Origin of the sequence: Cupriavidus basilensis (genome assembly GCF_029335485.1) — a bacterium.
Taxonomy (GTDB): Bacteria; Pseudomonadota; Gammaproteobacteria; order Burkholderiales; family Burkholderiaceae; genus Cupriavidus; species Cupriavidus basilensis_E.
Genome location: NZ_JARJLM010000130.1, coordinates 1 through 55554, shown reverse-complemented (window position 1 = coordinate 55554; position 55554 = coordinate 1). Strand labels below are relative to the sequence as shown.

Genomic DNA, 55554 nt, shown 5'->3' with positions numbered 1-55554 from the left:
GTCTTCTTCGGGGATACGGACGGAGACGGTTTGCATCGGGATATGCCTGGGAATGACTCACTCGCATCCAGCATAGGTCACTCGTCATCGTTTGTATACGTTTGCAAGCAAAAAATGACAATTGGAATCCAGGCCGCGAGGGGATGCGGCTTCGGTACGCGGACTCTCCCGATGTCTGCGCGGATACCTGGCTGGCGCGGCCACGCTATCCCGGCTTGCGGAGCTGATGCGCGCGCGACACAAAGTTGAAACCCCGATGGTTGAAAATGGCGTAGCCGACACACCCGGCCTACCCTTCCGAGGGGCTCTGGTGCTACAATCTAAGTCTTTGATTTACATGAGCTATTGATCTCGCGGCGGAATCGCCCACCACAGGCACGGACAGGCGACGGTTCGCGGCGGCACAGCGCCACCCGCGGCCGGGCCTAAATCCATACGCAGATCTTTCCCCGCTCGGTTCAAGACGCGTGTCCGTTGGCGCCGGGTTCGCCTCCTGCAAGACACGGAAACCATGACGACTACGACCACCGACCAGACCACCCCCGAGATCACCTTCGATAGCTTCGGGCTAGACGCCCGCATCCAGCGCGCGCTGGCCGAGCAGGGCTATACCAAGCCCACGCCGATCCAGGCGCAGGCGATTCCCGTGGTGCTGCTGGGCAAGGACGTGATGGGCGCGGCCCAGACCGGCACCGGCAAGACCGCCGGCTTCGCGCTGCCGATCATCCAGCGGCTGCTGCCGATGTCCAATGCCAGTGCTTCGCCGGCGCGCCATCCGGTGCGTGCCCTGATGCTGACGCCCACGCGCGAACTGGCCGACCAGGTCTACGACAACGTGGCCCGCTATGCCCGCTTCACGGACCTGCGCAGCACCGTGGTGTTCGGCGGCGTCGACATGAATCCGCAAACCGAGGCCCTGCGGCGCGGCGTCGAAATCCTGGTGGCGACACCGGGCCGCCTGCTCGACCACGTGCAGCAGAAATCGGTGAACCTGTCGCAGGTGCAGATGCTGGTGCTGGACGAAGCCGACCGCATGCTCGACATGGGCTTCCTGCCTGACCTGCAGCGCATCATCAACCTGCTGCCGGCACAGCGCCAGACCCTGCTGTTCTCCGCCACTTTCTCGGCCGAGATCAAGCGCCTGGCTTCGAGCTACCTGCGCCAGCCGGTCACCATCGAGGTGGCGCGCAGCAACTCGGCCAACGAGAACGTGCGCCAGACGGTGTTCCAGGTCGAAGACGGCCACAAGCAGGCCGCGGTCGTGCACTTGCTGAAGAAGCGCGCCGCCGACGGGCTGTCGCGCCAGTGCATCGTCTTCGTCAACAGCAAGATCGGCTGCTCGCGCCTGGCCCGCCATCTGGAGCGCGAAGGGATCAACGCCGCCGCCATCCACGGCGACAAGACCCAGACCGAGCGCATGCAGACGCTCGATGGCTTCAAGCAGGGCAATATCGATGCACTGGTGGCCACCGACGTTGCGGCCCGCGGCCTCGATATTCCCGACATGCCTTGCGTGATCAACTTCGACCTGCCGTATAGCGCCGAAGACTATGTTCACCGCATCGGCCGTACCGGCCGCGCCGGCGCCAGCGGCGACGCGCTGTCGATCTTTGTGCCGGCCGACGAGCGCCTGCTGGTCGATATCGAGAAACTGCTCAAGCGCAATATCCCGCGCACGCCGCTGGAAGGTTTCGACCCCACCGGCGCCAACGCCCGCGCGGAAGAGAGCGAACGCCGCCGTGCCCGTAGCGACGTGCGCCGCGCCCGCCCCAACGGCGAAGGCGATGAGCCGCGTCCGCGCCGGAACGATCCGGCCAGCTCGCGCAACGCCTTCCGTCCGTCCGACGATCCCTTCTTCTCGCGTCCCTACGAGCCCAGCGGCGGTGCCGCTGCCGCGCAGCCCGATGTCACGGAGAGCCATGCCGCCGCCTTTGGCCGTGGCCGCCCCGCGCCCAAGCGCCCGCTGGCGGCGCTGCTTGGCGGTGTGCCGCGCAAGTCCTGAGGTCTTCGGTGCGCCAAAGCCGTCTGGCATGACGACGGAGTTGACTCCCTCGCCCCGCGGGGGAAGAGGGGGGCAACCTACCCGGCCGCAGGGTTGCCTGCAGCCGGCCAGATGGGCCTCAGGCCTGCACCGGTATGAACAGTTCGACGACGGTGTCCGCGTGCTGCGGGCCCAGGAAGCGTTCGTCCATGTATTCAAACTCTATGCCTTCCAGGACCTTGAATCCGGCGGCAGGCAGCCGGTCTGCGTGGGCAGGTAGTAGCGATAGCCGTTTTCCGTTCCGGTCAGCGCCGGGCTGAAGAGGCCGATGCTGTCGTAGTGGCGAAGGGGCTTGGTAGTGAGCCCGTAGCATCGGGCCATCTGTCCTATCGTGAGCATGCGGTTTCCTTGCGGGAGAAGGTGCGTACTGTCGGCCTTTACGCAAGGGCAAGGTCAAGCGCCGGTATGGTCCCGCCGCGCCCGGCGTCGCGGCGCTTCGGCTTTTCAGGCCATCGTTGCGCCACGCTGTGCGCCCGCGGGCAGGCGCTCCAGCAATGCGGCCCAGCCGGCGGTGGCATCTCCCAGCCAGCTCTCCACGGATTGCGCCGCGCTCGCCAGGCCCAGGTGCCCGCCGGCGCTGCGCAAGGCCGCCAGCGGATCCAGTTCGTCGATGGCTTGCGCGCCGCTTTGCTTGCTGAGCTTTTCACCGAGGGCGTTGGTCACCACCGGCACGTGCAGGTACGACGGCGTAGGGAGTCCCAGCAGGTGCTGCAGGTAGATCTGGCGCGGTGTGGAGTCGAGCAGGTCGGCACCCCGCACGATATGCGTGATGCCTTGCTGGCCGTCGTCAACCACCACGGCCAGCTGGTAGGCCCACAGGCCGTCGGCCCGGCGCAGCACGAAGTCGCCCAGTTCGGTCGCCAGATCCTGGCATTGCCGGCCCTGCCAGCGGTCGTCGAAGCAGACCAGGGCATCGTCGCTGTCCGGTACCCGCACGCGCCAGGCACGCGGCAGCCTGCCATGCAGCCCGTCGCGGCAGGTGCCAGGATAGGCCAGGGTCTGGTGGCGCTCGCGCGCGTGCAGGAGCGAGTCCGCGATTTCCTTGCGCGAACAGCCGCAGGGATAGATCCGATGAGCGGTTTCCAGCTTGCGCAGCGCCTCGGTATAGAGCGCCTCGCGCCGGCTCTGCCACTGCGGGGGTTCGTCGGGATGCAGGCCGAGGCGGGCCAGCGCATGCAGGATCTGCTGGTCGGCGCCGCGCACGCAGCGCGGATAGTCGATGTCTTCGACGCGCACCAGCCAGCTCCCGCCGTGGGCGCGCGCGTCGAGCCAGCTGGCCAGCGCGGTGACCAGGGAGCCCATATGCAGCGGGCCGGTGGGTGAGGGCGCAAAGCGGCCACGGTAGCCGGGCGCCGGGCTCGGGCAGGCGGACATCGTGTTGGCCTGCCTTAGTCGGACTGGCCCGGCTGCTGCTGAAGCAGGGCTTGCGCCAGGCGCGGGTCTTCCAGTTTGTTGGCCCACCATTGCAGCGCCTTGCCGCGCGTGCTGGTACGCCACGCCACCTTGAAATTGCCCGGTGCGCGCACCTCGAGCGTTTCGCGGGCCTGCAGCACGCCGCTCTCGATAAACGGTTGCGCCATCGGTGCGGGCAGCCACCCGCAGCCCAGTCCGCGGATCTGGGCCTCGAGCTTGTCGCGCATGGTGGGCACCACCAGCACGTCCTGCCCGGCCAGCACGCCGTGGGTGCGCGCCGGCAGGTTGCGCGAGGTGTCGCCCACGGCCACGATGCGATGCTTGGCGATCTGCAGGGTGGTCAGCGGGCCGGGTTCGGTCGCGAGAGGATGATGCGCTGCCACCGCGAACACGAATGGCATGGCGCCGAGCGGGCGCACCTGGAAGCCCTGGGTGCTCGGCGCGTCATAGGCGCCGCCGATCACCAGGTCGGCGCGGCTGCTGACCAGCGCATCCCAGGCGCCGCCCAGCACTTCCTTGGCGAAGCGCAGCCGGGTGGCGCTGTTTTCGGCGTAGAAGTCCTGGATCACCGGCAGCAGCGCACGGAAGTTGATCAGGTCGTCCACCACGATGGTCAGGGTCGCCTCCCAGCCGGTGGCCAGGCGCTTGACGCGGCGGGCCAGATCGTCGGCGGCATGCAGCAGGTGGCGGCCTTCGTCTAGCAGGGCACGCCCGGCGGGCGTCAGTTCAGCGCGGTGGCGGCGGCGGTCGAACAGCAGGACATCGAGGTCTTCTTCAAGCTTGCGCACCACGTAGGTCAGCGCCGAAGGCACTTTGCCCATCTCGTGCGCGGCAGCGGCAAAGCTGCCCTTGCGCTCGATGGCATCGAGAACTTCCAGGGATTCGAGAGAAAGTGCCATGTTCAGAAATTCTGAATGAATGCTACTGAGATCGTTCCGCCAAATATACTCCTGCCATCCTAAACTGCCTAGCATCGAAACGTAGTGCAAGGCCAGGACTAGGTTCCTGTGCCGACGTGGCCTGAAGGAGGGCCGTCAAAATGATTGAAATCAGAAAGGCGGGCGAGCGCGGTTATGCAGATCATGGCTGGCTGAAGTCCTACCATACCTTTTCCTTCGCGGACTACTACGATCCCAAGCACGTCCAGTTCGGGCCGCTGCGCGTGATCAACGAGGACCGGGTCGCCCCGGGCATGGGTTTTGGCACCCACGGCCACCGCGACATGGAAATCATCAGCTACGTGCTCGAAGGCGAGCTGGCCCACAAGGACAGCATGGGCAATGGCAGCGTGATCCGCCCCGGCGACGTGCAGCGCATGAGCGCGGGCACCGGCGTGCGCCATTCGGAGTACAACCACGCGGCGCATGACACCACGCATTTCCTGCAGATCTGGATCCTGCCGGAAAAGGCCGATCTCGAGCCCGGCTATGAGGAAAAGCGCTTCGAGGCGGCCGACAAGCGTGGCCGCCTGCGCCTGGTCGGCAGCCGCGACGGTGCCGAAGGCTCGGTGGTGATCCACCAGGACATGCGCCTGTATGCCGGCCTGTTCGATGGCGATGAGTCCGCCACGCTGGCGCTGGCGCCGCAGCGGCGTGCCTATGTGCAAGTGGCTCGCGGGCGTGTCAGCGTCAATGGGCGAGCGCTGGAGGCGGGCGATGCTGCGCAGCTGGAAGACATCGATACGGTGACCCTGAGCCATGGCGACGGAGCCGAAGTGCTTGTCTTCGACCTGCCCTGAGCGGCCTGTCGAGCGGCATTCCCGCCCCGCCCGTTTTCGCGGCGGGCGGGAATGCTCTGTCTGGGCGGCTTTGCCGTGTGCTATCGTCTCGTCATAGCTAAGCGGTCAGGCCGGCACATGCGTTAACGGGTGCGCCCTGGCCATCGATACCCAGACCAGAATGACCTTTGTATCCGTTCTCCTCGCGCTGATCGCCGAGCAGTTCCGTGCCCTGGGCCGCAACAACCCGATCTACGATATCGTGCGCGTGCTGGCCGAACGGGCCGAACACGCCTTCGACACCGGCCGCCCCCGCGATACCGCGCTGGCCTGGTGTACGGTGGTGCTGCCGCTGACGCTGGCGGCCATGGTGGTGCACTACCTGCTGGCCTCCATCAGCGTCGCGCTCACGCTCGCCTGGAATGTCCTGCTGCTTTACCTGACCCTGGGTTTCCGGCAGTTCAGCCACTTCTTCACCGATATCCACGAAGCGCTGAATCGCGACGACCTGCCGCGCGCCCGCGCGCTGCTGCACCAGTGGACCGGTCTCGATACCCTGGAAATGCCCGTCACCGAGATCGTGCGGCATACGCTGGAGGCCGCTATCGTCGCGGTGCACCGCCATGTGTTCGGGGTGTTCTTCTGGTTCCTGGTGCCGATCGGTCCGGGCGGGGTGGTGCTGTACCGCATCGCCGAGTATCTGGCACGCCACTGGAACCTGCCTTCCACCGAACGCAGCCCGGCGCTGGGGCGGTTTGCCGCGCGCGCCTTCTACCTGCTGGACTGGGTGCCTTCGCGGCTGACCTCGGTCGGCTTTGCCATCGTCGGCAACTTCGAGGATGCCGTCTATGCGTGGCGCAACCACGCGCGCAAGTGGAACGACGCGGTCAACGGCATCCTGCTCGCCAGCGGCGGCGGAGCCCTGGGCGTGCGCCTGGGCGTGCCGCTGGCCGAGGAAGATTCCGCCGTGGTGCTGCGTACCAGCCTGGCCGGCCCGGCGGTCGACTACGCACCCGGCATGGAAGACGATAGCGAGCCCGAGCCGGTTGCGCCCGAGTTCGGCGCGGAGCCGGGCGTGCGTACGCTGCAGTCGGCCATCGGCCTGGTGTGGCGTGCCGTGGTGCTGTGGATGTTGCTGCTGGCGATGCTTTCGCTGGCGCTCTGGGTGGGCTGAGCCGGCCCCCTTGGCGGGTGCGCGGGATCACGGTCCCGCCAACGCCTTTTCCGTTCCCCTGCCGCTGCCTTGCACTAAGGCTGCCGCGGCGCCCCGCATTGCCAGCACGAGTTGAACTGCGACTCGTGCCACTCCCCGCAAGACTTGCATTCCCACCTTGGGCCCGGCACCGGATTGGCGGCGGCGCGCAGCACGGCCCACGCCTGGGTTTCCATCTCGTCGTCGAGCAGCCAGACCTGGGGGGCACTTTCGCGGAAGGGAATATCACCCATTGCACCGGCCAGCCAGGTGTTGCGCAGGTCGGCGCGGATGCCGGCGGCTTCCAGCAGGTTCTGGCAGTGCGCCGCGTGGACGAGGGAAGGGGTCGATAGCAGTAGTTTCATGGTAATCGGGCACGCCGGGCAGGCGTGCCCGACTACCTTACCACGGCTTTTGCTGGCGGGATTCGTGCAGCAGCTGCGTGTAGAGCTGATGGCGCCGCTCCGAGATCGCGCCGTCCTTCATCGCGGCCAGCACGCCGCAGCCGGGTTCGTTGATGTGATGGCAGTTGTAGAAGCGGCACTCGGTCAGGCGCGGACGGAATTCGGGGAAGGCGCGTTCCAGCATGCCTTCGCTGAGGTGATGCAGACCGAATTCCTGGAAGCCCGGCGAATCGATCAGGCAGCCGCGCTGCCGGGCGTGCGGGTCGGCACCGCCCTCGACGCCGGCTGTAGCGCCATCCACGCTGGCTGGCAGGTGGTAGAGGCGGGTGAAGGTGGTGGTGTGCTTGCCCGAATCCAGCTTGGCCGAGATCTCCCGGGTCTGCGCTTCCACGCCCGGGATCAACAGGTTCAGCAAGGACGATTTGCCCATGCCGGACTGGCCGATCAGGATGCTGGAGCGATGCGCCAGCTGCGGCCGCAACTGCGCCAGCGTATCGTCCGGCGACCCATGTACCGACAGGAACAGGGTTTCGTAGCCCAGCGCGCGGTATAGCTCGAGCCGGCCCCGGGCTTCTTCCAGGCGCTCGGTCAGGTCGATCTTGTTGAGGATGATCAGCGGCCGGATGCCCAGCGCTTCGGCCGATACCAGGGCCCGGCCCAGCAGGTCTTCCGAAAAGCCCGGTTCGGTCGCAAGCACGATCACCACCTGGTCGATATTGGCGGCCAGCAGCTTGGACTTGAACTGGTCCGAACGGTGCAGCAGGTTCTTGCGCGGCTTGAAACCCGTGATGACGCACTGGTCAGCGGCGGCGCGCTCGATGGTGACGCGGTCGCCCACCGCGCACTCGCTGCGCTTGCCGCGCGGGAAGCCATGCAGGCGGCTGCCGTCGTCCAGCTCGATCACATAGTGGCGTCCGTGCGCGGCGACGATCAGCGCCTCCTCGGCTGCGGCACCATTGCCCTTGGCAGCGCTTGCGGCGCGCTGCGGGCCGCTCCGGCCGGCGCGGCTCATGCGTGCGCCAGCAGGCGGTCGATCCGCTGTGCCGCCGGCGGATGCGAGTAGTAGAAGGCGCTGTAGAGCGGGTCGGGGGTCAGCGTCGAGGCGTTGTCCTTGTACAGCTTGACCAGTGCCGAGACCAGGTGGCCGGCATCCGTCTGGCCGGCGGCGAAGGCATCGGCTTCGAACTCGTGGCGGCGCGAGGTCTGGCTGGCCAGCGGCCCGAGCAGGAAGGTGAACACAGGCAGCGTCAGGAAGAACAGCACCAGGGCGAGCGCATGGTTGGTGGTGCCGAGGTTGGGCAGCACGCCCAGGCCCGTGTAGAACCAGGAGCGGCTGGCCAGCCAGCCCAGCGCGGCCAGGAAGGCCAGGCTCAGCGCGAAGCTCACCAGCATGCCCTTGAGGATATGGCGCCGCTTGAAGTGGCCCAGCTCGTGCGCAAGTACCGCTTCGATCTCGTCGTCGGCCAGGCGCTCCATCAGGGTATCGAAGAAGACGATGCGCTTGGCGGCGCCGAAACCGGTGAAGTAGGCGTTGCCGTGCGCGCTGCGCTTGCTGCCGTCCATCACGAACAGGCCGCGGCTGCGGAAGCCGCACTTCTGCAGCAGGCGCGTGATGCGGGCTTCCAGGGAGGCGTTGGCAAGCGGTTCGAAGCGATTGAACATGGGCATGATCACCGACGGCGCGATCATCTGCACAAAGATCGTGAAGGCGATCCACGTCAGCCACGTCCAGGCCCACCAGTACTGGCCCATATGCTCCATCAGCCACAGGACCGCGAGCAGCAGGGGCAGGCCCAGCGCGCAACCGATGGCCGTCATCTTGACGAGGTCGGCCAGCCAGAGCTTCCAGCCCATGCGGTTGAAGCCGAAGCGCTGCTCGATGCCGAATTGCCCATAGAGCGAGAAGGGCAGGTCGACCAGGCCGCCGAGCACGGCCACGCTGGCGATCAGCGCGACGCTGTAGGCGTAGCCCGGGCCGAAAGTGCCGAGCCAGAACTGGTTGATCCACTGCAGTCCGCCCAGCATGGTCAGGACGATCAGCAGCGCGGCGCCGGCCAGCACCTCCAGCATCGACAGCCGGGTGCGGGCGATGGTGTAGTCGGCCGCCTTCTGGTGCGAGGACAGCGTAATGGTGTCGGCAAAGCGGCTGGGCACCGCGTGGCGGTGTCGCGCCACATGGCGCACCTGGCGGGCCGCCAGCCAGAGCTTGGTCAGCACCATCAGCATCAGGGCGGCTAGGAACAGAAACGTGAACATCGGGCGGAGCCTTGTCATGTGAAGCCGTCGCACGCACGGCCGCGATCCGGAACAGGGGGGTTCCCGACCGCTTTGAGCCGGCGGCGGCAGCGGATATGCGAGAATTATAAGTTGTTCGTGCCTGCTGCCCCGCGTTCCTTGTCCGAGAGCGCCGGGACCGCGGCGCGCTCCCTTCTTGCTTCTTCTTCAACTGCAGTCCAGATGACCAGCCAAAACACCCACGCCCCCAGCGGCGTCAAATCCGTCAAGAGCGAAAACAACCTTATCTGGCTGGACATGGAGATGACCGGCCTGATGCCTGACCAGGACCGCATCATCGAGGTCGCCATCGTGGTGACCGACTCGGAGCTCAATATCCTGGCCGAAGGCCCGGTGCTGGTGATCCACCAGGAAGACGCCGTGCTCGACGGCATGGACAACTGGAACAAGGGCACCCATGGCCGCTCGGGCCTGATCGACAAGGTCAAGGCCTCGACCCTGAGCGAGGACCAGGCCGAGGCCGAGTTGCTGGCCTTCGTCAAGCGCTGGGTGCCGGCGGGCAAGTCGCCCATGTGCGGCAACTCGATCTGCCAGGACCGCCGTTTCATGGCGCGCTACATGCCCAAGCTGGAGGCGTTCTTCCACTACCGCAACCTTGACGTGTCCACGCTGAAGGAACTGTGCAAGCGCTGGGAACCGGCCATCCACAAGGGCTTCGTCAAGCGCCAGATGCACACCGCGCTGGCCGATATCCTGGAGTCGGTGGAGGAGCTGCGCTACTACCGCACCCACTTCATCCGCCATGCCGCGCCGGCGGCAGCCGCGACAGGCGAGGCGCCGGCCGCGCCTGCCGCACCGGCGGGCTGATTCTTCCTTTCCCATGTGATTGCCAAGGCGCCCTTTAGGGCGCCTTGGCTTACCGGCCGCCCTGTCCATGCTAGCGCGCATCGTCTCGATCATCACGCCGGTCATCCTGATCATCCTGGTGGGCTGGCTCTACGGGCGCCGCGCGCATCCCGACATGGCCGGCATCAATCGCGCCACGCTCGACGTGATCGCGCCGCTGCTGGTGGTGTCCGCCTTCGTCAGCAAGGATTTCGTGCTGGCCGACCAGCTTGTGCTGCTGGGTTGCGCGGTGGCCGTGGTGCTGGGTTCCGGGCTGTTGGCCTGGCTGGGCGCGCGCCTGCTGCGGGCGGATCCCCGCACCTTCGTGCCGCCGATGATGTTCAACAACTGCGGCAATATGGGGCTGCCGCTGTCGGTATTCGCCTTTGGGCCGGTCGGGCTGGCGCCCGCGGTCGCATTGTTCGCCGCATCCAACCTGATGCACTTCACCATCGGCATGAAGATCGTCAACCGGCATGCGTCGATCACGCAGATCGCGCGCAATCCGATGGTGCTGGCTACCGTGGCGGGGGTGGGCTTGTCGCTGGCGCGGCCGTGGTTCGCGCTGCCCGATCCGGTGCTGCAGTCGATCAAGCTGCTGGGCGATGCGACCGTGCCGCTGATGCTGTTCGCGCTGGGCGTGCGCATGAAGGATGTGAGCCTGCGCAACTGGGGCATGGGCGCGATCGGGGCGGCGGTCTGTCCGCTGACCGGTATTGCCTGCGCCTTGCTGCTGGCCCAGGTGGTGCCGCTGAGCCAGCTCCAGCGCGGGCTTTTGTTCGTGTTCGCGTCGTTGCCGCCGGCCGTGCTCAATTTCCTCGTCGCCGATCATTTCCGGCAGGAGCCGGACCAGGTCGCTTCGATCGTGCTGCTGGGCAATATCGGCGCGGTGGTGTTCGTGCCGCTGGGGCTGTATCTGGGGCTGCGCTGAGCCGGTTGCGGCGCAGCCCGTCTTCGGCTCAGGCCGCCGGCTTGGCGCGAACCGCGTTCTTGGGGCGCCAGCCCTTGACCACAGCCTCGTCGGTCTCGATGTAAGGGCCGCCGATCAGGTCGATACAGTAAGGTACGGCGGCAAAGATCCCTGGCACGATGGACTTGCCGTCTTCGCCGCGCAGGCCTTCGAGCGTCTCGCGGATGGCGCGCGGCTGGCCCGGCAGGTTGATGATCAGGGCGGCGCGGCTGGCGGTTTCGCGAATCACCGCCACCTGGCGCGACAGGATCGCCGTGGGCACGAAGTGCAGGCTGATCTGGCGCATCTGCTCGCCGAAGCCCGGCATTACCTTGGTGCCCGCCGCCAGCGTGGCTTCCGGCGTGACGTCGCGGCGCGCGGGGCCGGTGCCGCCCGTGGTCAGCACCAGATCGCAGCCGGCTACGTCGACCAGTTCGATCAGGGTGCGCGAGATGACGGCCTGCTCGTCCGGGATCAGGCGCTCCACGTCCTGCCAGGGCGAGGTCAGCGTGCGCCCGAACCACTCGCGCAGCGCCGGGATGCCTTCGTCCTGGTAGGTGCCGGCCGAGGCGCGGTCGGAGATCGAGACAAAGCCGACCAGCAGTTCGTCCGGATGCCTGCGGGCAACGGGATGGACCATCGGCGTCGTGGTTTGCGTCATCTTGTCCCTGCTCCTTGAAGGATTACTCGTCAGCTTCAGCGTCGGGTGCCGCTTGCGGCTCGTCCGCGGCGGCGGCCGCCTGCTTGCCTTCCAGGGCGGTCTTGATCGCCTGGAACAGCTCGCGGAAGTAGCGCGGCGGCTTGTTCATCTCGTGTTCCTTGCGCGCATTGCGGATGATGTTGCGCAGCGCCTGCACATCGCTGGCCGGATGCTCGGCCAGGAATTTCGTCAGCGCGGCATCGTCGGCCAGCAGCAGTTCGCGCCAGCGCTCGACCAGGTGCAGCTTGGCGGTCTCGGCCTTGCTGGCGCCCTTGAAGCCTTCCAGCATGCGCTGGATCGCTTCCACTTCGGCTTCATCCAGCTTGCGCATGACCTTGCCCACGAACTGCATCTGGCGGCGCTTGCCTTCGTGGTTGGTGATGCGGCGCGCGTCGCGGATGGCGTCGGCCAGCGCTTCGGGCATGGGCACGCGTGCCAGGCGGTCCTTGGGCAGGGCTTCGAGTTCCACGCCCAGGTCCTGCAGGGCGAGCATATCGCGTTTTTTCTGGGACTTGCTCTTGGGCAGGTCGTCGTCTTCGGCGGGTTCGGGGGCGAACTGGCCGGGGAAGCCGGAGGCGTTCCGGGGGGAGGTGCGGGAGTTTCGCGTCATGGGTAGCATTTTATCTTGCTATGATTCCTGTTTGGACTTTTGATGACCGCGCCGACAATGGATCAATCCGCAGATCAGACCACCCATTTCACTTATACCCAGGCCCAGCTTAGCGAGATGGCCGCAGATGTGCTGCGGGTGGCACGCGGGCTGGGGGCCACCGACGCGGCAACCGAGATCTCCGAGGGCAGCGGGCTGTCGGTCTCGGTGCGCAAGGGCCAGGTGGAGACCATCGAGCAGAACCGCGACAAGGTGGTGGGCGTCACGGTCATGATCGGCAAGCGGCGCGGCAATGCCAGCACCTCGGATTTCTCGGCGGCGGCGCTGCGCGCTACCGCCGAGGCGGCCTACAACATCGCCCGCTTCACCGCGGAAGACGATTGCGCGGGGCTGGCCGAGGAAGAATTGCTCGAGCGCGCCCCGCGCGACCTCGACCTGTTCCATCCCTGGGATATCGACGCCGAGCAGGCCATCGAGATCGCGTGCCGCGCGGAAGCGGCCGCCTTCGCGGTTTCGCCGCGCATCCGCAACAGCGACGGTGCCAGCGTGTCGGCCCAGCATTCGCAGTTCGTGCTGGCTACCTCGCGCGGCTTCATGGGCGGCTATCCATATTCCCGCCACTTTATTTCGTGCGCGCCGATCGCCGGCACCGGCAGCGGCATGCAGCGCGACGACTGGTACTCGTCCAAACGCGCCCCCGGCGCCCTGGCCGCGCCCGAGGACATCGGCCGCTATGCCGCCGAGCGCTCGCTGGCGCGCCTGAACGCCCGCAAGCTGTCCACGCGCCGTTGCCCGGTGCTGTTCGAGGCACCTCTGGCTGCCGGCTTGCTCGGTGCTTTCGTGCAGGCGGTGTCCGGTGGTGCGCTGTACCGCAAATCGACCTTCCTCTACGACACGCTGGGAAAAGCGGTGTTCGCGCCGCATATCCATATCCACGAGCAGCCGCACCTGCCGGGTGCCATGGGCAGCGCGCCGTTCGACGAAGAAGGCGTGAAGACGCATGCGCGCGATGTGGTGCGCGAGGGCGTTGTCAAGGGTTACTTCCTCTCCACCTACTCGGCGCGCAAGCTGGGCATGAAGACCACCGGCAATGCGGGCGGCTCGCACAACCTGACGCTGTCCAGCGCGCTGACCACGCCTGACGACGATTTCGCCGGCATGCTGCGCAAGCTGGGGACGGGCCTGCTGGTCACCGAACTGATGGGGCAGGGCGTGAACTACGTGACGGGCGATTACTCGCGCGGCGCGTCAGGCTACTGGGTCGAGAACGGCGTGATCCAGTACCCGGTGGAAGAGATCACCATTGCCGGCAATATGGTGGAGATGTTCCGCCAGATCGTGGCCATCGGCGCCGACAGCCTGGTGCGCGGCACCAAGGAAACCGGCTCGGTCCTGATCGAGCAGATGACGATCGCCGGCAACTAAGAAAAAACGCGGCGGCCTGGCTGCAAGCCGCCGCGTTCATGGGCGCAAGTTCATGGGCGCAAAACCAGGACGCTTCCCGCGCCTACTCCTCGCCGGACGGCGGACGCTCGTAAGTGACGAACGCGTAGTCGAAGCCATTGGCTTCGGAGTGATGCCGTTCGCGCTCGGTCGCGACCCACTGGCGCGGGTCGATCGCGGGGAACACCGCGTCGCCTTCCACATCCGCGTCGATCTCCGTCACCACCAGCCTGTCGGCGCTGGGCAACGCCTCCGCATACAACTGCGCGCCGCCGATCAGGAAGATCTGCTCGACGCCAACGCACAGGCGTTGCGCATCCTCTAGCGAGTTCGCCACCTCGCACCCTTCGATACGCAGGTCGCGGTTGCGGCTCACCACGATATTGCGCCTGCCCGGCAGCGGCCGGCCGATCGATTCCCAGGTCTTGCGGCCCATCAGGATGGGCGCGCCCATGGTGGTGCGCTTGAAGTGCGCCAGGTCTTCCGGCAGGCGCCAGGGCAGGGCGTTGTCGCGGCCGATCACGCCGTTGCGGGCTTTCGCCACGATCAGGGTCAACAGCGTCATACGGCCACCGGTGCCTTGATGGCGGGATGCGATTCGTAACCCACCAGTTCGAAGTCTTCGAACCGGTAGTCGAAGATGCTGTCCGGCTTGCGCAGGATCTTGAGCTGCGGCAGCGCCATCGGCTCGCGCGCGAGCTGGGTCTGCACCTGCTCGGCGTGGTTGCTGTAGATATGGCAATCGCCGCCGGTCCAGATGAAGTCGCCCACATCCAGCCCGGTCTGCTGCGCGATCATGTGCGTCAGCAGCGCGTAGCTGGCGATATTGAAGGGCACGCCCAGGAAGATATCGGCACTGCGCTGGTACAACTGGCAGGACAGGCGGCCCTCGGCCACGTAGAACTGGAAGAAGGCGTGGCAGGGCGGCAGCTTCATCTGCGCAATCTCGCCCACGTTCCAGGCCGACACGATCAGGCGGCGCGAGTCCGGGTTGGCGCGGATCTGCGCCATCAGTTCGCTGATCTGGTCGATATGGCGGCCATCCGGCGTCGGCCACGCGCGCCACTGCGAACCATAGACTGGCCCCAGTTCGCCGTTTGCGTCGGCCCATTCGTCCCAGATGCTGACGCCATTGTCCTTGAGGTACTGGATGTTGGTCGAGCCCTTCAGGAACCACAGCAATTCGTGGATGATCGACTTCATGTGCAGCTTCTTGGTGGTCACGACCGGGAAGCCTTCGCGCAGGTCGAAGCGCATCTGGTAGCCGAACACCGAGCGCGTGCCGGTGCCGGTGCGGTCGGCCTTTTCGGTGCCATGCTCTTGCACATGGCGCATGAAGTCGAGGTACTGTTTCATCGGCGCGGGTGTTGGGGGGAAAGTGACGCGACAGCGGTGCGCGCGGTTGGGGCAACCTGCGCATGGATATGCAGGTTGCTGAAGAGTCAGCATTTTATCGCAAAGCAAAACGGGCCGCCTCGCGGCAGCCCGTTTCATGCTCCAGTCATCTGTCGCTTCAGATGCCGGCGCCGTCCGGCGTTACTGCGCGGCCGTCTCCGGAGCGCGGCGCTTCTGCGCCAGGTAGCCGCCGCCCAGCACGCCACCGATGATCAGCACGAACAGGCCGTAGTAAGCCAGGGCGTTGGCGTCGAAGAACGGCTTCACCAGAGGCTCGCTGACGATCATCTTGACCGCGGTGAAGGCCAGCACGCCGGCGCCCGCGAAGATGATCGAGGGAAAGCGCGACATCAGCTTGAGCACCAGGCTCGAGCCCCACACCACGATGGGGATGCTGATCAGCAGGCCCAGCACCACCAGCAGGAAGCTGCCATGCGCCGCGCCGGCCACCGCCAGCACGTTGTCCACGCCCATCACCGCGTCGGCGATGATGATGGTCTTCATTGCGCCAACCAGCGTGGTCGCGCCCGCGCCGTGTTCGTCGCCATCGCCGTCGTCGGAGAGCAGCTTGTAGGCGATCCACACCAGCGCCGCGCCGCCGATCAGCAGCAGGCCGGGGATCTTGAGCAGCCACACCACGCCGACCGTCATGGCCGAGCGCACCACGACCGCACCGACGGTACCCCAGACGATGGCCTTTTTCTGCAGATGGGGAGGCAGGTTGCGCGCCGCCAGCGCGATCACGATGGCGTTGTCGCCGGCCAGCACCAGGTCAATGACGACGATGGACAGCAGCGCCGTCAGGAACTGCATCGTGAACAGATCGGTAAACCATTCCATAAAATCTCCTCGAAACAACGATAGCCAAAAGCCGTGCGCAAGCACCGGGTTGCCTGGAGACATGTTGTTCGGGAGCGATGGGGGCGCCTTTGCAAACCATGAAACCAGGTTGCAAAGGTCTTGCTCGACCGCCGATGCTGCATTGGCGCGGTCAGCACAACCGGAGACTGTCAGTCTCGGAATGACGATTGTGCTAAGGGCTGGGCCCCGGAGCTACTCCCCTTTGAGGGGCGATCCGTCCGGGACAAGCCCGAAGTGGATACGCTGAGGCGGATTATAAGCGAAGCCATAGCTTTTGTGCTGCCACCAGGTATCGGGCAGGCATCAGACAAAGGTGAGCTATGGTGCTCTTGGAGACTTGCCTGCGTGCGGGGTCGCCCGCCTGATGTGCGGTCTGTGGCGCTTATGCCAAGCGAGGGGGGATGCCTCACCGGCGGGTCTGGTGCATTGCGGCAAGCACACTCCGCGCTCGCCATCTATCCTGAGAAGACCGGCTTCAGGCTGATGCGCCCCAGACGTCACCGGAGGCATATCCCGCGCCGGCCCCGCGCATGCATGAGGTGCGGGCACCTGGGGGTTTTATGCATCGCCCATCGACCATCAAGGAAACGTCATGCCGGCCGTCCCGACCCCGCTGCACCCGCGTCACGATCCTTCCCACGCCAAGCACAATGGCACCCCAACCCTGAAATCCAATGGCAGCCAGGCCGGTGCCGTCCTCGCCGCGAACGGACATGCGTTGCCCAAACCGGTGCCCAGGCTCGATTTCATCCAGCAGTACCACGAGGACAGCGGCGCCTTGCGCGGGGAGATCACCCGCGGCCTGCTGGCCAGCGCCGCCAGCATCAGTCCCAAATTCTTCTACGACGTGCTCGGTTCCCGCCTGTTCGAGGCCATTACCGACCTGCCCGAGTATTACCCCACGCGTACGGAGGCCGCGGTGTTTGCCGCTTTCGCGCCGGCCATGGCTGCGCGGGCCGGCAGTGGCTGCGTGCTGATCGATCTCGGCGCGGGCAATTGCCAGAAGGCCGCGCGGCTGTTTGGCAGCTTGCAGCCGGCGCAATACGTGGCGCTCGACATCTCGGTGGAGTTCCTGCGCGGTACGCTGTTCTGCCTGCAGCAGCAGCACCCGCAGATTCCCATGCTCGGCCTTGGCGCCGATCTGTGCGCGCCGCTCGATCTCCCGCCGGAAGTACGGCACGGGCGCCGCCTGTTCTTCTATCCGGGCTCAAGCATCGGGAACTTCGCGCCGGCCCAGGCGCAGGCCCTGCTGCAGCGCCTGCGCGCGGCGGCGGTCCGGGGCGATGGCGTGCTGGTCGGCGTGGACCTGGTCAAGGACGAACGTGCACTGGTGGCGGCCTATGACGATGCGCTGGGCGTGACCGCCGCCTTCAACCGCAATGTCCTGCGCAACCTGAACCGCATCGTCGGCAGTGATTTCCGGCTTGAGGACTGGCGCCATGCGGCCCGTTTCGATACGGCGGGTTCGCGCATCCAGATGCACCTGCGGGCCGAGCGGGATGTCACCGTGCGCTGGCCGGAGGGCCAGCGCGAATTCTGCGCGGGCGAGCAGATCCATACCGAGGACTCCTATAAATATCGCCCGGAGGCATTTGCTGCCCTGCTGGAGGCTGCAGGCTTCGACGATCCGGTCTGGTGGACGGATCCGCGCGGCTGGTTTGCGGTGTTCCACGCCCGGGCCTGACGGCCGGCGGGGCCAAGGCGGGGCTGGTGTCATAATGCCCGCATCCCTCCGGTGCGGGTGCGGCGCCTCGCGCACACTGCCCGCCGGAGGCCGTGTCACCGCGGGCGACCCCCATTCACCGGCAGGGATTTCGATGAGCGGCTTTTCCATGCTTCCGGACCTTCACTTCAATGGCGGCAAGACCGTCTGGGCCGATGCCCGGCGGCTGCCGCGCGAGGGCCTTGCGCAGGCGCTGGTGGAGGCGCGCAACCGCACCCTGGCGTGGCTGGCCGCCTTTGGCCAGACCCGGCGCGGGTGGGAAGTGCCAGGCCAGGACTTTGCCGATCCGCCCTTATGGACGCTGGGCCATGTGGCCTGGCATGCCGAGTGGTGGTGCCTGCGCGAGGTGCGCGCGCTGGAGCGGGATGGCTTGCTGCTGCAGGTACCCGGGGTGCCTTCGCTGCTGGCCGGCGCGGACGAATGGTTCGACCCCGGACGCATCGGCCGCGACGCCCGCTGGGAGGCAGCGCTGCCGGACGTGGCGGTGGTCAAGCGCTACGCCGCCGACGTGCTCGACGCCACCTTGCGCCGCCTGGCTGTGCAGCCGGACGATGGCGATGCCACGCTCTATGCCTGGCGCCGTGCGCTGTTTCACGAGGACCGCCAGGGCGAAGCCGTCGCCGCGCTGCTGCAGGCGCTCGGCATCGCACCCGTGGAACCGGCCGAGGCGCTGCCTTCGGTGTCGGTGCCGCATGGCGGCACTCTGCAGTTTCCCGGCGGGCGCTTCGTGCAGGGCTGGAGCGCGCCGGACGGCTTTGCGCTGCCCGATGAACTGCCGCCGCAGCCCACCTATGTGCCCGCTTTCGAGATGGATGCCGCGCCGGTCACCAATGCGCAGTTCCTGGAGTTCGTCGAGGATGGCGGCTATGAGCGTGCCGCATGGTGGACGGCGGCAGGCCGCCAGTGGCTGATGATGCAGGACCGCTCGGCGCCGCGATACTGGGCGCGCCACCCGGATTCGCGGGCCTGGATGGCGCTGCGTTTTGGCAGTCTTCGCACGCTCAATCCGGACGAGGCGGTACGCCACGTCAGCCTGTTCGAGGCCCAGGCGTGGTGCGCCTGGGCGGGCCGGCGCCTGCCCATGGAAAGCGAGTGGGAGCTGGCGGCGGTGCAGGATCGCGGCGGTTTGCGCTGGGGCATGGTGCGGGAATGGACGGCCACGCCTTACGAGCCGTATGCAGGTTTTGCCGCGAGTCCTGCCGATGCGGAGTTCGTGGACTGCTTCGCCACGCACCAGGCCGTGCGCGGCGCGTCGTTCGCCAGCGCGGCGCGGCAGCGCCATGCGCGCGCCCGGCTGGCGTTGCTGCCCGAAGACGATTTCGCGTTCGTCGGCTTTCGCAGTTGTCCCATGTAGCAGCGCGCCGGCAGGCACCAAAGAAAAAAGCACCCGAGGGTGCTTTTTTCTTTGGGCTGACGATGGATCGCCGCGAGCGCGGCGAGTCCATTCAGGCGCGGCGATTAACGCTCGAAACGCGAGCGGCCACCGCCGTTGCCATTGCGTGCGCCGCCGAAGCCGCCGCGGTTGCCGTCGCCGAAGCTGCGGGGAGCGCCGTCACGGTTGCCGTCGCGGTTGCCGAAGCTGCGGCCTTCGCCGCCACGGTAGCCACCATTGCCGCCGTTGCCGGCCGCACCGCCGCCGAAGCCGGCGCCGCGATTGCCGTCGCCGTAGCTGCGCGGAGCCGCGCCGTCACGGTTGCCGAAGCCGCGGTTGTCGCCGCCGCGGTAGCCGCCGCCTTCGTTGCCGAAGCTGCGTTGGCCGCCGGTTGCGCCCTGGCCGCGATAGCCGGTGCTGTTGCCGTTGGCATTGCCGAAGCCGCCGCGGTCACCGAAACCACGGTTGCCGTCGCGATCGCCGAACGGGCGGTCGCCCGAGGGGCGCGCAGCGCCGTCACGGTTGCCGAAGCCGCGGCTTTCGCCGCCGCCGAACTTGCGGTCGCCGAAGCTGCGGTTGTCACCGCCGCGATAGCCGCCGCCATTGCTGTTGCCACGGTAGCCGCCGCGGTCGCCGCCCGGCTTGCCGCCGAAGCCGGAACGCGGCTTGGGCGAACGGCGCGGTTCCAGTCCTTCGATCACCGAAGCGTCGACGCGGTTGTTGGTGAAGCGCTCGATGCGCTTCCACTGGAACATGTCGCCGTGGTTCACCAGGTTGATGGCGACACCCGAGCGGCCGGCACGGCCGGTACGGCCGATACGGTGGACGTAGTCTTCGGCTTGCTTGGGCAGGTCGAAGTTGACCACGTGGGTGATGTCCGGCACGTCGATGCCGCGCGCGGCCACGTCGGTTGCCACCAGGATGCGCAGGTTGCCGCGGCGCAGCGAGGTCAGGGTGCGGTTACGCGCGCCCTGGGTCATGTCGCCGTGCAGCGCGCCGGCCGCGAAGCCGGTGTCGGACAGGCGCTCGGCCAGCGAGTCGGCATCGCGCTTGGTGGCGGTGAAGACGATGGCTTGCTTGAGCGTGGTGTCGCGCAGCAGGTGGTCGAGCAGCTTTTCCTTGTGCGACATGTCGTCGGTGAAGTGCAGGCGCTGTTCGATATTGCTCTGGTCGGCGCGGGTCGCGGCGATCTCGATGCGTTGCGGGTCGCGCAGCTGGCGCGAAGCCAGCTGGGCGATGCGGCCGTCCAGCGTGGCCGAGAACATCAGCGTCTGGCGGGTGGCCGGGGTGGCGGCAACGATGGCGTCGATGTCGTCGGCGAAGCCCATGTCGAGCATACGGTCGGCTTCGTCGAACACCAGCATGTCCAGCGCGGACAGGTCGATACGGCCGGCTTCGACGTGGTCGAGCAGGCGGCCGGGCGTTGCCACCAGGATGTCAGGCATCTTGGACAGCGCGGCCAGCTGCTTCGGGTAAGGCATGCCGCCCAGGATGCTGGCGCAGACGATGCGGCGCAGGTGGCGGCCATACTTGGCGGTGGCTTCGGTCACCTGCAGGGCCAGTTCGCGCGTCGGGGTCAGCACCAGCAGCGCGGGCTGCGCCGGCGACGGGCGGGGGCGCTTGCCCTTCATGCGCTTGACCGGTTCGTCCGAGCGCGGGCGATTCGGGGCAGCTTTCTCGCTGATGCGCTGGATGGCCGGCAGGATGAAGGCGCCGGTCTTGCCCGAGCCGGTCTGGCTCGAGACCAGCAGGTCGCGGCCAGCCAGGAAGGCGGGGATCGCCTGGGCCTGCACCGGGGTCGGCGTGGTGTAGTTCAGTTCGACGAGGGCGCGCAGGATGGCTTCCTCGAGGCCAAGCTTGGCAAAGCCGTTTTCAGCGTCGACGGCGGCGGCTGCGGGCGCTACTGCGGCTTCCGGGCTGAGCATGGCGTCGAGCTTGTCGAGCGGGCTGGGTTCCTGGATAGCGGGCGTGGCGATGGCGGCGGCTTCGGTCGATGCGTCGGCGGCGGAGGCAAAATCTTGCTCCGCACGAATGTCGTGCTGGGTCATGTCGTGATTTTCTTTAAATGCATGGCACCCCATGCCGAACTAGCGAACAGGGGCGGGCGCAGTGCAAAGTCTTAAAAAGGCTTCGGCGCCAATCGGTGAGGCCGTTACGACAGACACAGCTGACAGTACGGCGGCAGGCAGGGCGACACCGGGCACAAGGCCGGGCGCGCGGTCCCTGGCAGGCAAACAGCTCTATAGAGCCATTCAACAGGATCGGAGACGAGGCAACGTCGGTGAGATATGCGTTCTGTCGGGTATCACCACTTGGCCTTGATTCAACAACTTGAGGCAGGCCAGCCGGCGGGACCGGGGAGCAGAGCTTGAGAGCGGGGGCGGTATCGCCTGCCGGACGGAACCGGTAGACGTGTTGCACAACTCACAGTGCGAACTCACGGCGCGAATTATAGCAGAAACAAAAGTAAGTTTGTTGCACTGCGATAGGAATTCCTAAATTGGCTGGCAATGCCTCGTCATGCGATTCAGCGGGCACTTTCGACGTGTCCTGGCTGGTCCGCGTCGTCTCGCATTGCACGTTGCATCCCCGGGATGCCTGCCTATACTGAAGCCGTCGGGCACACCGTAGCCCGGCAAGGTGGTGGACCCTGGAACACCCGCTGACCTTCCACGGCGCTTTGCTTTAAGCGCCGCTAGCCGCCGGTGTCGCGGCAGTCGGTGCCATTGCCAGTGATCCTTCGACCCTTTGGTTAGTCCGAAACGGTCGTCCGCGTCATGGGCGGAATCATGGGAATCCTGCTTGCACGACAGTTTGCCGGGATAGCGCGGCCTTGACCTGGAAGGTCCGGACCCGTCCGCAGCCAGCCCGCCAGTTCACTGGCGGGCTTTTCCTATGTGGCTTCGCCGCTCCTTGCTGCCGCGCGCTTTTCGGCGTGCAAGTAATCTATTGATACCTTTGCTAACAGCTTGCCGCGCCAGGTCGCGCTATTCTCGCCCGGAATGAATCCGGTTGAGGAGCAGACGATATGAGGAAAGTCCTTTTGTGCGCGGTGGCCGCGGCGGGTTTGGCGGGCGGGCTTGGTGCCGCGCCCTGTGCGCTCGCCCAGGTATCTGTCAATGTGTCCATCGGTGTCCCGCCACCGGCCCCGGTTTATGAGGTCGTGCCCGTCGCCCGCCCGGGCTATGTCTGGGCGCCCGGCTATTGGGATTGGGACGATCGCGGCCACAAGCACAAGTGGAAGAAAGGCCGGTGGGAGCGCGCGCGTGCGGGTTACATATACGAGGCACCGCGCTGGATACACGCACGCGATGGCTGGATGCTGCAGCCCGAGCGCTGGGAAGGGCGTGGCGATGGCCGCCCGGGGCGGGGCTACAAGGGCTATCACTGCCCGCCGGGGCACGCCAAGAAGGGGGAGTGCTGATCGGCAGGGCGCCGGCCTGGCATGATGGAACGGAAGGAAGGAGCGGGGGCTGAACCATGCGGCGCTCTCGCGTTCCTTTGACGGTGAGGATTTTGATATACTCCGGGCCTGCTCCCGGATCCGCGCCGCCAAGGCGCGTTGATGCACGCTCTGATGCAATCTTCGGGGGTCTATCCGCTCGCCGTAGTTCAATGGATAGAACACGCGCCTCCTAAGCGTGAAATGCAGGTTCGATTCCTGCCGGCGGGACCAGTTCTCCCTTGTTCATTCTCCGCAGTTCCTCAAAGCCACCCGTCCACCAGAGGCCGGCTGTGCGCGACGGACTGAGCAGCCGAATGGTCAGGACGACCGGATTGCCGGCAATCGCACCGATGTCATTGCCGCGCTCGTCGAAGGAGACCACCGGATACGGCGATCAGGCTCTCGGGATCTTCCGCATGTTCGATGTTTCATTGCAAAGTGCGCCATCGAAGGCGGCATCGGCATGCTCAATGCGCGCCGGTCTTCGAAAACAGCTGGATCACCGCCACGCCCGCAACGATCAGTCCGATTCCCAGCCAGGCGGCCAGGTCGGGTATCTGGCGATAGAGCACGCTGGCGATCAAGGTGACCAGCACGATGCCCGCGCCGGACCAGATGGCGTAGGTGATGCCCACCGGCACGGTTTTCATCACTTGTATCAGCAGGAAAAAAGCGCCCGCATAGCCGGTCACCACCAATACGCTGGGGATCAGCCGGGTAAAGCTCTCGGATGCCTTGAGGCTGCTGGTGGCAATGACTTCGGCCACGATGGCGAGGGCCAGGAGCATGTAGCTGTTCATCGATGAATCCATCCTTCTCGTTGGCTGTCGCCGGGGCCGCATTTTCCCACATGCGCCGGGATAGGCCTGGCCGCAAGCGGGGACGGGCGGGTTACGGATGCCGGCCCCTGGGTCCGTCGGTGTACAGTACAAGGCACGAGAGTCTGGTCGCGTCCATAAGCTATCCCCTCTTTCGGGTGGTTTCGTTCATTGGGCATGCCGTCTTCAATCGAAGAGGTTGCAGTTTGCGGTGCCGGCGATCAGCCTGATCGCATGCAGTGGTCGCGTAGTCCCGACCAGTTGGCGGTTGTGATAAAGCCAGCAGCGGGGGAGTCAGGTTCTGAAGGGGAGCGCCATGAAAGGCGAGGATGAGGTTCGCACCGTCTGGCCGCGGATGGATGGCCAGGCGGCGGGGCAGCAGGGGGTCTGGCAGAACACGATTGCAGCGGCGGACGTGGCACTGGAAGAAGCTTCGCGCATTCAGCGCGGCGTGCAGCACAACCTGAAACTGCAGCAGGAGGTGAGGGCCCTGCGCGAGGAGTTGCGCAAGGCACATGCCGAACTGGATCGGTATCGCGGCATGCATGCCCGGGTCGTGGTGGGCATGCGGCAGCTGGAGGACGATAACGCCGGCGAGATGAGCCGCTTGCGCGCCGAGAGCGAAATGCTGATGGTGCGCCACCGGGTCTACAAGCTGCTCTCGGAGCATTACGCCCTGGCGGCGCTGCGTTTCGACGCCGCCACCTTTGCCGAGCACCGCGACCGGGTGCTGCAGCACATCCTGTTCCAGCGGCGCAAGGGCACGCCGCTTTCCGGCATCGGCGCACAGGACATTGCCTTCCTGTTGCTGTAGCCCTGCTTTTCACCCCGCTTTCGGGGCGGTGCGCGGGCGCAATACCAGCAGCGCCAGCATGCCGCCCACCACGCCCCAGAAGGCCGAGCCGACACCGGCCAGCGTCATGCCGGAAGCCGTGATCATGAACGTCAGCAGGGCCGACTCGCGCTCGGCCGGCGTTTGCATGGCCGTGGTCAGGCCGCCGGCGATCGAGCCGAGCAGGGCGAAGGCCGCCACCGCCACCACCAGCGCCTTGGGGAAGGCCGCGAACAGCGCGGCGATGCTTGCCGCCAGCACGCCTGCCACAAGGTAGCCCAGTCCGCACACCACGGCGGCGGTATAGCGCCGGTTGCGGTCCGGATCGCTTTGCGCACCAGTGCAGATGGCCGCCGTGATCGCTGCCAGGTTGATGCCGTGCGAGCCGAACGGCGCGAGCAGGACCGAGGCGATGCCGGTCACGGTGATCAGCGGCGAGGCCGCCACGTGGTAGCCGTCGGCGCGCAGCACGGCCAGCCCGGGAATGTTCTGCGACGCCAGCGCAACGATGAACAGCGGCACCGCGATGCTGACCAAGGCCTGCAAGGAAAAGGCCGGCGTGGTCCAGACCGGCGCCGCCAGCGCGAAGTGAAACGACTCGAAGTGCAATTGCCCGAGCGCACCCGCCAGCACCACGCCCACCAGCAGCACGCCCGGCACCGCGTAGCGCGGCCACCAGCGCTTGCCCACCAGGTAGAGCGCAAACATCGGCAGCAGTAGCAGGGTTTGCTGCTGGGCCTGCACGAAAACGTCGATGCTGATGCGGAACAGGATGCCGGCCAGCAGGGCCGAGGCAATGCTGGCCGGCAGCGCGCGCATCAGCTTGTCGAACCAGCCGGTCAGGCCCGCCGCCGTCATCAGCGCCGCCGCCATCACGAAGGCCCCGATCGCTTCCGGGTAGGGCACGCCGGGCAGGCTGGCGATCAGCAGGGCGGCGCCCGGGGTGGACCACGCAATGACGATGGGCGCGCGCGTCAGCAGGGACAGCCCGATGGTGGTCACGCCCATGCCGATGGACAGCGCCCAGATCCACGAGGCGACCTGCGCGTCCGACAGGTGCGCCGCCTGGCCCGCCTGGATCATCAGCACCAGCGAACTGGTGTAGCCGGTCAGCATGGCGATCAGGCCGGCGACCAGGGCGGAGACGGAGAGGTCGGTCAGTTTCAGGGGGGCGTTGGACATGGGAGGGACTTGGCGTCACGCGGGGAAAGCGGCTGGGACGCCATCTTCGCATGACTTGCCCCGCCGCTCCACGGCGGCGCGAGGGACGACAATATCCATTGCGGGGCCAGGACGGGATTGCAGGGGAGACGCCTCCCGGGGCATGCGCGATGGCAAGCAGTTGTCCGGTGCCGCGTTGACGGGGCTTTCCCTTACGGACTTGTCCGACTACAGCCGCGCAAGGCGCATTGCTATGCTTCGGCTGTGCCTTGCGAGCAGGGCACCGAGGAGAGACTCTTGGGCCCGCGCGAGCGCGGGCCCTTATTTTTTTCGGCCGCCGCAGCCGGCGGCTGCCGGCGCCTGCGGGCGAGGGCCGGCGGCGGTGGTCTACAATGCCGGCTACCTGGCGTCCCGCCGCCTGGCCGTATCCACCGCCGGCGGCCAGCCCGCGGATGCAAGCCGCGGGAATCGCCACCTTCGCTCCCACCCTTTCGCTGCCTCCTTTCGTACTGCTCCCATGGCCCTGTTTTCGATTTCCGACGCCCAGCTCGCCTTCGGGCATGTGGCCCTGCTCGACCATGCCGACTTCTCCCTGGAAGGCGGCGAGCGCGTCGGCCTGATTGGCCGCAATGGCTCCGGCAAGTCGTCGCTGCTCAAGATCGTGGCCGGCCTTGCCGCGCCGGACGACGGCCTGATCGCGCGCCAGAACGGCGTCACCTCGGCCTATGTGCCGCAGGAGCCGCAGTTCGAGCCCGGCCAGACCGTGTTCGATGCGGTCTCCCAGGGCCTGGGCAAGGTCCACGATCTGCTGGTGGCCTACGAAGCGGCGCTGGCGGCGCTGGACGACAGCCACGACGAGGCCGCGCTGGCCGAGTTGCACCGCCTGCAGTCCGAAGTCGACGCCGCCGGCGCATGGGGCTTGCGCACGCGGGTCGAGACCACGCTGGCGCAGTTGAGCCTGAGCGCCGATGTGCGCGTGGACTCGCTGTCCGGCGGCATGCAAAAGCGCGTGGCGCTGGCGCAGGCCCTGGTGGCCGAGCCCGACATCCTGCTGCTGGACGAGCCCACCAACCACCTGGACGTCGAAGCCATCCGCTGGCTCGAAGACCTGCTGCTGGCGTTCCGGGGCAGCGTGCTGCTGATCACCCACGATCGCGCCTTCCTTGACCGCGTGGCGACCCGCATCGTCGAGCTGGACCGCGGCCGGCTGGTTTCCTTCCCCGGCAACTTTGCCGCCTACCAGACGCGCAAGGCCGAGCAACTGGCCGCCGAGCAGGTCGAGCAGGCCAAGTTCGACAAGCTGCTGGCCCAGGAAGAAGTCTGGATCCGCAAGGGCGTGGAAGCGCGCCGCACGCGCAGCGTGGCCCGCATCCAGCGCCTGGTGACGATGCGCAATGAACGCGCGTCGCGCCGCGACGTGCAGGGCAACGTCAAGCTGGAAGTGTCGCAAGGCGAGCGCTCCGGCAAGATCGTCGCCGAGCTCACCGATGTCAGCAAGGCCTTCGCCGGCAAGGTGGTGGTGGGCGATTTCACCGGCACCATCATGCGCGGCGACAAGGTCGGCCTGATCGGCTCCAACGGCGCGGGCAAGACCACGCTGCTGCGCCTGATCCTGGGCGAGCTGGAGCCGGACGCCGGCACGGTCAAGAACGGCAGCAATATGCAGGTGGCGTACTTCGACCAGATGCGCACCCAGCTGGATCTCGAGCGCTCGCTGGCCGACACCATCAGCCCGGGCAGCGACTGGGTCGAGATCAATGGCCAGCGCAAGCACGTCATGAGCTACCTGGGCGACTTCCTGTTCGCGCCCGAACGCGCGCGTTCGCCGGTCAAGTCCTTGTCCGGCGGCGAGCGCAACCGGCTGCTGCTGGCGCGCCTGTTCGCCCGGCCGGCCAATGTGCTGGTGCTGGACGAGCCCACCAACGACCTCGACATCGATACGCTGGAACTGCTGGAGGAACTGCTGCAGGACTACAGCGGTACCGTGTTCCTGGTCTCCCACGACCGGGCCTTCCTGGACAACGTGGTGACCTCGACCATCGCCGCCGAAGGCGATGGCCGCTGGCGCGAATACGTGGGCGGCTACTCCGACTGGCAAGTCCAGTCGGCACGCAGCGCGGCCATGCAGGACGCGCGCGGCGGCGAGCGCAAGGGCGCGGAAACGCCGAAACCGCGCGAAACGCGCGGGCCCAGCCGCGTGGTCAAGCTGTCTTACAAGGAACAGCGCGAACTCGACGGGCTGCCCGAGCGCATTGCCTCGCTGGAAAACGAGCAGAAGACCGTGAGCACGCAGCTTGCGGACGGCTCGCTGTACGCCAGCGACCCGGGCAAGGCCGCGGAACTGGCAACCCGCCACGACGAGATCGAACTGGAACTGCTGGGGGCGCTGGAGCGCTGGGAAGTGCTGGAAGCGAAGACGAAGGGCGAGGCGCAATAGGAGTCCGCTAGCGCCGTGCGCGGAACGCGTCAACTTTGTGTGGGGCGTCCGGGGGAGACCGCGAAGCGCTGGACGAAGCTGCCAGGATGCGCCCGTGCCGCACGAAGTGCCCGGCGGTTGTCACTCCCTCTTCCCTCATGGGAGGAGGGGTGGCGAGCGGGGTGGATCAGCCAGGAGCCACAGAATCCGAAGCCAGCGGTTTTATCCAGTTCGGTGGGGTATGACGCACTAGCCACTTCCGCCAGCCCCCCGCTTGCGGGAGAGGGGCGCACACCTCAGCGAGTGCTACGCCCTGCCCGAGATCCTCACCCGCACCAGGCCAGCACCATATTCGTCAGGTCCACCACGAAGGCCGGCCGCAAGTAAGCCATGAAGGCCAGCGCCAGCACGCCGCCCAGCGCGGCAAAGCCGGCGGCCCGCACGACAATACTGCTCCCTGTGCTCATGCCGCGGCCACCTGCGGGCGCGCAATCGCGTGCTCGCGTATCGGCAGATTGACCAGCGTGGCCACCACGCCCAGCCCGATCGCAATCATCCAGACAGTGTTGTAGGTACCGGTGCGGTCATACAGGAATCCACCCAGCCACGCCCCCAGGAAGCTGCCGATCTGGTGCGAGAAGAACACCACGCCCGACAGCATCGACAGGTACCGCACGCCGAACACCTGCGCGATGATGCCGTTGGTGAGCGGCACCGTGGACAGCCACAGGAAGCCCATCATGGCGGCGAAGATCCAGGTGCTGGCTGCCGTGAGCGGCAGCAGCAGGTAGGCGGCGATCACCACGGAGCGGGTGATATAGATCATCGACAGCAGATAGCGCTTGGGCATGCGCTGGCCAAGCGCGCCCGCGGTGTAGGTGCCGAACACATTGAACAGGCCGATCAGCGCCAGCGCCACCGTCGCCACCTTGGGATCGGTCAGGCCGCGGTCCTTGAGATAGGGCGCCAGGTGCACGCCGATAAACACCACCTGGAAGCCGCACACGAAGTAGCCCAGCGTCAGCAGCTGGAAGTTGCGGTTGCCGAAGGCCTCGCGCACGGCTTGGCCGATGGTCTGCTGGAAGCCGGCCACGTGCGCGTCGGCCTGCGGCTCGCGCAGCCTGAAGGCCAGAGGCAGCATCAGGCAGGCCATCACCGCCAGCACGAACAGCGCGTTCTGCCAGCCGGCGGTGGAGATCAGCGTCTGCTCGACCGGGATCATCAGGAACTGCCCGAAGGAGCCCGCGGCCGCGGCGATGCCCATGGCCCAGACGCGCTTCTCGGCGCTGGCCACCCGCCCGATCACGCCGTACACCACGCTGTAGGTGGTGCCGGATTGCGCGATGCCGATCAGGATGCCGGCGCCGGAGGCGAAGGCGGTGCCCGAGCTGGCCATGGCCATCACCAGCAGCCCGCCCACATAGAGCGCGATCCCGACCAGCATGATGCGGAACGCGCCGAACTTGTCGGCCAGGGCGCCGGTGAACGGCTGGGTCACGCCCCACATCAGGTTCTGCAGCGCCAGCGCGAAAGCGAAGGTCTCGCGGGTCCAGCCGTGCGCCTGCGTGATCGGCAGGTTGAACAGGCCAAAGCCGTGGCGGATGCCCATCGATAGTGTGACCAACAGGCCACCGCAGACGAGGACGGCGGTGAGGGAGAGTTGTTTTTTCCGTATGGCGCCTTGCGCGCCGTTCTGTATGTCGTTGTGCATTGTCTTCTGCATTCCTGGCTCGGTGTGCGTACCGCTATTTCTAGTTTTCTCCGTGGTCTGGCCCCTCAGGGCCCGCCCCGGTGCGAGCGAGTGTACTCCGCATCCGCCAGGTGCGTGGTGAGGCCCTCCCGCCTGACCGGTTCGCATTAAAGTGATTCATGATGTACTTTTAAGCGAATGACGAATGGCAGCAAGACGGCTACGCGCTTCCATTACAATGCAGGCTGCCCGGCCAGCCTGGGCTAGCGTGCGGCAACCGCCCCCGCCAGGCTGGCCGAGAATCCCACTAAGCAAGCGACTCCATGGCGAGCAAAACCAGTCAGTACAGCGAATCTTCCATCCGGGTCCTCAAGGGCCTGGAGCCGGTCAAGCAACGACCCGGCATGTACACCCGTACCGACAACCCCCTGCACATCGTGCAGGAGGTGATCGACAACGCTTCCGACGAAGCCCTCGGCGGCCATGGCTCCGAGATCATGGTCACCCTCCATCGCGACGGCAGCGTCAGCGTGGAGGACGATGGCCGCGGCATCCCGGTCGGCATCCATCCCGAGGAGCAGGTCCCGGTGGTGGAGATCGTCTTCACCCGCCTGCACGCGGGCGGCAAGTTCGACAAGGGCAAGGGCGGCGCCTATGCCTTCTCCGGCGGCCTGCACGGCGTGGGTGTTTCCGTCACCAATGCACTGTCGACCCAGCTCGACGTGACCGTATGGCGCGACGGCAGCTGCTCCACCCTGACCTTCTCGGGCGGCGACGTCACCGTGCCGCTGGCCACGCGCAAGCTTGAGCGCAGCGAGAAGAAAAGCGGCACCCGGGTGCAGGTGTGGCCGGATGCGAAATACTTCGATTCCGCCACCATTCCGATGGCCGAGCTGCAGCGGCTGCTGCGCAGCAAGGCCGTGCTGCTGCCCGGTGTCAAGGTCACGCTGCTGCATGAGAAGAATGGCGAGCGCCAGACCTGGCAGTACGACCAGGGGCTCAAGGGCTACCTGGTGGAAGCCCTGGCGCAGGGCAGCGGCGCCGAACTCGTGGTGCCGATGTTCGAGGGCGAGCACTTTGCCGACCCCGACGCCAACCTGGCGGAAGAGGGCTTCGCCGAGGGCGAGGGCGCTTCCTGGGTGGTGGCCTGGACCGAGGACGGCGCGCCGGTGCGCGAATCCTACGTCAACCTGATCCCCACGCCGGCCGGCGGCACGCATGAGTCCGGCCTGCGCGAAGGGCTGTTCCAGGCGGTCAAGAGCTTTATCGAGATGCACGCGCTGCAGCCCAAGGGCGTCAAGCTGATGAGCGAAGACGTCTTCGCGCGCGCTTCCTTCGTGCTCTCGGCCAAGGTACTGGACCCGCAATTCCAGGGGCAGATCAAGGAGCGCCTGAACAGCCGCGACGCGGTGAAGCTGGTGTCCACCTTCAGCCGTCCCGCGCTGGAGCTGTGGCTGAACCATCATGTCGAGTACGGCAAGAAGCTGGCTGAGCTGGTGATCCGCCAGGCGCAGGCGCGCACGCGCGCCGCGCAGAAGGTGGAAAAGAAGAAGGGCTCGGGCGTGGCCGTGCTGCCGGGCAAGCTGACCGACTGCGAATCCACCGACGTCACCCGCAACGAACTGTTCCTGGTCGAGGGCGACTCCGCCGGCGGCTCGGCCAAGATGGGCCGCGACAAGGAGTTCCAGGCCATCCTGCCGCTGCGCGGCAAGGTGCTCAATACCTGGGAGACCGAGCGCGACCGGCTGTTCGCCAACAACGAGGTACACGATATCGCGGTGGCGATCGGTGTGGATCCGCACGGTCCCGGCGACGAGCCCGACCTGTCCAACCTGCGCTATGGAAAGATCTGTATCTTGTCCGACGCTGACGTGGACGGCGCGCACATCCAGGTGCTATTACTGACTCTGTTCTTCCGCCATTTCCCCAAGCTGATCGACAACGGCAACGTGTGCGTGGCGCGCCCGCCGCTTTACCGGGTGGATGCGCCGGCGCGCGGCAAGAAGCCGGCCCAGAAGCTCTACGCGCTGGACGACGGCGAGCTGGTGGCGATCCAGGACAAGCTGATGAAGGACGGCATCAAGGAAGGCGGCTGGCAGATTTCCCGCTTCAAGGGCCTGGGCGAGATGAATGCCGAGCAGTTGTGGGAAACCACCATGAACCCGGATACGCGCCGCCTGTTGCCTGTGGCGCTGGGCAGCTTCGACCTGCCCCAGACCGTGGGCGTGATGAATATGCTGATGGGCAAGGGCGAGGCCGCGCAGCGGCGCACCTGGCTCGAAGAGCGTGGCAACGAGGTGGTGGCCGACATCTGATCGGCAACCCTTTGACCGGCACAACGCGAACGCGAGGAGAGCCCCGATGACAAAGACCCGATACACCAGCATCCGGCCGCGACAGTGGCTTGCCGCGGGCCTGGTGCTGGCCGGCTTGTCGTGCGTCCCGGCGGCTCACGCGGCGCTGTACGGCTACATCGACGACGACGGCGTGGCGCATTTCTCCGACGAGAAGCTGGACGACCGCTACACGCTGTTCATGAAGAACGGCGGGGAATTCAAGAGCCCGTCGCTGGGGCGCCAAAGCCAGAGCATCGGCCAGCAGATCGACCTGGAGACGCACAAGCTCTACCGCTATGTCGTCAACCATCCGAATATCGCCACGGTCGAACCCATGATCCGCCAGATCGCGCACGCGCAGAACGTCGACCCGGCGCTGGTCAAGGCGGTGATGGCGGTGGAGTCGGGCTTCAATGCCGGCGCGGTTTCGCCCAAGGGGGCGATCGGGCTGATGCAGGTGATTCCCGATACCGGCGCGCGCTTCGGCGTGAGCGCCGACGCCAAGCGCACGGTCGGGCAGAAGCTGGCCGACCCGCGCACCAATATCTCGGCCGGCGTGCGTTACCTGCGCTGGCTGATGGAGCTGTTTCCCAACAACCTCGAACTGGTGCTGGCAGCGTACAACGCCGGCGAGGGTGCGGTGCAGCGCTACAACAACAAGATTCCGCCATTCCCGGAGACCCAGCAGTATGTCAGCACGGTGCTGCAGTTCTACCGCTTCTATCGTCCGGGCGGCGCCCCCATGGGCGTCGGGGAGGGCGGAGTCAGTCGCGTCAAGATGGTGATCGGCGGCCGCCGCAACATGCCCTGATCCCGACAACGAAATCGAACAACATGCAACCGGCGCACCGGCCAATGATGCGGTGCGCCGTCTTCTTGCCAATCCATGGAACAACAAGATATTCCGTTTGACCCAGGTTCGCCCGATGGCGGCGCGGACTCGCTGACCCTCGCTCACTACGCCGAGCGCGCCTATCTCGACTACGCCATCAGCGTGGTCAAGGGCCGCGCGCTGCCGGAGGTGGCCGACGGCCAGAAGCCGGTGCAGCGCCGCATCCTGTACGCCATGCACGAGATGGGCCTGCGCGCCGACGCCAAGCCGGTCAAGTCCGCGCGCGTGGTTGGCGACGTGCTCGGTAAATTCCACCCGCACGGCGACCAGTCCGCCTACGACGCGCTGGTGCGCCTGGCGCAGGACTTCTCGCTGCGCTACCCGCTGATCGACGGCCAGGGCAACTTCGGCTCGCGCGACGGCGATGGCGCCGCGGCCATGCGGTACACGGAAGCCCGGCTCACGCCGATCTCGCGCCTGCTGCTCGACGAGATCGACGAAGGCACGGTGGACTTCGTGCCCAACTACGACGGCTCGATGGAAGAGCCCAGGCTGATGCCGGCGCGGCTGCCCTTCGTGTTGCTCAACGGCGCCTCCGGCATTGCCGTGGGCATGGCCACCGAAGTGCCGCCGCACAATCTGCGCGAAGTCGCGGCCGCCACGGTGGCGATGATCCGCAACCCCAATATCACGCTGGCCGAGCTGCTGGCGCTGATGCCCGGGCCGGACTATCCCGGTGGCGGCCAGATCATCTCGCCCGCATCGGACATCGCCGCGATCTACGAGAACGGCCGCGGCAGCCTGAAGGTGCGCGCGCGCTGGATCATCGAGGACATGGCGCGCGGGCAGTGGCAACTTGTCGTGACCGAGCTGCCGCCAAGCACGTCGGCGCAGAAGGTGCTGGAGGAGATCGAGGAGATCACCAACCCCAAGGTGCGCGCCGGCAAGAAGTCGCTCACGCCCGAGCAACTGCAGCTCAAGCAAGGCATGCTGGCCGTGCTCGACGCGGTACGCGACGAATCCGGCAAGGACGCGCCGGTACGGCTGGTGTTCGAGCCCAAGAGCAAGAACATCGAGCAGCAGGAATTCATCCAGACGCTGCTCGCCCATACCAGCCTGGAATCCGGCGCCTCGATCAACCTGGTGATGATCGGCACCGACGGCCGGCCGCGCCAGAAGGGCCTGGCCGAGATCCTGCGCGAGTGGATCGCCTTCCGCTTCGCCACCGTCACCCGCCGCACGCGCCATCGCCTCGGCAAGGTCGAGGACCGCATCCACATCCTGGAAGGCCGGATGCTGGTGCTGCTCAATATCGACGAGGTGATCCGCATCATCCGCGAGAGCGACGAGCCCAAGCCGGCGCTCATGCAGGCCTTCGGCCTGTCGGACCGCCAGGCCGAGGACATCCTGGAAATCCGCCTGCGCCAGCTGGCCCGCCTCGAAGCCCTGCGCATCGAGAAGGAGCTGAAGGAGCTGCGCGAAGAACAGGCCGAGCTGGACGTGCTGCTCAAGTCCGAGACCATGATGCGCCGGCGCATCATCAAGGAGATCGAGACCGACGCCAAGCAATACAGCCCGGAAGACAAGGACCCGCGCCGCACGCTGATCCAGGAAGAACGCCGCGCCGCCGCCGAGGTGCGCGTGGTGGATGAACCCGTCACCGTGGTGGTATCGCAGAAGGGCTGGGTGCGCACGCGCCAGGGCCATGGCCACGATGCGCAGCAGTTCACCTTCAAGGCGGGCGATGCTCTCTACGGCACCTTCGAGTGCCGCACGGTGGATGTGATGCTGGTGTTCGGCACCAATGGCCGCGCGTACACGGTGCCGGTGGCCAGCCTGCCCGGCGGGCGCGGCGACGGCGTGCCGGTGACCACGCTGATCGAGCTGCAGCCCGGCAGCCAGATCGCCCACACCTTTGCCGGCAGCGTCGACCAGCGCATGCTGATCGCCACGCGCGGCGGCAATGGCTTCCAGACCAAGGTGGGTGATATGGTCAGCCGCCAGAAGGGCGGCCGCGCCTACCTCACGCTGGACGAGGGCGATGCCCCGCTGGAGCCGGCGCCGATCGGCGCCGCGGCCCCGCATGTGGCCTGCCTGTCGGCCAACGGCCGCCTGTTGCTGGTGGCGCTCGATGAAATCAAGTCGCTCTCGGCCGGTGGCCGCGGCGTGATCCTGATGGAACTCGAGCCCAAGGAAACGTTGCTGCAGGCGATCGCGGTGGGTGCGCCGGGCCTGGTGCTGTCCGGCGCCGGACGCGGCGGCAAGCCGAGTTCGCAGAAGCTGGCGGGCCAGAACCTGCTGCCTTATGTCGGCAAGCGCGCCCGCAAGGGCCGCGCGCTCGAGACCCGGCTCAAGGAGCCACGCATCGACCCGGTCCGGATCGATCCTCCGGCGGGCGGCAACTAAGCCTCTTCGACCCAACCTGGCCCTGCGCATTTGCGCGGGGCTTTTTTATTTGCTGATGCCGGACCGCCCGGACGTTTCCGGCCGGCAATGCCGCCTCCTGCTACCCGTGATGCCTGTTTCTCCTCCCCCCGCCGGCGACGATGCGGCCGCACCGCCCCCCACGCCGCGCCGCCTGTTCATCGAATTTGCCCGCATGGGCCTGTCCGGCTTCGGCGGCGTGCTGCCCTTCGTGCGGCGTGCCGTGGTGGAGCGCAACCGCTGGCTTGGCGACCGCGAGTTCGTCGAGTTGCTGAGCCTCGGGCAGGTGCTGCCCGGCCCCAATGTGATCAACCTCGCGTTGATGCTGGGCCTGCGCTTCGCGGGGTTGCGCGGCGCGCTGGCCGCCTTTGCCGGACTGGTGATGGTGCCGATGGTGGGCGTGTTGTCGCTGATGCTGCTGTACGAGCACTACCGCGACGTGGCGGCGGTGCAGCGCATGCTGACCGGCATGACCGCGGTGTCGGCGGGGCTGGTGCTGTCGACCGGTTTCAAGCTGGCGCAGAGCCAGCCGCGCACCCTGCGCGGGCTGATGATCGGCGGCGCGGCTTTCGCCGGCATCGGGCTGCTGCGCTGGCCGCTGGTGCCGGTGATGGCGGTGCTGGTGCCGCTGGGCCTGGCGCTCGAGTGGCGCACGGAGCAGCAGGCGCGGCGCGCGCCTGCGCCGCCCCTGCCTGCCAGTCCTTCCAGCGACGACGGCATCGATCCGGTGCCGGCGGTGACCGGGGAGCCGCGCCAATGAGTTCCCCCAACGTCCTCTCCAGCCTGCTTACGCATTTCCTGACGCTGTCCTTCCTGGCCATCGGCGGCGCCAGCACCACCATCCCCGACATGCACCGTTTCCTGGTGGAGTCGAACGCCTGGATGAGCGATGCGCAGTTTTCCGCCATGTACGCCATCTCGCAGGCCGCGCCGGGGCCGAATATCCTGTTCGTCGCCTTGTTCGGCTGGCAGGTCGCCGGGCTGGCCGGTGCCATGGTCGGCATGATTGGTATCTGCGGGCCGTCCAGCGTGATCGCGCTGGGCTTCGAGTATTTTGCGGGGCGCTCGCCGCAGGCGCGCTGGCCCGGCCTGATCCGGCGCGGGCTCGCCACGCTGACCATCGGCCTGCTGTTCTCCACCGGGTGGATCCTTGCCGCCAGCGTCGACCATCGCTGGAGCGCGGTGGCGGTGACGGCGGTCACCATCGTGCTGATGCTCAAGACCCGCGTGCATCCGCTGGCGCTGGTGGCGCTCGGCGCGGGCGCGGGGCTGCTGGGCCTGGTGTGAACGCGGCCCTTCAGCCCGCTTGCGCGGCAAGCTCGCGGATGCAGTGGATGAAGTAGTCGGCGGGGCGCGTGAGGATGGCGCCCTCGCGCACCATCAACGCCAGGCGCAGGTCGGGCGGGCTCTCGGGCAAGGCCAGCGCCTGCAGCTGCCTGGCCGTGAGCCTGGCCTGCAGCGAGGCCAGCGACAACGGCACCACCGCATCGGTCTCCAGCAGCAGGCTGCTGAACAGCAGGTTGGAGGTGCAGCGTGTCAGCCGCCGCGGCGGCGCCAGCCCATGGCGCGCTGCTGTTCTTCCAGGAGCGGCAGGCGGCGGACTGATCCCTGCTGGCAGTGGCTTACTCCACGCCGACGAAGCCCCCGGTCTGGTGGGCCCACAGCCGCGCGTAGAGCCCGCCGCGCGCGAGCAGTTCGGCGTGGGTGCCGCTCTCGGCGATGCGGCCGTTGTCCAGCACCACCAGCCGGTCCATGCGCGCGATGGTGGAGAGCCGGTGCGCGATGGCGATCACGGTCTTGCCCTGCATCAGCGTTTCCAGGTTTTCCTGGATGGCGGCTTCCACTTCGGAGTCGAGCGCCGAGGTGGCTTCATCGAGGATCAGGATGGGCGCGTCCTTGAGCAGCACGCGCGCCACGGCAATGCGCTGGCGTTGCCCGCCGGAGAGCTTGACGCCGCGCTCGCCCACCTGGGCATCGAGGCCCGTGGCACCATGCGCGTCGCGCAGTTGCGGAATGAATTCGCCGGCATGGGCATCGTCCGCCGCGGCCAGCAACTCAGCCTCGCTGGCGCCGGGCCGGCCGTAGCGCAGGTTGTCGCGGATCGAGCGGTGCAGCAGCGAGGTGTCCTGCGTCACCATGCCGATCTGCGCGCGCAGGCTTTCCTGCGTGACGCCGGCAATATCCTGGCCGTCGATCAGGATGCGTCCGTGCTCGACGTCGTACAGCCGCAGCAGCAGGTTGACCAGGGTCGACTTGCCGGCGCCCGAGGGGCCGACCAGGCCGATCTTCTCGCCTGGCCGCACCACCAGGTCGATGTTCTCGATCACGCCTGAGCCCTTGCCGTAGTGAAAGCCCACCCCTTCGAAACGCACCTCGCCGCGGCTCACCTTCAGCGCCTGCGCGCCGTCGCGGTCGGTCACCTTGCGCGGCACCGAGATGGTCTGCAGGCCGTCCTGCACCTGGCCGACGTTCTCGAAGATGCCGTTGATCACCCACATGATCCAGCCCGACATATTGACGATGCGGATCACCAGGCCGCTCGACAGCGCGATCGCCCCCACACTGACATGACCCTCGCTCCATAGCCACAGTGCCAGCCCGGTGGTGCTGGCGATCAGCGCGCCATTGAGCGTGGTCACGGTGAAATCCATGGCGCTGACCATGCGTCCCGACAGCCGCGCCTTGTCGGTCAGGTCGGCCATGGCTTCGCGCGCGTAGTCTTCCTCGTGGCGGGTGTGGGCGAACAGCTTGAGCGTGGTGATATTGGTATAGCCGTCGACGATGCGCCCCATCAGGCGAGAGCGCGCGCCCGTGGCGGCCACCGAGCGTGCCTTCACGCGCGGCGTGAAATACACCATCGCCGCCACGTAGCACACGATCCACGCCAGCAGCGGAATCATCAGGCGCCAGTCGGCCGCCGCGAACAGGTAGAGCGAGCTGGCCGCGTAGATCAGCACGTGCCAGATCGCATCCACCGCCTGCACCGACGAATCGCGCAGCGAGAAACCGGTCTGCATGATGCGCTGGGCGATGCGGCCGGCAAAGTCGTTCTGGAAGAACGACAGGCTTTGCTTGAGCACATAGCGGTGGTTCTGCCAGCGCACCAGGTTGCCCAGGCTGGGATTGATGACCTGGTGCACCAGGATGTCGTGCAAGCCATTGAACAGCGGACGCAGCACCAGCGCCACCGCCGCCATCCATGCGAGTTCGCCGGCGTGCTGCCGGAAGAAGCCGGCGCCGGGCGTTGCCTGCGCCAGGTCGACCAGGCGGCCGAGAAAGCCGAACAGCGAGACTTCGATCAGCGCGCCGGCCAGCCCGACCGCCAGCAGCAGGCCGAAGACGGGCCACACCTCGCGCAGGTAGTAGGCATAGAAGCGCCAGATCTGCGCGGGCGGCTCGGTGTCGGGGAGGGCGCGAAACGGGTCGATCAATCGTTCCAGGAAACGCATCAGCATGGGAGTCCATTGGGTCGCGGCGAGCGCGGCATTCCGGGTTGCCGCGGTGCGGGCAGGAGCCGTATCGATGCCATGGGCACGGTGTTGGGGGGTGCGAGGGCATGCGGCGTATCAGGAGCATGATACAGCGGTTGCGGATGGCGAGATCCGCGCCGGCATACGGGGATGGGGAATGCGTGGCCCAGTGCCCGGTCAGCGCGCGCAACGCGATCCCGCAGCGGGCGATGGCCGTGCCGCTGTCCCTGAGCGCATCGCCAACCGTCGCCAGACAACTTTTACTGCACTTTTCCTGGGCGGCAGGAGACAGCCTCCGGGAATACCCCAATTTCTCTGAACTTGTCTATACAACACTATACATACCTATGACAGATGAACAGACCGGATCCGATCCGGCTGCATTTACCGAAGGAGTTGCCGTGAGCAATACCCACCGCTTTCGCGATGTAGAAATCCGCGCCCCGCGCGGCAGCCAGCTGAATGCCAAGAGCTGGCAAACCGAAGCGCCGCTGCGCATGTTGATGAACAACCTCGACCCGGAAGTGGCGGAGAACCCCAAGGAGCTGGTGGTGTACGGCGGCATCGGCCGTGCCGCGCGCAACTGGGAGTGCTACGACAAGATCGTCGAAACCCTCAAGACCCTGAACGACGACGAGACCCTGCTGGTGCAGTCCGGCAAGCCGGTCGGCGTGTTCAAGACCCACAGCAACGCCCCGCGCGTGCTGATCGCCAATTCCAACCTGGTGCCGCACTGGGCCACCTGGGAGCATTTCAACGAACTGGATGCCAAGGGCCTGGCCATGTACGGCCAGATGACCGCCGGCAGCTGGATCTATATCGGCAGCCAGGGCATCGTGCAGGGCACCTACGAGACCTTTGTGGAAGCGGGCCGCCAGCACTACAACGGCAGCCTGAAGGGCCGCTGGGTGCTGACCGCGGGCCTGGGCGGCATGGGCGGCGCGCAGCCGCTGGCCGCCACGCTGGCCGGCGCCTGCTCGCTCAACATCGAATGCCAGCAGGCCAGCATCGATTTCCGCCTGCGCACGCGCTATGTCGACGAGCAGGCCACGGATCTCGACGACGCGCTGGCCCGCATCGCAAAGTACACGGCCGAAGGCCGCGCCGTTTCCATCGCACTGTGCGCCAACGCCGCCGAAGTGCTGCCCGAACTGGTGCGCCGCGGCGTGCGCCCGGACATGGTCACCGACCAGACCAGCGCGCACGATCCGCTCAACGGCTACCTGCCGGCAGGCTGGACCTGGGGCCAGTACCGCGACCGCGCGCAGACCGATCCGGCCGCGGTGGTCAAGGCCGCCAAGCAGTCGATGGCGCTGCACGTGAAGGCAATGCTGGACTTCCAGAAGATGGGCGTGCCCACCTTCGACTACGGCAACAACATCCGCCAGATGGCCAAGGAAGAGGGCGTGGCCAATGCCTTCGACTTCCCCGGCTTCGTGCCGGCCTATATCCGCCCGCTGTTCTGCCGCGGCATCGGCCCGTTCCGCTGGGCCGCGCTGTCGGGCGATCCGCAGGATATCTACAAGACCGACGCCAAGGTCAAGGAACTGATCCCCGATGACGCGCACCTGCACCGCTGGCTGGACATGGCGCGCGAGCGCATCAGCTTCCAGGGTCTGCCGGCGCGCATCTGCTGGGTGGGCCTGGGCCTGCGCGCCAAGCTCGGCCTGGCTTTCAACGAGATGGTGCGCAGCGGCGAGCTGTCGGCGCCGGTGGTGATCGGCCGCGATCACCTCGACTCCGGCTCGGTGGCCAGCCCCAACCGTGAAACCGAAAGCATGCAGGACGGCTCCGATGCGGTGTCCGACTGGCCGCTGCTCAACGCGCTGCTCAATACCGCCAGCGGCGCGACCTGGGTCTCGCTGCACCACGGCGGCGGCGTGGGCATGGGCTTCTCGCAGCATTCCGGCGTGGTGATCGTGTGCGACGGCACGGATGAAGCCGCGGCCCGCATCGCCCGTGTGCTGCATAACGATCCGGCCACCGGCGTGATGCGCCATGCCGATGCCGGCTACGACATCGCCATCGACTGCGCACGAGAGCAGGGCCTGAACCTGCCGATGCTGGGCCGCTGAACGGTTGGCGCGCCGCCGCGCGCGCCCCACAAATCCGCCTCCGAGCAGGAGGCGGGGATTTCAAGCCAGGGAGACTCAATCGTGTCCGTCAACACCACCGTACCCGCCGCAGCGACCGGCAGCGGGGCTGCCCCCGCACCCCTGTCGAAGTTCAAGGCCATCGCCGCCATCACCGTCGGCAACGGCCTGGAGTTCTATGACTTCGTGGTCTACTCCTTCTTCGCCACGCTGATCGGCCGCCTGTATTTCCCGGTATCCGATCCCACCGGGCAACTGCTGCTGTCCTTCGCTACCTTCGGCGTCGGCTTCCTGATGCGTCCGCTGGGCGGCCTGCTGATCGGCATGTATGCCGACCGCGTCGGGCGCAAGCCGGCGGTGGCGCTGACGCTCTGGCTGATGGGCCTGAGCTCGGTGATCTTCGTGGTGACGCCGACCTATGCTCAGATCGGCATGCTGGCGCCGATCATGATCCTGCTTGCACGCCTGGTGCAGGGTTTCGCCATCGGCGGCGAGATGGGCGCTTCCACGGCACTGCTGCTGGAATATGCCGACGACCGCTCGCGTGGCTTCTATACGAGCTGGCAACCGTTCAGCCAGGGCCTGGCTGCGCTCTTCGGCGCGCTGGTTGGCCTGTTGCTCAGCAATGTGCTGGAACAGGCGGCGCTGGAAGCATGGGGCTGGCGCCTGGCCTTCGTGATTGGCATCCTGGTGATTCCGGTGGGCCTGGTGATTCGCCGCCGCCTGGAAGAAACCGCGCCGGCCGCGGGCGAGTCGGAGCGCGGCTCCACGCTGCAGTTGCTGCGTGAGCACGGGCGCGCGCTGGTGGCCAGCATCCTGCTGATGATCGGCGTGGCTTCGTCGACCTACATCGTGGTGTACTACCTGAGCAACTACGCGGTCAGCCAACTGCATATGCCGTTGTCGCTGGGCATCTGGGCAGCCTGCGTGGCAGCCGCCGTGCAAGTGGTGCTGTCGCCGTTCGCCGGCTGGCTGAGCGACCGCGTTGGCCGCCGCCCGGTGGTGCTGTGGTCGCGCGTGGCCCTGCTGCTGATAATCTATCCGGCCTTCGTGCTGATCAACGCCGAGCCTAGCCTGACGCGCCTGCTGCTGGTGGTGGGCTGCCTGTCGGTGCCGATGTCGATGACCTCGCCGGCCTCGATGGTGCTGGTCAGCGAAGTGCTGCCGCAGCGCCTGCGCGCCACCGGCCTGTCGATCGCCTATTGCGTGGCGATTGCCATCTTCGGCGGCTTCGCGCAGTTCTTCTCGACCGAGCTGATCCATCTCACGGCCAATCCGAATGCGCCTGCGTTCTACGTGATCGGCTGCGGCCTGGTTTCGCTGCTCGGACTGGCGATGGTGCCGGAAACGCTGGGGCGCCGACTGTCATGAGTGCGATGGACCCGCTACCCATGGGGCATGAGGCGGCGGCCAGCACCGTCTGGCGTGGCCGCACCGATAGCAACGAGACTGGCGACACGCGCCGGCTGTTCGACGTGGTGCGCACCGGCGGCGGCGAACGCGTACCCGGCGCGCCCGTGCTGATCGGTTTTTGCTGCGACGCCGGCGTGCGGCGCAACCAGGGCCGCGCCGGCGCCGCCGGCGGCCCGCGCGAAATCCGCCGCGCGCTGGCCGGCATTCCCGCCCACGGGCTGGGCGCCTTCCACGACGCAGGTGACGTTACCTGCGTCGATGGCGACCTCGAAGCGGCGCAGCAAGCGCTGGCACAGGCGGTCGCGGCAGAGCTGGCGCGGGGCGCTGCCCCGCTGGTGCTGGGCGGTGGCCACGAGATCGCCTGGGGCACCTGGCAAGGCTTGCGCGCGCACCTCGATGCGCGCGGCGACCATGGCCGCGTGCTGGTGATCAACCTCGATGCGCACTTCGACCTGCGCACCGGCCGTCCCGGCAGTTCGGGCACGCCGTTCGACCAGATCGCGCAGGCATGCCGCGAGCGCGGCCAGCGCTTCGAGTACGCCTGCCTGGGCGTGAGCCGCCTGGGCAATACCGCCGCGCTGTTCGCGCATGCGGATGCGCTTGGCGTGCACTACGTCGAGGACGTGCAGATGCAGGAGCGGCACCTTGGCGCGCGGCTTGCCGAGCTGCAGGGCCTGATGGACGCGGTTGACCATGTCTACCTCACCATCGACCTCGACGTGCTGCCGGCGGCCGTGATGCCGGCGGTATCGGCCCCGGCCGCTTACGGCGTGCCGCTCCCGGTCGTGGAGGAGGTGGTCGCACTGGTGCGCGCCAGCGGCAAGCTGCGCGTGGCGGACCTGGCCGAGTTCAACCCGCTCTATGACCGCGACGCCTGCGGCGCACGGGCCGCGGCACGGCTGGCGTACCGGTTGATGGCGTGAGTGTCCTGCCGGCCAATCACGCATTGGTCCGTCAGTGACGGCGTGTTGTACAATTGAAATGTACATGTCGGGCGGGGAGCATCGCTATGCAGACTATTCCATTCTCAGAGGCAAGAGCGCATCTGGCAGATGCGCTACGCGACGTTGAGCGGGAGCAGGAGCCCCTCCTTATCTCCCGGCGCGGACAGGCCGCGGCGGTGTTGATGTCTTGGGCGCAATACCGGCAGCTTGCCGGATCCTCATCCGGCTTCCTCGCGCGCTTGACGGAATGGCGTAAGGATCATGTGCAACTTGAGGATGAAGTCGGCCCATTTGAGGGTTTGCGTCAAGGCGGCGAGGGACGCGACTTCACATGGTGAACGCCGCAAGCTGGTTGCTGGACACCAACATCGTTTCCGAGGCGATGCGGCCACGGCCGGATGCCGGGGTCATGGCGAACCTGTCTCGATTTGACGGCGAACTGGCCATCCCGGCACCGGTCTGGCACGAGCTTCGTTATGGCTGGCTGCGTATGCCAGAAGGCCGGCGCAAGGACGCGGTCGGCCGTTTTGTACAGGACGTTGTCAGCACCTTGCTTGTCTCGCCTTATGACAACGCTGCGGCGCGGATCCATGCCGATCTGCGCAGTTCGCGCGAGCGGGCCGGGTTCACCTTGCCCTTCGTGGATGGGCAGATCGCATCCGTTGCAATGGCGCACGGCCTGACGTTGGTGACGCGCAATACCAGGGATTTCGCCGGGCTGGACGGCTTGCGGCTGGCGAACTGGTTTGAGGGCTGAGCACCGGGCTATCGCCGCCGCTACTGCCAGCGCTCTGGCCCCGCCCCCCAAAGGGCGGGGCCATTTTCATCATGGCAGCCCGACGCGGCCGCTCAGTGAATCACCATCCGCGTGAACGGATGCACATACGCCTGCAGCGTGATGAACAGTCCCACCAGCACCGCCAGTGCGATCGAATGGAAGAACACGTAGCGCAGGATATCGCCCTCGTGGCCGTACCACTTGGTGGCGGTGGAGGCCACGACGATGGACTGCGCGTCGATCATCTTGCCCATCACGCCGCCGGAACTGTTGGCCGAGGCCATCAGGATGGGCGACAGCCCGAGTTGCTCGGCGGTGGTTTTCTGCAGGCCGCCGAACAGCACGTTGGAGGCGGTGTCGGAGCCGGTCAGCGCCACGCCCAGCCAGCCCAGCATGGTGCCGAACAGCGGGTAGAGCACGCCGGTGTGGGCAAAGGCCAGTCCCATGGTGGCGTCCAGGCCAGAGAAGCGGGTCAGGTAGCCGATGCCGAACATGGCGCAGATGGTCAGCAGCGAGTACTTGACCAGCTTGATGGTCTCCCAGTATTCCTTGATCAGGCGGGGTACCGAATAGCCCATCAGCAAGCCGCCCAGCAAGGCCGAGACGAGAATGCCGGTGCCCGCCATGGACAGCACGTTGAAGCTGAATACGGCGCCTTCGGCGATGGGCTTGGGCACCACCGGCGGCACCTTGAGCACGGCTTTGTCGAGGCCGGGAATGGCGAACTTCCATTGCCACAGGCCGTCCATCAGTTTCTTGAATTCCGGGATGCCCCAGACGAAGACGAACACCGTCAGGATCACCCACGGCATCCAGGCCTTGACCACGGAGATGCTGGCGGAAGCCGTGCTGGCGCGCGCTTCGGCGGCCACGGCTTCGGGGTCGTCGACCTTGGAGTCGTCCTTGCGGCCCAGGATCTTGGTGGAGGTCCAGATTTCCCTGGGCTTCCAGACCTTGAGGAACATCGCCAGCGAACCCATCGAGACCAGCGCGGCGATCACGTCCACCAGCCAGGGGCCATGGTAGTTCGACACCAGGAACTGCGGCACGGCAAAGGTGACGCCGGCCACCAGGATCGCCGGCCAGATCGCCAGCATGCCGCGGAAGCCCGCGAACGCCCAGATCAGCCAGAAGGGCACCAGCACCGAGAAGAACGGCAGCTGGCGGCCGACCATGGCCGAGAGCTGCAGCAGGTCCAGGCCGGTGACCGAAGCCAGCCCGATCAGCGGCGCGCCCAGCGCGCCGTAGGCCACCGGCGCGGTATTGGCGATCAGCGCCAGGCCCGAGGCGGCCAGCGGCGAGAAGCCCAGGCCGATCAGGATGGCGCCGGTCACCGCCACCGGCGTGCCGAAGCCGGCCGCACCCTCGAAGAAGGCGCCGAAGCTGAAGGCCACCAGCAGCAGCTGCAGGCGGCGGTCCTCGGTGATGCCGGAGATCGAGTTCTGCAGCACTTTGAAGGAGCCGTTGATGGTGGTCAGCCGGTGCAGGAAGATGATGTTCAGGACGATCCAGCCGATCGGGAACAAGCCCGACACGATGCCCAGGCCGGCAGCCTTGCCCGCCATCTCGGCAGGCATGCCGAACACGGCGGAGGCGATGACCACGCCGACCACCAGCGCCAGCCCGGCCGCGAGGTGGGCCTGCAGATGGAAGAACGCCAGCGCGGCCAGCAGCACGGCGACAGGAACCCCGGCAGCCAGCGTGGATAGCGCCATGCTGCCTAGCGGGTCATAGACTTGACTCCACACGATTGAATCCTCCTCGGGTTGGGCGGCAGGATTGTTTTCTGTTTGCCCGGCCTGCCGTTTTTTTCCTTGTCCTGGCGTGCCGTGCCAGCCGCACGCCCGGCAAACTTCGCGATTCTAAGGATGGGTTCCCGCCGCGCCGCCCAAAATCGGATCACCGGGATCGTGAGCCGGATTCAGGAATCAGGGTTTGCACGGGGGCAGGCTGGCGCACTCGCAATCCTTTAGCCAGAGTACTCCAAACTGCACCATCCGCAAATGTATGCTGGCCGCTTCCGCGGTGGCGGAAGCGGTCAGCAAGGCGGCATGATCGGGCCGGCGCGGCTTGCCGAAGTGCGTGGTGCGCGCAACGGCAGGGGACAGGAGGAGAGGGCGGTGCGTCAGTCAGGTCAGCGGCAGTACCAGGATGCCCGTTGCGGCAGGCCGGGCCCGCATGGCGGCAACCCAGCGCTCCAGGTGCGCTCGGGGCTGATGCGTCACCGGCAGTCCAAGCCAGCGGTGGGCCGCGCAGGCCAGCGGGATGTCAGCCATGGTGAAGCGGTCGCCGCAGATGAACTCGCGGTTGGCCAGGGCTTCGTCGAGCCGGGCTGCGAGCGGTTCGGTGCGCGCCAGGGACTGGGCGATCAGGGCCGCGTCGCGTTCTCCGGCGGGCAGCCGCACCAGCTGGCGGAAGGCGTCGGTCATGGCCGGACTGAAGGTATTGGTCTGCCAGTCCATCCAGCGGTCCGCCAGCGCGCGCGCCTTGACGTTCCCGGGCCACAGGGAGTCCTCGCCGTCATGCGCGCAAAGGTAGCGCACGATGGCATTCGACTCCCACAGCACAAAGGGCTCGCCGCCGACATCGGTGCCGCGGAAATCCTCGATCACCGGGATATTGCGATTCGGGTTGAGCCGCACATAGGCTTCGGTATCGAGGTCGCCCTCGCGAATGCCGATGTCGATGCGTTCGTGGTCCAGGTGCAGCTCGCGCGCGCACCAGACTACCTTCTGTACGTTGATCGACGAGAGCCGACCCCAGATACGTAGCACGAAGATCTTCTCCTTATGGCTTGGGCCGCGCCGCGGCCCGGGCTGACGGGTGTGATGGCCGCTATCTTGCCATGAAGCCCGCCGCCGAGAAACCGGTAGGGAGAAGTATCCGTGCCGCGCACCGGGCCGCCGGCCCGGTGCGCATCTGCGCCGCTGGCGCAGTGCCTCAGGCGGCCTTGCTCAGGCTGCCTTGGCTTGAGGTGCTTGCTTGGCGATCGCTGCGCGGAACACTTCGCCGAGGATGGTCACGCCTTGCTCGATGCGCTCCGGCGACACCGTGACGAAGGCCAGCCGCAGCGCATTGCGGCGCGGGTTGCTGGCGTAGAACGGTGCGCCCGGCACATAGGCCACATTGCGCTTGACCGCCTCCTGCAGGATCTCCATGCTGTCCAGTCCTTCGGGCAGCTCCATCCAGATGAACATGCCGCCTTCCGGCGCGTTCCAGGTCACGCCCTCGGGCATGTGGCGGGCCAGCGAATCCAGCATGGCCTGGCATTGCTTGCCGTAGAGCTCGCGGATGGTCGGGATGTGCGTGTCCAGCAAGCCGTCGCGCACCACCTCGTACGCCAGGATCTGCGTGAAGCTGGGGGTGTGCAGGTCGGAAGCCTGCTTGGCCTGGCACAGCTTGAAGTGCAGGTCGGGCGGCGCGATCACGAAGCCCAGGCGCAGGCCGGGGGCGAGGATCTTGGAGAACGAGCCCATGTAGATCACGCCGTCGGGGTTCATCGACAGCAGGCTCGGCAACTGGTCGCCGTGGTAGCTCAGTTCGCCGTAGGGATCGTCCTCGATCAGCAGCACGCCCAGTTCGCGCGCGCGCGCCACCAGCGCCTGGCGGCGCTCCAGCGGCATGCGGCGGCCGGTGGGGTTCTGGAAGTTCGGCAGGGCGTAGAGGAAGCGCGCGCCGGCGGTCAGCTCGGGGGTGAGGGCTTCCGGCAGCAGGCTCTTGTCGTCGCCCGGCACGGAGACGAATTCCGGCTCGAACAGCGAGAAGGCTTGCAGCGCGCCGAGGTAGCTCGGCGTTTCCACCAGGATCGGGCTGCCCGGATCGATCAGCACCTTGGCGATCAGGTCCAGCGCCTGCTGCGAACCGGTGGTGATCAGCACGCGCTCCACGCCGACGTTGTGGCGCTTGGCGATGAATTCGCGCAGCGGCAGGTAGCCTTCGGTGGCGGCGTATTGCAGTGCCGCCTGCGGGTTGCCGGCGAAGATCCGGGCCACCGCCTGTTCCATGGCCGCCACCGGGAAGGTGGCAGGGGAGGGCAGGCCACCGGCGAAGGAAATGACTTCCGGACGCTCGGTGACTTTCAGGATTTCGCGGATGGCCGAGCTGGTCAACTGTTGCGCCCGGCGGGAGATGGCCCAGTTCATGATGTTCTCTTGGTGTGGGAGTCGAGTGGCATCGACTCAGTCAACGATAAAAAGCCGAGCGCCGGTCGGTGTGGACGAACGGTGCGGTTCGGCGTGGTCGGCAACCTGGTAGCTCGTGCCCGCGCGGAGCACGAAGTGCCGGCCGTCTTCCAGCTCGGTATGCAGCTCGCCTTCCAGCACAAAGAGGATGTGCCCCTTGGTGCACCAGTGATCGGCGAGATACCCGGCAGAATACTCCACCATGCGAACGCGGATGTCGCCGAACTGGCGGGTGCGCCAGAGGGCTTCCCCGCTGTCGCCGGGGTGGCGGGTCGGGGTGATATCGGACCAGTCGGTGGTGCCGAAAGGCAGGTTGTCGATGCGCATGTGTGGGGTGGGTGCTTTTGCTTGCCAGAGGCGGAGAGCGGGCCGCGCTGTCCGGCGCGCATGCCTGCCCCCTTTCTTCACTTCACTTTGCTTGCCTTGCTTACTTTACTTCGACGATCATCTCGATCTCGACGCAGGCGCCCAGCGGGATCTGCGCCACGCCGAAGGCGCTGCGGGCATGCTTGCCCGTGTCGCCAAAGACTTCCGCCAGGAATTCCGAGGCACCATTGGTGACCAGGTGCTGCTCGGTGAACTCCTGCGTGGAGTTCACCAGGCTCATCACCTTGACGATGCGGGTGACGCGGTTCAGGTCGCCGCCCAGGTGGGCATGCAGCGTGGCAAGCAGGTCCACGGCGATGGCGCGTGCGGCGGCCTTGCCGTCTTCCGTGGTGAGGTCCTTGCCTAGCTTGCCCACCCACGGCTTGCCATCCTTGCGGGCGATGTGGCCGGAAAGGAATACGGTGTTGCCGGTTTGCGCGGCCATCACATAGGCGGCGGCCGGGGCGCCGGCGGTGGGCAGTTCGATGCCGAGGCGGGCAAGGGTGTCGTAGACGGACATAGGGTCTCCAGTCAGTGGGATCGTCCCGTGGGGAAGGGGTGGGGTTCTTCGACGGCCGGCGTGGGCAGGGAGCCCGCGGGCGCGCTGCGCACGGCGGTTCGGCGGCCCAGCGCCACCACGCCGATCACCGCCACCGCGAAAGCGAGGGTGATGGCATCGAGCGGCTCGGCCAGCATCAGGGCGCCGCCCGCCAGCGTGAGGAACGGCTGCAGCAATTGTATCTGGCCCACGCGCGCCACGCCGCCTTTTGCAAGCCCGCCGTACCAGAACAGGAAGCCGATGAACATCGAGAACACCGACACATAGCCCATGCCGAGCCAGGCGCGCGGCGAGGCGGCGGCGATTTGATCGAGGTGCCGCAGGCCGAGCCATGCCACCGCGGGCAGCAGCAGCGGCAGCGCCACCACCAGCGCCCAGCTGATCGTTTCCAGTCCGCCCAGTTCGCGCGATAGCTTGCCGCCCTCGGCATAGCCCAGCGCGCCCAGCACCATGGCCGCGAACAGCAGCCAGTCGGCATGCTGCAGTCCGCCGGCGCCCTGCCACAGGGCAAAGGCGATCACCAGCGCGCTGCCGATGGCGGCCGACAGCCAGAACGCGGGCGAGGGCCGCTCGCGGCCGAACCAGGCGGCAAAGACCGCGGTGGCCAGCGGCAGCAGGCCGGTAATGATGGCGCCATGGCCGGCCGGCACTTCGCGCATGGCCAGCGAGGAAAACAGTGGAAAGCCGACCACCACGCCGCAGGCGGTCACCGCCAGGCGCCACCACTGGCCGCCGCGGGGCCGGCGCGTGCCGGCGAAGGCGCCGCGCTGCCATAGCAGCGCCAGCGCCAGCAGCGCGGCCACCACGGCGCGGCCAAGTGCGACGAAGGTCGCGTCCAGTTCCGCCACCGCCATGCGGGTGAAGGGCAAGGTCTGGCTGAACACGGCCACGCCGATAAAGCCGAGCAGCATGCCGCCGCCATGGCCGCTATCGTGGGCAGCAGCGGCGCGGTGCGCAACGGGTGCGGATCTGGCAGTCATGGCCGGTCGTCAGTGAAGGGCCGGTCGCCCGGCGAGCGCGATCCACAGCGCGGTCAGCGCGAGCGCCAGTCCCATGCCACGGTTGAACCAGCGGATGCGATGGCCCACCTGCAGCCATTGCCGCAGCGAGGCGCCGATCACGCCGTACACGCCGTTGCTGACAAAACCGAACACGCCGAACACCGCGCAGACCAGCAAGGCCCGGTGCAACGGCGACTGGGCGCCGGCCACGTACGAGGCGGCCGTTGCCAGCGCCAGCATCCAGGCCTTGATATTGGCGTACTGCAGCACCGCCGATTGCCACGCCGACAGCGGGCGCAGCACCTGCTTGTCGGACAGCGTGGTGCTGCGCGCCAGCTTGAGCGCCAGCCACAGCAGGTAAAGCACGCCGGCCACGTGCACCAGCAGCGCCAGCGTGGGGCTGGCCAGCACCAGCGCACCCACGCCGGCCGCGCATAGCGCCAGGATGCTGGCGAAGCCGAACGCCACGCCCACGCAATGGGGCAGGGTGGCGCGCAGGCCGAAGTTGGCGCCGGTGACGGCGGCGATGGTGGTGTTGGGGCCGGGCGTGAACGAGCCCACCGTCATCAGCGACAGCAGTGCAACGAACTGGGCCGCCGACAGCCCGGTCAGCAGGGCAGGGTCAAAGAGCATGGTGGCCATGCCCTTGTCACGCTGCGAACTGCACGACCACGCGGCGGTTGGTACGGCTCTTCTTCTCGATCTTGGTTACCACCACCCGACCGATCTCGCCGGTGGCCGCGACATGGGTGCCGCCGCAGGGCTGGCGGTCCACGCCGGGGATGTCGATGATGCGGATGGCACCGCTGCCGGCCGGCGGCGCCGCGCCCACGGTGCGCACCAGCTCCGGCTGCGCCGCCAGCGCCTCGGGCGTGATGCGTTCGATGCCGACGCGGCTGTCGGCGCTGATCAGCGCGTTGAGCCGCTCGGTGAGCACGGCTTTGTCCAGCGTGGATTCAGGCAGGTCGAAGTCGATGCGTGCCGAGTCGGGCGAGATGCCGCAGCCGGTCACCGGCACCGGGATCAGCGAACCCAGCAGGTGCAGGCAGGTGTGCAGCCGCATCAGCCGGTGGCGGCGTTCCCAGTCGATGGCGACGGCGACGATGTCGCCAGGCTCCGGCAGCGCGGCGCCAGGCTCGGGCACGTGCAGGATATGGCTGCGATCCGGGGCGTGCACCGTTTCCAGCAAGGCAATGGTGGCGCCGTTGGCGAGCTTGAGCGTACCGGTATCGCCCGCCTGGCCGCCGCTGCGCGCGTAGCACACGGTCTGGTCGAGCTCGATGCCGCCGGCGTGCACGGCCACCACGGTGGCGGTGCAGTTGCCCAGATAGGCGTCGTCGTCGAAGCGTTTGTGGGTGGAGGACATCGGTCGGGTCTCCTGTGCGGCAGTGGTTGTTGTCTGGTGCTGGTCTCTCGCTACGGCGCACCTGGGTCAGCGCAGCGTGCGCACGCCGTCGGGCGTTTCTATCTCCGCGCTCAGTTCCGCGAGGGTGGACGCCTCCGGGACGAACGGGCCGCCGCCCAGCCATTGCATGGCTTCGGCAAGCCGGGCCGCCTGCGGATGGCGCGCCCGCAGCGAGCGCAGCGCCAGGCCCTGGTTCGGCAGCCGGGACGAAGGATGGGTCGCTACATCCCACTGGATCAGCGTGGGGAGGATGCCGTCGCCCGGGATCGCCGCGCCACCCACGTCGTCAGCCGGCCATGCCGGCAGGCTGCCGTCTTCGGGCACGGTGATACGCCAGCGCAGGTCGCCGCGGGTCATCGGGATGACCGGCGCGATGCGCCCGGGATACTGCGCCTGCCACAGGGACAGGTCGGTCGGCCGCTCCACCCGCGCGACCCAGTGCAGCAGGAAGGGGCCATGGCGCAGCCGCGCCTGTACTGCCTCGGTGTCCATGCCGAACCAGCGCGGGCGGGCCGGGGGCGGCGCCTCTGGATCGATGGCGATCACCTCCAGGTAGGCCCCGCCGAACAGGCCCAGCAGGCAATTGTGCGTGCCCATGCCCGGGTGCGCACCGCCTGGCTGGGGCGCCACGCCAAGTGCGTCGGCGACGTGCTGCGCCCCCGCGGCAAGCGTGGGGGCGGCGATCACGAGATGGTCGAGGGCGATTGTCATTGTGTGTTGATGGTAGACAAGGTTGTCGGTACAGTACCGATACAGTTATGCAGAACATTCTCAGTACAGTGGCGGGAGCAAGGCAATGAGCAGCAAGGATCCGATGGCGCCAGGCCTCGAGGATAAAGGAGCCGCGGCGGTCACGCCGGCCGCCGAAAAGGCGCGCTCCCTGCGCCTGGTGCTGCCGCCGCCCACCGAGCGCATGCCCGATCCGGTGCCCTCGGCGCAGATGACGCTGGTGGAGCAGCTGACCGAATGGGCGCGGCTGCGCATCGACGAGCGGGTGTTCCGTGCCGGCATGCGCATGCCCTCGATCCGCCAGCTCGCGCAGGAAAAGGGCATCTCCCGCTTCACCGTGGTCGAGGCCTACGAGCGGCTGGTGGCGCTGGGCTACCTGGAATCCCGCCGCGGCTCGGGCTTCTATGTGCGCGAACGGACTCCGCAGGTGACGCCGGTGGCGCCGGTGGCCAACGGTGCGCGCAATATCGACGTGACCTGGCTGCTGCGCAGCATGTTCCACTCGACCGAGCCCTATAAGTCGCCTGGCATGGGCTTCCTGCCCAACGACTGGCTCGATGGCGAACTGATCGCCAGCGCGCTGCGCGGCCTGGGCCGCCAGCCGGGCAGCCATTTCCTGGCCAGCGGCACGCCGCAGGGCTTCCTGCCGCTGCGCCAGCAGTTGCGCAACCGCCTGGCGGAGCTGGAGATCGGCGCCACCCCCGACCAGATCGTGCTGACCTCCGGCATCACCCAGGCGCTCGACCTGATTGCCCGGCTCTACCTGCGTCCGGGCGACGCGGTGCTGGTGGGCGATCCGGCCTGGTTCGTCATGTTCGGCCGCTTCGCCGCGCAGGGCGCGCAGCTGATCGGCATGCCCTATACCGCCGAAGGCCCGGACCTGGAGGCGCTGGAGCGTATCCTGCAGGCGCGCCGGCCACGCCTGATGGTGATCAATTCCGTGCTGCACAACCCGACCGGCACCTCGCTGTCGGCCGCCAAGGCCTTCCAGCTGCTGCGGCTGGCCGAGCAGTACGACCTGCTGATCGTCGAGGACGACATCTACTGCGACCTGTGCCCGCCCGGCCACGTCGCCACCCGGCTGGCCAGCCTGGACCAGTTGCGCCGCGTGATCTACCTGGGCAGCTTTTCCAAGACGCTTGCCGCCAACCTGCGCGTGGGCTTTATCGCGGCCCATCCGGAACTGGCCGCCACCCTGACCGACAGCAAGCTGCTGGCGGGCCTGGCCTCACCCGAGATCAACGAGCGTGTGCTTTATAAGGTGCTGACGGAAGGGCACTACCGCAAGCACGTGGAACGGGTGCGCAACCGGCTCGACCGCGCCCGCGACGAGACCCGGCGCACCATCGAGCGGCTCGGCCTGTCCCTGTTTCCCGGCCAGCATGCCGGCATGTACCTGTGGGCGGACACCGGGCGGGATACCAACGCCATCGCCACCGCCGGCCACGAGGAGGGCTACCTGTTCGCCCCCGGCAGCCTGTTTTCACCGTCCCAGATGCCCTCCGGCTGGATGCGCTTCAACGTGGCCAGCAGCCAGGATCCCGGCATGCTGGCCTTCCTGGCGCGCCAGCTGGAGCGGCGCTAGCCGGGATGGCGGCGCGCCGGATCTTGAAAAGCGCGCAGCCGCCCCTATGTTTCCGGACATCGGCCTGACACCGGGCGGCACCGGGGGTGCCACCCGGTGTCGCCAAGCCCCTGTGCGGGCTGGATTCGGGAACCTCTTCGGACGTTTCCGTATCCGATCCGCCACATTGCCAAGATTCCCAAGTCAGCCAAGTTTGCCAAGAGGAGAACCATGACCGCACCGCACGAGACGATGAGCTTCCAGGCGGAAGTGAAGCAATTGCTGCACCTGATGATCCACTCGCTGTACAGCAACAAGGAAATTTTCCTGCGCGAGCTGGTTTCGAATGCTTCCGACGCCACCGACAAGCTTCGCTTCGAGGCGATTGCCAATCCGGCCCTGCTCGAGAACGACGCCGATCTGGCCATCCGCATCGAGGCCGATCCCGCGGCGCGCACGCTGAAGATCACCGACAACGGCATCGGCATGAGCCGCGACGAGGCCATCCGCAACCTCGGCACCATCGCCCGCTCGGGCACCAAGGAATTCTTCCAGCAGCTCTCCGGCGACCAGCAGAAGGACGCTGCCCTGATCGGCCAGTTCGGCGTGGGCTTCTACTCGGCCTTCATCGTGGCCGACAAGGTCACCGTGGAAACCCGCCGCGCCGGCCTGCCCGCCAGCGAAGCCGTGCGCTGGGAAAGCGCCGGCGACGGCGAGTTCAGCGTGGACGCCATCGACCGTGCCGAGCGCGGTTCCACCATCACGCTGCACCTGCGCGAAGGCGAGGACGATTTCCTCTCCGCCTGGAAGCTCAAGGGCATCATCCAGAAGTATTCCGACCATATCTCGCTGCCGATCCGCATGCCCAAGGAGGTGTGGGATGCCGAGGCCAGCGCCTACAAGGCCACCGGCGAGTGGGAAAGCGTCAACCAGGCGAGCGCCCTGTGGACGCGGTCCAAGTCGGATATCACCGAAGAGCAGTACACCGCCTTCTACCAGCACATCGCGCACGACAACGAAGCGCCGCTGGCCTACACCCACAACCGCGTCGAAGGCCGCAGCGAATACACCCAGCTGCTGTACGTGCCGGCACGCGCGCCGTTCGACCTGTGGGACCGCAACCACAAGGGCGGCCTCAAGCTCTACGTCAAGCGCGTCTTCATCATGGACGAAGCCGAGCAGCTGCTGCCGTCCTACCTGCGCTTCGTCAAGGGGGTGGTGGATTCGGCCGACCTGCCGCTCAACGTCTCGCGCGAACTGCTGCAGGAAAGCCGCGACGTGAAGGCGATCCGCGAAGGCTGCACCAAGCGCGTGCTGTCGATGCTGGAAACGCTGGCCGACAGCGAGGACGAAGCCGAACGCGCCAAGTACACCACCTTCTGGCAGCAGTTCGGCCAGGCGCTCAAGGAAGGCCTGGGCGAGGACGCCGGCAACCTGGAGCGTATCTCCAAGCTGCTGCGCTTCGCCTCCACGCACCAGGACAACGCCGAGCAGAGCGTGGCGCTGGCCGCGTACGTCGCCCGCATGAAGGAAGGCCAGGACAAGATCTACTACGTCACGGCCGATAGCTGGGCCGCGGCCAAGTCGAGCCCGCACCTGGAAGTGTTCCGCAAGAAGGGCATCGAGGTGCTGCTGCTGACCGACCGCGTGGACGAGTGGATGCTGTCCTTCCTGCGCGAGTTCGACGGCAAGGAACTGGTCTCGGTGGCCCGCGGCGACCTGGAGCTGGGCACGCTGGCCGATGCCGACGAAAAGGCCGAGCAGGAAAAGGCCGAAGGCGACTGGAAGGACGTGCTGGAGCGCGCCAAGACCGTGCTGGACGGCAAGGCCAAGGACGTGCGCGTGACGCTGCGCCTGACCGAGTCGGCCTCCTGCCTGGTTTCCGACGAAGGCGACATGAGCGGCTACCTGCAGCGCCTGCTGAAGCAGGCCGGCCAGAAGGCGCCGGACGCCCAGCCCATCCTGGAACTGAACCCGGACCACGCGCTCGTGCAGAAGCTGCGCGCGCTGGCGGAAGCGGGCCCCGCCGACGAAGCCTTCGGCGACCGCGTGCATGTGCTGTTCGACCAGGCCCTGCTGTCCGAGGGCGGCACGCTCGAGGACCCGTCGGCCTACGTGCGCCGCATCAACAAGCTGCTGGCGTAGCCGTAGCCAGTG

Annotated in this window: 51 protein-coding genes and 1 tRNA gene (1 of these 52 only partly in view); 24 read left to right on the top strand and 28 right to left on the bottom strand. The window is 67.1% G+C overall.

The window, feature by feature from the left end; genetic code table 11:
- Positions 1–36, bottom strand: partial view of a hypothetical protein gene (locus P3W85_RS07620; RefSeq protein WP_017227654.1) — the 5' portion only. The gene continues 459 nt to the left of window position 1, outside the view; the window shows 36 of its 495 coding nt (coding positions 1–36); the start codon lies at positions 34–36; its stop codon lies beyond the left edge, outside the window.
- Between the two features lie 475 nt (positions 37–511).
- Between P3W85_RS07620 and P3W85_RS07615 the strand changes: the two genes are divergently transcribed.
- Positions 512–2002, top strand: a complete 1491-nt coding sequence (locus tag P3W85_RS07615; protein WP_017227653.1) for a DEAD/DEAH box helicase — start codon at positions 512–514, stop codon at positions 2000–2002.
- 201 nt (positions 2003–2203) lie between these two features.
- Here the strand turns inward: P3W85_RS07615 and P3W85_RS07610 are convergent, their stop codons facing one another.
- The 3 genes from P3W85_RS07610 to P3W85_RS07600 form a co-directional block, all read right to left on the bottom strand.
- Complete coding sequence (locus P3W85_RS07610) at positions 2204–2380, bottom strand: MerR family DNA-binding transcriptional regulator (RefSeq protein ID WP_276264320.1); 177 nt, start codon at positions 2378–2380, stop codon at positions 2204–2206.
- 105 nt (positions 2381–2485) lie between these two features.
- Positions 2486–3415 carry a tRNA glutamyl-Q(34) synthetase GluQRS gene (gene gluQRS / locus P3W85_RS07605; RefSeq protein ID WP_017227652.1) on the bottom strand — a complete coding sequence of 310 codons (930 nt, stop codon included), beginning with the start codon at positions 3413–3415 and terminating at the stop codon, positions 2486–2488.
- Between the two features lie 14 nt (positions 3416–3429).
- Complete coding sequence (locus P3W85_RS07600; RefSeq protein WP_017227651.1) at positions 3430–4353, bottom strand: LysR family transcriptional regulator; 924 nt, start codon at positions 4351–4353, stop codon at positions 3430–3432.
- Between the two features lie 140 nt (positions 4354–4493).
- On the opposite strand from P3W85_RS07600, the gene P3W85_RS07595 reads away from it, so the two are divergent.
- Together P3W85_RS07595 and P3W85_RS07590 are read left to right on the top strand one after the other, a co-directional pair.
- Positions 4494–5192 carry a pirin family protein gene (locus P3W85_RS07595; protein WP_017227650.1) on the top strand — a complete coding sequence of 233 codons (699 nt, stop codon included), beginning with the start codon at positions 4494–4496 and terminating at the stop codon, positions 5190–5192.
- Between the two features lie 160 nt (positions 5193–5352).
- Positions 5353–6345, top strand: coding sequence for a CobD/CbiB family protein (locus P3W85_RS07590; RefSeq protein WP_017227649.1), 993 nt, complete (start codon positions 5353–5355; stop codon positions 6343–6345).
- Positions 6346–6419: 74 nt separating this feature from the next.
- On the opposite strand, the gene P3W85_RS07585 is transcribed toward P3W85_RS07590, so the two are convergent.
- The 3 genes from P3W85_RS07585 to P3W85_RS07575 are packed head-to-tail and all read right to left on the bottom strand — an operon-like array spanning position 6420 to position 9023.
- Entirely contained in the window at positions 6420–6728 is a 309-nt protein-coding gene (locus P3W85_RS07585; protein ID WP_017227648.1) for a putative signal transducing protein, read from the bottom strand.
- 37 nt (positions 6729–6765) lie between these two features.
- Positions 6766–7779 carry a ribosome small subunit-dependent GTPase A gene (rsgA, locus tag P3W85_RS07580; protein ID WP_017227647.1) on the bottom strand — a complete coding sequence of 338 codons (1014 nt, stop codon included), beginning with the start codon at positions 7777–7779 and terminating at the stop codon, positions 6766–6768.
- The gene (locus tag P3W85_RS07575; protein ID WP_276264319.1) at positions 7776–9023 is read right to left on the bottom strand and encodes a M48 family metallopeptidase; all 1248 of its coding nucleotides are present in this window, start codon (positions 9021–9023) and stop codon (positions 7776–7778) included. Before P3W85_RS07575 ends, rsgA begins: the two co-directional genes overlap by 4 nt.
- 201 nt (positions 9024–9224) lie before the next feature.
- Here P3W85_RS07575 and orn point away from each other — a divergent pair, with 201 nt between their 5' ends.
- Complete coding sequence (gene orn, locus P3W85_RS07570; RefSeq protein ID WP_276264318.1) at positions 9225–9869, top strand: oligoribonuclease; 645 nt, start codon at positions 9225–9227, stop codon at positions 9867–9869.
- Positions 9870–9936: 67 nt separating this feature from the next.
- Entirely contained in the window at positions 9937–10818 is an 882-nt protein-coding gene (locus P3W85_RS07565; RefSeq protein WP_017227644.1) for an AEC family transporter, read from the top strand.
- Positions 10819–10846: 28 nt separating this feature from the next.
- On the opposite strand, the gene mog is transcribed toward P3W85_RS07565, so the two are convergent.
- Together mog and yjgA are read right to left on the bottom strand one after the other, a co-directional pair.
- Positions 10847–11497, bottom strand: coding sequence for a molybdopterin adenylyltransferase (gene mog, locus P3W85_RS07560; protein ID WP_017227643.1), 651 nt, complete (start codon positions 11495–11497; stop codon positions 10847–10849).
- Positions 11498–11519: 22 nt separating this feature from the next.
- Entirely contained in the window at positions 11520–12146 is a 627-nt protein-coding gene (yjgA, locus tag P3W85_RS07555) for a ribosome biogenesis factor YjgA (RefSeq protein ID WP_430869509.1), read from the bottom strand.
- Positions 12147–12203: 57 nt separating this feature from the next.
- Here yjgA and pmbA point away from each other — a divergent pair, with 57 nt between their 5' ends.
- The gene (gene pmbA, locus P3W85_RS07550) at positions 12204–13571 is read left to right on the top strand and encodes a metalloprotease PmbA (protein WP_017227641.1); all 1368 of its coding nucleotides are present in this window, start codon (positions 12204–12206) and stop codon (positions 13569–13571) included.
- A gap of 82 nt (positions 13572–13653) precedes the next feature.
- On the opposite strand, the gene P3W85_RS07545 is transcribed toward pmbA, so the two are convergent.
- From P3W85_RS07545 to P3W85_RS07535, 3 genes are all read right to left on the bottom strand, one after another.
- Positions 13654–14154, bottom strand: coding sequence for a dihydrofolate reductase (locus P3W85_RS07545; protein ID WP_017227640.1), 501 nt, complete (start codon positions 14152–14154; stop codon positions 13654–13656).
- On the bottom strand, positions 14151–14945 hold the full coding sequence (locus P3W85_RS07540; RefSeq protein ID WP_276264317.1) for a thymidylate synthase: 795 nt from the start codon (positions 14943–14945) through the stop codon (positions 14151–14153). The genes P3W85_RS07545 and P3W85_RS07540 overlap by 4 nt, the downstream gene beginning before the upstream one ends.
- Positions 14946–15125: 180 nt before the next feature.
- Complete coding sequence (locus P3W85_RS07535) at positions 15126–15824, bottom strand: TerC family protein (protein WP_017227638.1); 699 nt, start codon at positions 15822–15824, stop codon at positions 15126–15128.
- A 613-nt stretch (positions 15825–16437) separates the two neighbouring features.
- On the opposite strand from P3W85_RS07535, the gene egtD reads away from it, so the two are divergent.
- The gene (gene egtD, locus P3W85_RS07530) at positions 16438–17529 is read left to right on the top strand and encodes an L-histidine N(alpha)-methyltransferase (RefSeq protein WP_276264316.1); all 1092 of its coding nucleotides are present in this window, start codon (positions 16438–16440) and stop codon (positions 17527–17529) included.
- 133 nt (positions 17530–17662) lie between these two features.
- Positions 17663–18922 carry an SUMF1/EgtB/PvdO family nonheme iron enzyme gene (locus P3W85_RS07525; protein ID WP_276264315.1) on the top strand — a complete coding sequence of 420 codons (1260 nt, stop codon included), beginning with the start codon at positions 17663–17665 and terminating at the stop codon, positions 18920–18922.
- Between the two features lie 104 nt (positions 18923–19026).
- Here P3W85_RS07525 and P3W85_RS07520 read toward each other — a convergent pair whose 3' ends face one another.
- On the bottom strand, positions 19027–20988 hold the full coding sequence (locus P3W85_RS07520; protein ID WP_276264314.1) for a DEAD/DEAH box helicase: 1962 nt from the start codon (positions 20986–20988) through the stop codon (positions 19027–19029).
- Between the two features lie 980 nt (positions 20989–21968).
- Between P3W85_RS07520 and P3W85_RS07515 the strand changes: the two genes are divergently transcribed.
- Both P3W85_RS07515 and P3W85_RS07510 read left to right on the top strand, forming a co-directional pair.
- The gene (locus P3W85_RS07515) at positions 21969–22364 is read left to right on the top strand and encodes a hypothetical protein (protein WP_276264313.1); all 396 of its coding nucleotides are present in this window, start codon (positions 21969–21971) and stop codon (positions 22362–22364) included.
- 177 nt (positions 22365–22541) lie between these two features.
- A tRNA-Arg gene (locus P3W85_RS07510) sits at positions 22542–22616 on the top strand.
- 236 nt (positions 22617–22852) lie between these two features.
- Here P3W85_RS07510 and P3W85_RS07505 read toward each other — a convergent pair.
- Complete coding sequence (locus P3W85_RS07505) at positions 22853–23185, bottom strand: DMT family transporter (RefSeq protein WP_017229192.1); 333 nt, start codon at positions 23183–23185, stop codon at positions 22853–22855.
- Between the two features lie 334 nt (positions 23186–23519).
- On the opposite strand from P3W85_RS07505, the gene P3W85_RS07500 reads away from it, so the two are divergent.
- Complete coding sequence (locus P3W85_RS07500; RefSeq protein WP_017229191.1) at positions 23520–24017, top strand: hypothetical protein; 498 nt, start codon at positions 23520–23522, stop codon at positions 24015–24017.
- 9 nt (positions 24018–24026) lie between these two features.
- On the opposite strand, the gene P3W85_RS07495 is transcribed toward P3W85_RS07500, so the two are convergent.
- Positions 24027–25217 carry a benzoate/H(+) symporter BenE family transporter gene (locus P3W85_RS07495; protein WP_276264312.1) on the bottom strand — a complete coding sequence of 397 codons (1191 nt, stop codon included), beginning with the start codon at positions 25215–25217 and terminating at the stop codon, positions 24027–24029.
- Positions 25218–25713: 496 nt separating this feature from the next.
- On the opposite strand from P3W85_RS07495, the gene P3W85_RS07490 reads away from it, so the two are divergent.
- On the top strand, positions 25714–27633 hold the full coding sequence (locus P3W85_RS07490) for an ATP-binding cassette domain-containing protein (RefSeq protein ID WP_276264311.1): 1920 nt from the start codon (positions 25714–25716) through the stop codon (positions 27631–27633).
- 305 nt (positions 27634–27938) lie between these two features.
- Here P3W85_RS07490 and P3W85_RS07485 read toward each other — a convergent pair whose 3' ends face one another.
- Complete coding sequence (locus tag P3W85_RS07485) at positions 27939–28079, bottom strand: hypothetical protein (RefSeq protein ID WP_276264310.1); 141 nt, start codon at positions 28077–28079, stop codon at positions 27939–27941.
- A complete protein-coding gene (locus P3W85_RS07480; RefSeq protein ID WP_017229187.1) occupies positions 28076–29323 on the bottom strand; it encodes an MFS transporter in 1248 nt (415 codons plus the stop codon). The genes P3W85_RS07485 and P3W85_RS07480 overlap by 4 nt, the downstream gene beginning before the upstream one ends.
- Before the next feature lie 302 nt (positions 29324–29625).
- Here P3W85_RS07480 and P3W85_RS07475 point away from each other — a divergent pair, with 302 nt between their 5' ends.
- From P3W85_RS07475 to P3W85_RS07455, 5 genes are all read left to right on the top strand, one after another.
- On the top strand, positions 29626–31617 hold the full coding sequence (locus P3W85_RS07475) for a DNA topoisomerase IV subunit B (protein WP_017229186.1): 1992 nt from the start codon (positions 29626–29628) through the stop codon (positions 31615–31617).
- A 46-nt stretch (positions 31618–31663) separates the two neighbouring features.
- Complete coding sequence (locus P3W85_RS07470) at positions 31664–32449, top strand: lytic transglycosylase domain-containing protein (protein ID WP_017229185.1); 786 nt, start codon at positions 31664–31666, stop codon at positions 32447–32449.
- Positions 32450–32524: 75 nt separating this feature from the next.
- Positions 32525–34876, top strand: coding sequence for a DNA topoisomerase IV subunit A (gene parC / locus P3W85_RS07465; RefSeq protein WP_276264309.1), 2352 nt, complete (start codon positions 32525–32527; stop codon positions 34874–34876).
- A 109-nt stretch (positions 34877–34985) separates the two neighbouring features.
- Positions 34986–35654, top strand: coding sequence for a chromate transporter (locus tag P3W85_RS07460; protein WP_276264308.1), 669 nt, complete (start codon positions 34986–34988; stop codon positions 35652–35654).
- Complete coding sequence (locus P3W85_RS07455; RefSeq protein WP_017229182.1) at positions 35651–36181, top strand: chromate transporter; 531 nt, start codon at positions 35651–35653, stop codon at positions 36179–36181. The genes P3W85_RS07460 and P3W85_RS07455 overlap by 4 nt, the downstream gene beginning before the upstream one ends.
- 10 nt (positions 36182–36191) lie before the next feature.
- Here the strand turns inward: P3W85_RS07455 and P3W85_RS07450 are convergent, their stop codons facing one another.
- Both P3W85_RS07450 and P3W85_RS07445 read right to left on the bottom strand, forming a co-directional pair.
- The gene (locus P3W85_RS07450; protein ID WP_017229181.1) at positions 36192–36377 is read right to left on the bottom strand and encodes a hypothetical protein; all 186 of its coding nucleotides are present in this window, start codon (positions 36375–36377) and stop codon (positions 36192–36194) included.
- Positions 36378–36516: 139 nt separating this feature from the next.
- Positions 36517–38349: an ABC transporter ATP-binding protein gene (locus P3W85_RS07445; RefSeq protein ID WP_017229180.1), complete on the bottom strand. Its 1833-nt coding sequence runs from the start codon at positions 38347–38349 to the stop codon at positions 36517–36519.
- A 416-nt stretch (positions 38350–38765) separates the two neighbouring features.
- Between P3W85_RS07445 and hutU the strand changes: the two genes are divergently transcribed.
- The 5 genes from hutU (at position 38766) to P3W85_RS07420 (ending at position 43571) form a co-directional block, all read left to right on the top strand.
- The gene (gene hutU, locus P3W85_RS07440) at positions 38766–40439 is read left to right on the top strand and encodes a urocanate hydratase (RefSeq protein ID WP_276264307.1); all 1674 of its coding nucleotides are present in this window, start codon (positions 38766–38768) and stop codon (positions 40437–40439) included.
- Positions 40440–40520: 81 nt separating this feature from the next.
- Positions 40521–41828 (top strand): MFS transporter, encoded by a 1308-nt coding sequence (locus tag P3W85_RS07435; RefSeq protein WP_017224405.1) that lies wholly within the window; start codon positions 40521–40523, stop codon positions 41826–41828.
- The gene (gene hutG, locus P3W85_RS07430) at positions 41825–42793 is read left to right on the top strand and encodes a formimidoylglutamase (protein WP_276264306.1); all 969 of its coding nucleotides are present in this window, start codon (positions 41825–41827) and stop codon (positions 42791–42793) included. The genes P3W85_RS07435 and hutG overlap by 4 nt, the downstream gene beginning before the upstream one ends.
- 86 nt (positions 42794–42879) lie before the next feature.
- Entirely contained in the window at positions 42880–43152 is a 273-nt protein-coding gene (locus P3W85_RS07425) for a type II toxin-antitoxin system Phd/YefM family antitoxin (protein ID WP_017230621.1), read from the top strand.
- Positions 43146–43571 (top strand): type II toxin-antitoxin system VapC family toxin, encoded by a 426-nt coding sequence (locus P3W85_RS07420; RefSeq protein ID WP_276264305.1) that lies wholly within the window; start codon positions 43146–43148, stop codon positions 43569–43571. The genes P3W85_RS07425 and P3W85_RS07420 overlap by 7 nt, the downstream gene beginning before the upstream one ends.
- A gap of 92 nt (positions 43572–43663) precedes the next feature.
- Here the strand turns inward: P3W85_RS07420 and P3W85_RS07415 are convergent, their stop codons facing one another.
- The 9 genes from P3W85_RS07415 to P3W85_RS07375 all read right to left on the bottom strand — a co-directional run bounded on the left by P3W85_RS07415 (position 43664) and on the right by P3W85_RS07375 (position 51815).
- On the bottom strand, positions 43664–45340 hold the full coding sequence (locus P3W85_RS07415) for an L-lactate permease (protein ID WP_276264304.1): 1677 nt from the start codon (positions 45338–45340) through the stop codon (positions 43664–43666).
- Between the two features lie 381 nt (positions 45341–45721).
- Complete coding sequence (locus P3W85_RS07410; protein ID WP_276264303.1) at positions 45722–46366, bottom strand: glutathione S-transferase family protein; 645 nt, start codon at positions 46364–46366, stop codon at positions 45722–45724.
- 180 nt (positions 46367–46546) lie between these two features.
- Positions 46547–47734 carry a PLP-dependent aminotransferase family protein gene (locus P3W85_RS07405; RefSeq protein ID WP_017230625.1) on the bottom strand — a complete coding sequence of 396 codons (1188 nt, stop codon included), beginning with the start codon at positions 47732–47734 and terminating at the stop codon, positions 46547–46549.
- Positions 47735–47770: 36 nt separating this feature from the next.
- Positions 47771–48100 (bottom strand): DHCW motif cupin fold protein, encoded by a 330-nt coding sequence (locus P3W85_RS07400; RefSeq protein WP_017230626.1) that lies wholly within the window; start codon positions 48098–48100, stop codon positions 47771–47773.
- 100 nt (positions 48101–48200) lie between these two features.
- Positions 48201–48659: a RidA family protein gene (locus tag P3W85_RS07395; protein ID WP_017230627.1), complete on the bottom strand. Its 459-nt coding sequence runs from the start codon at positions 48657–48659 to the stop codon at positions 48201–48203.
- A gap of 11 nt (positions 48660–48670) precedes the next feature.
- Positions 48671–49678, bottom strand: coding sequence for a DMT family transporter (locus tag P3W85_RS07390; protein ID WP_276264302.1), 1008 nt, complete (start codon positions 49676–49678; stop codon positions 48671–48673).
- Between the two features lie 9 nt (positions 49679–49687).
- Entirely contained in the window at positions 49688–50332 is a 645-nt protein-coding gene (locus P3W85_RS07385; RefSeq protein ID WP_276264328.1) for a LysE family translocator, read from the bottom strand.
- A 16-nt stretch (positions 50333–50348) separates the two neighbouring features.
- A complete protein-coding gene (locus P3W85_RS07380; RefSeq protein WP_276264301.1) occupies positions 50349–51065 on the bottom strand; it encodes an alanyl-tRNA editing protein in 717 nt (238 codons plus the stop codon).
- 66 nt (positions 51066–51131) lie between these two features.
- Positions 51132–51815 (bottom strand): VOC family protein, encoded by a 684-nt coding sequence (locus P3W85_RS07375; protein ID WP_276264300.1) that lies wholly within the window; start codon positions 51813–51815, stop codon positions 51132–51134.
- A 103-nt stretch (positions 51816–51918) separates the two neighbouring features.
- On the opposite strand from P3W85_RS07375, the gene P3W85_RS07370 reads away from it, so the two are divergent.
- Together P3W85_RS07370 and htpG are read left to right on the top strand one after the other, a co-directional pair.
- Complete coding sequence (locus P3W85_RS07370; RefSeq protein WP_276264327.1) at positions 51919–53418, top strand: PLP-dependent aminotransferase family protein; 1500 nt, start codon at positions 51919–51921, stop codon at positions 53416–53418.
- Positions 53419–53628: 210 nt separating this feature from the next.
- Complete coding sequence (gene htpG / locus P3W85_RS07365; protein WP_017229804.1) at positions 53629–55542, top strand: molecular chaperone HtpG; 1914 nt, start codon at positions 53629–53631, stop codon at positions 55540–55542.
- Positions 55543–55554: the final 12 nt, after the last annotated feature.

Bases quoted from the DNA above. Each gene is read 5' to 3' on its own strand.
- P3W85_RS07615 (WP_017227653.1), top strand. From the start codon at position 512: ATGACGACTACGACCACCGACCAGACCACCCCCGAGATCACCTTCGAT.
- P3W85_RS07610 (WP_276264320.1), bottom strand. From the start codon at position 2,380: ATGCTCACGATAGGACAGATGGCCCGATGCTACGGGCTCACTACCAAG.
- gluQRS (WP_017227652.1), bottom strand. From the start codon at position 3,415: ATGTCCGCCTGCCCGAGCCCGGCGCCCGGCTACCGTGGCCGCTTTGCG.
- P3W85_RS07600 (WP_017227651.1), bottom strand. From the start codon at position 4,353: ATGGCACTTTCTCTCGAATCCCTGGAAGTTCTCGATGCCATCGAGCGC.
- P3W85_RS07595 (WP_017227650.1), top strand. From the start codon at position 4,494: ATGATTGAAATCAGAAAGGCGGGCGAGCGCGGTTATGCAGATCATGGC.
- P3W85_RS07590 (WP_017227649.1), top strand. From the start codon at position 5,353: ATGACCTTTGTATCCGTTCTCCTCGCGCTGATCGCCGAGCAGTTCCGT.
- P3W85_RS07585 (WP_017227648.1), bottom strand. From the start codon at position 6,728: ATGAAACTACTGCTATCGACCCCTTCCCTCGTCCACGCGGCGCACTGC.
- rsgA (WP_017227647.1), bottom strand. From the start codon at position 7,779: ATGAGCCGCGCCGGCCGGAGCGGCCCGCAGCGCGCCGCAAGCGCTGCC.
- P3W85_RS07575 (WP_276264319.1), bottom strand. From the start codon at position 9,023: ATGTTCACGTTTCTGTTCCTAGCCGCCCTGATGCTGATGGTGCTGACC.
- orn (WP_276264318.1), top strand. From the start codon at position 9,225: ATGACCAGCCAAAACACCCACGCCCCCAGCGGCGTCAAATCCGTCAAG.
- P3W85_RS07565 (WP_017227644.1), top strand. From the start codon at position 9,937: ATGCTAGCGCGCATCGTCTCGATCATCACGCCGGTCATCCTGATCATC.
- mog (WP_017227643.1), bottom strand. From the start codon at position 11,497: ATGACGCAAACCACGACGCCGATGGTCCATCCCGTTGCCCGCAGGCAT.
- yjgA (WP_430869509.1), bottom strand. From the start codon at position 12,146: ATGACGCGAAACTCCCGCACCTCCCCCCGGAACGCCTCCGGCTTCCCC.
- pmbA (WP_017227641.1), top strand. From the start codon at position 12,204: ATGGATCAATCCGCAGATCAGACCACCCATTTCACTTATACCCAGGCC.
- P3W85_RS07545 (WP_017227640.1), bottom strand. From the start codon at position 14,154: ATGACGCTGTTGACCCTGATCGTGGCGAAAGCCCGCAACGGCGTGATC.
- P3W85_RS07540 (WP_276264317.1), bottom strand. From the start codon at position 14,945: ATGAAACAGTACCTCGACTTCATGCGCCATGTGCAAGAGCATGGCACC.
- P3W85_RS07535 (WP_017227638.1), bottom strand. From the start codon at position 15,824: ATGGAATGGTTTACCGATCTGTTCACGATGCAGTTCCTGACGGCGCTG.
- egtD (WP_276264316.1), top strand. From the start codon at position 16,438: ATGCCGGCCGTCCCGACCCCGCTGCACCCGCGTCACGATCCTTCCCAC.
- P3W85_RS07525 (WP_276264315.1), top strand. From the start codon at position 17,663: ATGAGCGGCTTTTCCATGCTTCCGGACCTTCACTTCAATGGCGGCAAG.
- P3W85_RS07520 (WP_276264314.1), bottom strand. From the start codon at position 20,988: ATGACCCAGCACGACATTCGTGCGGAGCAAGATTTTGCCTCCGCCGCC.
- P3W85_RS07515 (WP_276264313.1), top strand. From the start codon at position 21,969: ATGAGGAAAGTCCTTTTGTGCGCGGTGGCCGCGGCGGGTTTGGCGGGC.
- P3W85_RS07505 (WP_017229192.1), bottom strand. From the start codon at position 23,185: ATGAACAGCTACATGCTCCTGGCCCTCGCCATCGTGGCCGAAGTCATT.
- P3W85_RS07500 (WP_017229191.1), top strand. From the start codon at position 23,520: ATGAAAGGCGAGGATGAGGTTCGCACCGTCTGGCCGCGGATGGATGGC.
- P3W85_RS07495 (WP_276264312.1), bottom strand. From the start codon at position 25,217: ATGTCCAACGCCCCCCTGAAACTGACCGACCTCTCCGTCTCCGCCCTG.
- P3W85_RS07490 (WP_276264311.1), top strand. From the start codon at position 25,714: ATGGCCCTGTTTTCGATTTCCGACGCCCAGCTCGCCTTCGGGCATGTG.
- P3W85_RS07485 (WP_276264310.1), bottom strand. From the start codon at position 28,079: ATGAGCACAGGGAGCAGTATTGTCGTGCGGGCCGCCGGCTTTGCCGCG.
- P3W85_RS07480 (WP_017229187.1), bottom strand. From the start codon at position 29,323: ATGCACAACGACATACAGAACGGCGCGCAAGGCGCCATACGGAAAAAA.
- P3W85_RS07475 (WP_017229186.1), top strand. From the start codon at position 29,626: ATGGCGAGCAAAACCAGTCAGTACAGCGAATCTTCCATCCGGGTCCTC.
- P3W85_RS07470 (WP_017229185.1), top strand. From the start codon at position 31,664: ATGACAAAGACCCGATACACCAGCATCCGGCCGCGACAGTGGCTTGCC.
- parC (WP_276264309.1), top strand. From the start codon at position 32,525: ATGGAACAACAAGATATTCCGTTTGACCCAGGTTCGCCCGATGGCGGC.
- P3W85_RS07460 (WP_276264308.1), top strand. From the start codon at position 34,986: ATGCCTGTTTCTCCTCCCCCCGCCGGCGACGATGCGGCCGCACCGCCC.
- P3W85_RS07455 (WP_017229182.1), top strand. From the start codon at position 35,651: ATGAGTTCCCCCAACGTCCTCTCCAGCCTGCTTACGCATTTCCTGACG.
- P3W85_RS07445 (WP_017229180.1), bottom strand. From the start codon at position 38,349: ATGCTGATGCGTTTCCTGGAACGATTGATCGACCCGTTTCGCGCCCTC.
- hutG (WP_276264306.1), top strand. From the start codon at position 41,825: ATGAGTGCGATGGACCCGCTACCCATGGGGCATGAGGCGGCGGCCAGC.
- P3W85_RS07425 (WP_017230621.1), top strand. From the start codon at position 42,880: ATGCAGACTATTCCATTCTCAGAGGCAAGAGCGCATCTGGCAGATGCG.
- P3W85_RS07420 (WP_276264305.1), top strand. From the start codon at position 43,146: ATGGTGAACGCCGCAAGCTGGTTGCTGGACACCAACATCGTTTCCGAG.
- P3W85_RS07405 (WP_017230625.1), bottom strand. From the start codon at position 47,734: ATGAACTGGGCCATCTCCCGCCGGGCGCAACAGTTGACCAGCTCGGCC.
- P3W85_RS07400 (WP_017230626.1), bottom strand. From the start codon at position 48,100: ATGCGCATCGACAACCTGCCTTTCGGCACCACCGACTGGTCCGATATC.
- P3W85_RS07395 (WP_017230627.1), bottom strand. From the start codon at position 48,659: ATGTCCGTCTACGACACCCTTGCCCGCCTCGGCATCGAACTGCCCACC.
- P3W85_RS07390 (WP_276264302.1), bottom strand. From the start codon at position 49,678: ATGACTGCCAGATCCGCACCCGTTGCGCACCGCGCCGCTGCTGCCCAC.
- P3W85_RS07385 (WP_276264328.1), bottom strand. From the start codon at position 50,332: ATGCTCTTTGACCCTGCCCTGCTGACCGGGCTGTCGGCGGCCCAGTTC.
- P3W85_RS07380 (WP_276264301.1), bottom strand. From the start codon at position 51,065: ATGTCCTCCACCCACAAACGCTTCGACGACGACGCCTATCTGGGCAAC.
- P3W85_RS07375 (WP_276264300.1), bottom strand. From the start codon at position 51,815: ATGACAATCGCCCTCGACCATCTCGTGATCGCCGCCCCCACGCTTGCC.
- P3W85_RS07370 (WP_276264327.1), top strand. From the start codon at position 51,919: ATGGCGCCAGGCCTCGAGGATAAAGGAGCCGCGGCGGTCACGCCGGCC.
- htpG (WP_017229804.1), top strand. From the start codon at position 53,629: ATGACCGCACCGCACGAGACGATGAGCTTCCAGGCGGAAGTGAAGCAA.